This is a genomic window from Ruegeria sp. CDSC051 (genome assembly GCF_059610665.1).
The window spans coordinates 1-56,221 of the sequence record NZ_JBXWOC010000005.1; the positions used below are offsets into that span (position 1 = coordinate 1).

55 protein-coding genes, 2 tRNA genes and 2 pseudogenes (1 of these 59 cut by a window edge) are annotated in these 56,221 nt (G+C 56.1%); 30 read left to right on the top strand and 29 right to left on the bottom strand.

The window, feature by feature from the left end; genetic code table 11:
• The first annotated feature begins 2 nt into the window (after positions 1-2).
• Positions 3-77 (top strand) — tRNA-Glu (locus tag AC2FH0_RS12645).
• A 5-nt stretch (positions 78-82) separates the two neighbouring features.
• Here the strand turns inward: AC2FH0_RS12645 and AC2FH0_RS12650 are convergent.
• Genes AC2FH0_RS12650 through AC2FH0_RS12680 form a run of 7 tightly spaced genes read right to left on the bottom strand, consistent with a single transcriptional unit; the run spans position 83 to position 7,469 of the window.
• Positions 83-1,924, bottom strand: a complete 1,842-nt coding sequence (locus AC2FH0_RS12650) for a V-type ATP synthase subunit A (RefSeq protein ID WP_496789471.1) — start codon at positions 1,922-1,924, stop codon at positions 83-85.
• Positions 1,921-2,613 (bottom strand): hypothetical protein, encoded by a 693-nt coding sequence (locus tag AC2FH0_RS12655; protein ID WP_496706418.1) that lies wholly within the window; start codon positions 2,611-2,613, stop codon positions 1,921-1,923. The genes AC2FH0_RS12650 and AC2FH0_RS12655 overlap by 4 nt, the downstream gene beginning before the upstream one ends.
• A gap of 1 nt (position 2,614) precedes the next feature.
• Positions 2,615-3,292 carry a hypothetical protein gene (locus tag AC2FH0_RS12660; RefSeq protein WP_142634693.1) on the bottom strand — a complete coding sequence of 226 codons (678 nt, stop codon included), beginning with the start codon at positions 3,290-3,292 and terminating at the stop codon, positions 2,615-2,617.
• Positions 3,292-3,735 (bottom strand): ATP synthase subunit C, encoded by a 444-nt coding sequence (locus AC2FH0_RS12665; protein ID WP_281972343.1) that lies wholly within the window; start codon positions 3,733-3,735, stop codon positions 3,292-3,294. The genes AC2FH0_RS12660 and AC2FH0_RS12665 overlap by 1 nt, the downstream gene beginning before the upstream one ends.
• Positions 3,732-5,528 carry a V-type ATP synthase subunit I gene (locus AC2FH0_RS12670; protein ID WP_496708833.1) on the bottom strand — a complete coding sequence of 599 codons (1,797 nt, stop codon included), beginning with the start codon at positions 5,526-5,528 and terminating at the stop codon, positions 3,732-3,734. Before AC2FH0_RS12670 ends, AC2FH0_RS12665 begins: the two co-directional genes overlap by 4 nt.
• Positions 5,525-6,130, bottom strand: coding sequence for a V-type ATP synthase subunit D (locus AC2FH0_RS12675; protein WP_496689803.1), 606 nt, complete (start codon positions 6,128-6,130; stop codon positions 5,525-5,527). Before AC2FH0_RS12675 ends, AC2FH0_RS12670 begins: the two co-directional genes overlap by 4 nt.
• Positions 6,108-7,469: a V-type ATP synthase subunit B gene (locus AC2FH0_RS12680; protein WP_496789473.1), complete on the bottom strand. Its 1,362-nt coding sequence runs from the start codon at positions 7,467-7,469 to the stop codon at positions 6,108-6,110. The genes AC2FH0_RS12675 and AC2FH0_RS12680 overlap by 23 nt, the downstream gene beginning before the upstream one ends.
• A 319-nt stretch (positions 7,470-7,788) precedes the next feature.
• On the opposite strand from AC2FH0_RS12680, the gene AC2FH0_RS12685 reads away from it, so the two are divergent.
• The 8 genes from AC2FH0_RS12685 to AC2FH0_RS12720 all read left to right on the top strand — a co-directional run bounded on the left by AC2FH0_RS12685 (position 7,789) and on the right by AC2FH0_RS12720 (position 15,330).
• Positions 7,789-9,528, top strand: coding sequence for an ABC transporter substrate-binding protein (locus AC2FH0_RS12685; protein ID WP_496789474.1), 1,740 nt, complete (start codon positions 7,789-7,791; stop codon positions 9,526-9,528).
• Between the two features lie 62 nt (positions 9,529-9,590).
• Positions 9,591-10,640: an ABC transporter ATP-binding protein gene (locus tag AC2FH0_RS12690; protein WP_496690812.1), complete on the top strand. Its 1,050-nt coding sequence runs from the start codon at positions 9,591-9,593 to the stop codon at positions 10,638-10,640.
• A 1-nt stretch (position 10,641) separates the two neighbouring features.
• On the top strand, positions 10,642-11,718 hold the full coding sequence (locus AC2FH0_RS12695; protein WP_496702196.1) for an ABC transporter ATP-binding protein: 1,077 nt from the start codon (positions 10,642-10,644) through the stop codon (positions 11,716-11,718).
• Positions 11,715-12,578, top strand: a complete 864-nt coding sequence (locus AC2FH0_RS12700; protein ID WP_142634709.1) for a carbohydrate ABC transporter permease — start codon at positions 11,715-11,717, stop codon at positions 12,576-12,578. The genes AC2FH0_RS12695 and AC2FH0_RS12700 overlap by 4 nt, the downstream gene beginning before the upstream one ends.
• Positions 12,575-13,372 carry a carbohydrate ABC transporter permease gene (locus tag AC2FH0_RS12705; RefSeq protein ID WP_142634711.1) on the top strand — a complete coding sequence of 266 codons (798 nt, stop codon included), beginning with the start codon at positions 12,575-12,577 and terminating at the stop codon, positions 13,370-13,372. Before AC2FH0_RS12700 ends, AC2FH0_RS12705 begins: the two co-directional genes overlap by 4 nt.
• A gap of 8 nt (positions 13,373-13,380) precedes the next feature.
• Positions 13,381-13,785: a DUF2160 domain-containing protein gene (locus AC2FH0_RS12710; protein WP_142634713.1), complete on the top strand. Its 405-nt coding sequence runs from the start codon at positions 13,381-13,383 to the stop codon at positions 13,783-13,785.
• A gap of 65 nt (positions 13,786-13,850) precedes the next feature.
• Entirely contained in the window at positions 13,851-14,246 is a 396-nt protein-coding gene (locus tag AC2FH0_RS12715; RefSeq protein ID WP_142634715.1) for a BlaI/MecI/CopY family transcriptional regulator, read from the top strand.
• Positions 14,233-15,330, top strand: coding sequence for a M56 family metallopeptidase (locus AC2FH0_RS12720; RefSeq protein WP_496789475.1), 1,098 nt, complete (start codon positions 14,233-14,235; stop codon positions 15,328-15,330). The genes AC2FH0_RS12715 and AC2FH0_RS12720 overlap by 14 nt, the downstream gene beginning before the upstream one ends.
• A 217-nt stretch (positions 15,331-15,547) precedes the next feature.
• Here AC2FH0_RS12720 and AC2FH0_RS12725 read toward each other — a convergent pair.
• The 5 genes and pseudogenes from AC2FH0_RS12725 to AC2FH0_RS12745 all read right to left on the bottom strand — a co-directional run bounded on the left by AC2FH0_RS12725 (position 15,548) and on the right by AC2FH0_RS12745 (position 19,846).
• A pseudogene (locus tag AC2FH0_RS12725) lies at positions 15,548-16,092 on the bottom strand (DDE-type integrase/transposase/recombinase).
• A 105-nt stretch (positions 16,093-16,197) separates the two neighbouring features.
• Positions 16,198-17,247 (bottom strand): hypothetical protein, encoded by a 1,050-nt coding sequence (locus tag AC2FH0_RS12730; RefSeq protein WP_496789476.1) that lies wholly within the window; start codon positions 17,245-17,247, stop codon positions 16,198-16,200.
• 22 nt (positions 17,248-17,269) lie between these two features.
• Positions 17,270-17,581, bottom strand: coding sequence for a MocE family 2Fe-2S type ferredoxin (locus AC2FH0_RS12735; RefSeq protein WP_271946204.1), 312 nt, complete (start codon positions 17,579-17,581; stop codon positions 17,270-17,272).
• Positions 17,581-18,741 (bottom strand): fatty acid desaturase family protein, encoded by a 1,161-nt coding sequence (locus tag AC2FH0_RS12740; protein ID WP_496789478.1) that lies wholly within the window; start codon positions 18,739-18,741, stop codon positions 17,581-17,583. The genes AC2FH0_RS12735 and AC2FH0_RS12740 overlap by 1 nt, the downstream gene beginning before the upstream one ends.
• A 76-nt stretch (positions 18,742-18,817) precedes the next feature.
• Positions 18,818-19,846, bottom strand: coding sequence for a LacI family DNA-binding transcriptional regulator (locus tag AC2FH0_RS12745; RefSeq protein ID WP_496789479.1), 1,029 nt, complete (start codon positions 19,844-19,846; stop codon positions 18,818-18,820).
• A 177-nt stretch (positions 19,847-20,023) separates the two neighbouring features.
• On the opposite strand from AC2FH0_RS12745, the gene AC2FH0_RS12750 reads away from it, so the two are divergent.
• The 9 genes from AC2FH0_RS12750 to AC2FH0_RS12790 all read left to right on the top strand — a co-directional run bounded on the left by AC2FH0_RS12750 (position 20,024) and on the right by AC2FH0_RS12790 (position 29,634).
• A complete protein-coding gene (locus AC2FH0_RS12750) occupies positions 20,024-20,752 on the top strand; it encodes an SDR family NAD(P)-dependent oxidoreductase (protein WP_496789480.1) in 729 nt (242 codons plus the stop codon).
• 12 nt (positions 20,753-20,764) lie between these two features.
• Entirely contained in the window at positions 20,765-21,919 is a 1,155-nt protein-coding gene (locus AC2FH0_RS12755; RefSeq protein ID WP_496789482.1) for a Gfo/Idh/MocA family protein, read from the top strand.
• Between the two features lie 10 nt (positions 21,920-21,929).
• A complete protein-coding gene (locus AC2FH0_RS12760) occupies positions 21,930-22,844 on the top strand; it encodes a sugar phosphate isomerase/epimerase family protein (protein ID WP_496789484.1) in 915 nt (304 codons plus the stop codon).
• Positions 22,845-22,889: 45 nt separating this feature from the next.
• Positions 22,890-23,927, top strand: a complete 1,038-nt coding sequence (locus tag AC2FH0_RS12765) for an ABC transporter substrate-binding protein (protein WP_496789486.1) — start codon at positions 22,890-22,892, stop codon at positions 23,925-23,927.
• A 73-nt stretch (positions 23,928-24,000) separates the two neighbouring features.
• The gene (locus AC2FH0_RS12770) at positions 24,001-25,485 is read left to right on the top strand and encodes a sugar ABC transporter ATP-binding protein (protein WP_496694927.1); all 1,485 of its coding nucleotides are present in this window, start codon (positions 24,001-24,003) and stop codon (positions 25,483-25,485) included.
• 74 nt (positions 25,486-25,559) lie between these two features.
• Positions 25,560-26,423: an ABC transporter permease gene (locus tag AC2FH0_RS12775; protein ID WP_281972358.1), complete on the top strand. Its 864-nt coding sequence runs from the start codon at positions 25,560-25,562 to the stop codon at positions 26,421-26,423.
• On the top strand, positions 26,420-27,427 hold the full coding sequence (locus tag AC2FH0_RS12780) for an ABC transporter permease (RefSeq protein WP_496789488.1): 1,008 nt from the start codon (positions 26,420-26,422) through the stop codon (positions 27,425-27,427). Before AC2FH0_RS12775 ends, AC2FH0_RS12780 begins: the two co-directional genes overlap by 4 nt.
• Positions 27,428-27,439: 12 nt before the next feature.
• Positions 27,440-28,516: a Gfo/Idh/MocA family protein gene (locus AC2FH0_RS12785; protein WP_281972360.1), complete on the top strand. Its 1,077-nt coding sequence runs from the start codon at positions 27,440-27,442 to the stop codon at positions 28,514-28,516.
• 89 nt (positions 28,517-28,605) lie between these two features.
• Positions 28,606-29,634 carry a Gfo/Idh/MocA family protein gene (locus AC2FH0_RS12790; protein WP_496789490.1) on the top strand — a complete coding sequence of 343 codons (1,029 nt, stop codon included), beginning with the start codon at positions 28,606-28,608 and terminating at the stop codon, positions 29,632-29,634.
• On the opposite strand, the pseudogene AC2FH0_RS12795 reads toward AC2FH0_RS12790, so the two are convergent.
• A pseudogene (locus AC2FH0_RS12795) lies at positions 29,625-30,071 on the bottom strand (transposase); the annotation flags it as partial. The gene AC2FH0_RS12790 and the pseudogene AC2FH0_RS12795 overlap by 10 nt on opposite strands.
• A gap of 222 nt (positions 30,072-30,293) precedes the next feature.
• On the opposite strand from AC2FH0_RS12795, the gene AC2FH0_RS12800 reads away from it, so the two are divergent.
• Positions 30,294-30,686 (top strand): hypothetical protein, encoded by a 393-nt coding sequence (locus AC2FH0_RS12800; RefSeq protein WP_496789492.1) that lies wholly within the window; start codon positions 30,294-30,296, stop codon positions 30,684-30,686.
• Between the two features lie 260 nt (positions 30,687-30,946).
• Here AC2FH0_RS12800 and AC2FH0_RS12805 read toward each other — a convergent pair.
• A tRNA-Ser gene (locus tag AC2FH0_RS12805) sits at positions 30,947-31,036 on the bottom strand.
• A gap of 204 nt (positions 31,037-31,240) precedes the next feature.
• Here AC2FH0_RS12805 and AC2FH0_RS12810 point away from each other — a divergent pair.
• From AC2FH0_RS12810 to AC2FH0_RS12845, 8 genes are all read left to right on the top strand, one after another.
• Positions 31,241-32,425 carry an SPOR domain-containing protein gene (locus AC2FH0_RS12810; RefSeq protein WP_496789494.1) on the top strand — a complete coding sequence of 395 codons (1,185 nt, stop codon included), beginning with the start codon at positions 31,241-31,243 and terminating at the stop codon, positions 32,423-32,425.
• 64 nt (positions 32,426-32,489) lie between these two features.
• Positions 32,490-33,611, top strand: coding sequence for a D-alanyl-D-alanine carboxypeptidase family protein (locus tag AC2FH0_RS12815; protein WP_496789496.1), 1,122 nt, complete (start codon positions 32,490-32,492; stop codon positions 33,609-33,611).
• A complete protein-coding gene (gene tmk / locus AC2FH0_RS12820; protein WP_496789497.1) occupies positions 33,608-34,231 on the top strand; it encodes a dTMP kinase in 624 nt (207 codons plus the stop codon). The genes AC2FH0_RS12815 and tmk overlap by 4 nt, the downstream gene beginning before the upstream one ends.
• 10 nt (positions 34,232-34,241) lie before the next feature.
• The gene (locus AC2FH0_RS12825) at positions 34,242-35,363 is read left to right on the top strand and encodes a DNA polymerase III subunit delta' (protein WP_496789498.1); all 1,122 of its coding nucleotides are present in this window, start codon (positions 34,242-34,244) and stop codon (positions 35,361-35,363) included.
• Complete coding sequence (locus AC2FH0_RS12830) at positions 35,360-36,166, top strand: TatD family hydrolase (protein ID WP_496789499.1); 807 nt, start codon at positions 35,360-35,362, stop codon at positions 36,164-36,166. The genes AC2FH0_RS12825 and AC2FH0_RS12830 overlap by 4 nt, the downstream gene beginning before the upstream one ends.
• Positions 36,163-36,960 (top strand): MBL fold metallo-hydrolase, encoded by a 798-nt coding sequence (locus AC2FH0_RS12835; RefSeq protein ID WP_271950144.1) that lies wholly within the window; start codon positions 36,163-36,165, stop codon positions 36,958-36,960. Before AC2FH0_RS12830 ends, AC2FH0_RS12835 begins: the two co-directional genes overlap by 4 nt.
• Positions 36,961-37,022: 62 nt before the next feature.
• The gene (locus tag AC2FH0_RS12840) at positions 37,023-37,955 is read left to right on the top strand and encodes an AEC family transporter (RefSeq protein ID WP_142634838.1); all 933 of its coding nucleotides are present in this window, start codon (positions 37,023-37,025) and stop codon (positions 37,953-37,955) included.
• Positions 37,956-38,024: 69 nt separating this feature from the next.
• On the top strand, positions 38,025-38,723 hold the full coding sequence (locus tag AC2FH0_RS12845) for a CbiX/SirB N-terminal domain-containing protein (protein ID WP_496708820.1): 699 nt from the start codon (positions 38,025-38,027) through the stop codon (positions 38,721-38,723).
• A gap of 45 nt (positions 38,724-38,768) precedes the next feature.
• Here the strand turns inward: AC2FH0_RS12845 and AC2FH0_RS12850 are convergent, their stop codons facing one another.
• From AC2FH0_RS12850 to AC2FH0_RS12870, 5 genes are all read right to left on the bottom strand, one after another.
• Positions 38,769-39,764 (bottom strand): diguanylate cyclase domain-containing protein, encoded by a 996-nt coding sequence (locus tag AC2FH0_RS12850; RefSeq protein ID WP_496789501.1) that lies wholly within the window; start codon positions 39,762-39,764, stop codon positions 38,769-38,771.
• Positions 39,761-40,348: a heme NO-binding domain-containing protein gene (locus AC2FH0_RS12855; protein WP_496690833.1), complete on the bottom strand. Its 588-nt coding sequence runs from the start codon at positions 40,346-40,348 to the stop codon at positions 39,761-39,763. Before AC2FH0_RS12855 ends, AC2FH0_RS12850 begins: the two co-directional genes overlap by 4 nt.
• A 121-nt stretch (positions 40,349-40,469) precedes the next feature.
• Positions 40,470-42,029, bottom strand: coding sequence for a trimethylamine methyltransferase family protein (locus tag AC2FH0_RS12860; protein ID WP_496690834.1), 1,560 nt, complete (start codon positions 42,027-42,029; stop codon positions 40,470-40,472).
• 117 nt (positions 42,030-42,146) lie between these two features.
• Complete coding sequence (locus AC2FH0_RS12865; protein WP_496690835.1) at positions 42,147-42,842, bottom strand: HAD family hydrolase; 696 nt, start codon at positions 42,840-42,842, stop codon at positions 42,147-42,149.
• A gap of 25 nt (positions 42,843-42,867) precedes the next feature.
• Positions 42,868-43,152 (bottom strand): DUF3572 domain-containing protein, encoded by a 285-nt coding sequence (locus AC2FH0_RS12870; RefSeq protein ID WP_496690836.1) that lies wholly within the window; start codon positions 43,150-43,152, stop codon positions 42,868-42,870.
• An 87-nt stretch (positions 43,153-43,239) separates the two neighbouring features.
• Between AC2FH0_RS12870 and AC2FH0_RS12875 the strand changes: the two genes are divergently transcribed.
• Positions 43,240-44,640 carry a diguanylate cyclase gene (locus AC2FH0_RS12875; RefSeq protein WP_496691037.1) on the top strand — a complete coding sequence of 467 codons (1,401 nt, stop codon included), beginning with the start codon at positions 43,240-43,242 and terminating at the stop codon, positions 44,638-44,640.
• Positions 44,641-44,645: 5 nt separating this feature from the next.
• Here AC2FH0_RS12875 and AC2FH0_RS12880 read toward each other — a convergent pair whose 3' ends face one another.
• Genes AC2FH0_RS12880 through AC2FH0_RS12895 form a run of 4 tightly spaced genes read right to left on the bottom strand, consistent with a single transcriptional unit; the run spans position 44,646 to position 46,538 of the window.
• The gene (locus AC2FH0_RS12880; RefSeq protein WP_496690837.1) at positions 44,646-45,119 is read right to left on the bottom strand and encodes a periplasmic heavy metal sensor; all 474 of its coding nucleotides are present in this window, start codon (positions 45,117-45,119) and stop codon (positions 44,646-44,648) included.
• A complete protein-coding gene (locus AC2FH0_RS12885; RefSeq protein WP_496690838.1) occupies positions 45,116-45,457 on the bottom strand; it encodes a hypothetical protein in 342 nt (113 codons plus the stop codon). The genes AC2FH0_RS12880 and AC2FH0_RS12885 overlap by 4 nt, the downstream gene beginning before the upstream one ends.
• A complete protein-coding gene (locus AC2FH0_RS12890) occupies positions 45,450-46,064 on the bottom strand; it encodes an RNA polymerase sigma factor (RefSeq protein WP_281972822.1) in 615 nt (204 codons plus the stop codon). The genes AC2FH0_RS12885 and AC2FH0_RS12890 overlap by 8 nt, the downstream gene beginning before the upstream one ends.
• A 6-nt stretch (positions 46,065-46,070) precedes the next feature.
• Positions 46,071-46,538 (bottom strand): EF-hand domain-containing protein, encoded by a 468-nt coding sequence (locus tag AC2FH0_RS12895; RefSeq protein ID WP_496690839.1) that lies wholly within the window; start codon positions 46,536-46,538, stop codon positions 46,071-46,073.
• A 222-nt stretch (positions 46,539-46,760) separates the two neighbouring features.
• Between AC2FH0_RS12895 and AC2FH0_RS12900 the strand changes: the two genes are divergently transcribed.
• Positions 46,761-47,159, top strand: a complete 399-nt coding sequence (locus tag AC2FH0_RS12900; RefSeq protein WP_142634860.1) for a DUF983 domain-containing protein — start codon at positions 46,761-46,763, stop codon at positions 47,157-47,159.
• Positions 47,160-47,184: 25 nt separating this feature from the next.
• Positions 47,185-47,889 (top strand): NUDIX hydrolase, encoded by a 705-nt coding sequence (locus AC2FH0_RS12905; protein ID WP_282021545.1) that lies wholly within the window; start codon positions 47,185-47,187, stop codon positions 47,887-47,889.
• Positions 47,890-47,895: 6 nt separating this feature from the next.
• Here AC2FH0_RS12905 and AC2FH0_RS12910 read toward each other — a convergent pair whose 3' ends face one another.
• The 6 genes in view from AC2FH0_RS12910 to nuoL are tightly spaced (at most 36 nt apart) and all read right to left on the bottom strand, a layout consistent with a single transcriptional unit that may run on beyond the window.
• Positions 47,896-49,563: a ribonuclease J gene (locus tag AC2FH0_RS12910; protein ID WP_496789503.1), complete on the bottom strand. Its 1,668-nt coding sequence runs from the start codon at positions 49,561-49,563 to the stop codon at positions 47,896-47,898.
• Complete coding sequence (locus tag AC2FH0_RS12915; protein WP_271950166.1) at positions 49,560-50,339, bottom strand: type III pantothenate kinase; 780 nt, start codon at positions 50,337-50,339, stop codon at positions 49,560-49,562. The genes AC2FH0_RS12910 and AC2FH0_RS12915 overlap by 4 nt, the downstream gene beginning before the upstream one ends.
• A gap of 11 nt (positions 50,340-50,350) precedes the next feature.
• Positions 50,351-51,100 carry a biotin--[acetyl-CoA-carboxylase] ligase gene (locus AC2FH0_RS12920; protein WP_496702160.1) on the bottom strand — a complete coding sequence of 250 codons (750 nt, stop codon included), beginning with the start codon at positions 51,098-51,100 and terminating at the stop codon, positions 50,351-50,353.
• 36 nt (positions 51,101-51,136) lie between these two features.
• Complete coding sequence (nuoN, locus tag AC2FH0_RS12925; RefSeq protein ID WP_496689762.1) at positions 51,137-52,579, bottom strand: NADH-quinone oxidoreductase subunit NuoN; 1,443 nt, start codon at positions 52,577-52,579, stop codon at positions 51,137-51,139.
• A gap of 15 nt (positions 52,580-52,594) precedes the next feature.
• The gene (locus AC2FH0_RS12930) at positions 52,595-54,139 is read right to left on the bottom strand and encodes an NADH-quinone oxidoreductase subunit M (protein ID WP_271950170.1); all 1,545 of its coding nucleotides are present in this window, start codon (positions 54,137-54,139) and stop codon (positions 52,595-52,597) included.
• Positions 54,139-56,221: the 3' portion of an NADH-quinone oxidoreductase subunit L gene (gene nuoL / locus AC2FH0_RS12935; protein WP_496789504.1), read on the bottom strand. It continues 68 nt past the right edge of the window; 2,083 of the gene's 2,151 nt are visible here — the last part of the coding sequence; its start codon lies beyond the right edge, outside the window — the gene reads right to left on this strand; it ends in the stop codon at positions 54,139-54,141. Before nuoL ends, AC2FH0_RS12930 begins: the two co-directional genes overlap by 1 nt.

The window sequence follows — 56,221 nt, forward strand, 5'->3', positions numbered from 1 at the left end:
GTGGCCCGTTCGTCTATCGGTTAGGACGCCAGGTTTTCAACCTGGAAAGAGGGGTTCGATTCCCCTACGGGCTACCACTTCATCACACTCCGAACTTTTCCTGACACAGGGCCTGTACTTGCGCCCAGACGGATTTGAATTCCGGCGTGTTTTCGGCGGCATAGTGGAAGTTCTTCATCAATCCCGTAAGCTGAGTGAAGACCTGGCGTACCTCGGCCTTGTCGGCGAACTGCGCGGTGGATTGAGTGACGCCATAGACCAGTTTGAACGTCATCTTCTGACGCTCTAGCGGCACCGACGCATCCACCGGGTCAAAGGCATCCTGCTGCAGATAGACCATGTCGACAAACAGCGCCTTTTGCTGAGTCACAAAATCCTCGATCGTGACCCCTTCCTCGCCGGTCACCTGCATCATCTGGTCAACCTGTTCGCCCCTTTCGATCAATGCCAGCAAGTCGCGCACTTTGCCCGTCCATCCGGCCTCGGCGTTGGTGTCGTACCAGTCTGAGAGCTGTTCCAGATAACGCGACCAGCTGAGCATCGGATCGACCGCAGGATAGAACCGCTTATAGGCGCGTTCGGACGACAGGCCGAGGAAACACTTCACCGTGGACAGCGTCGATTGCGTGACCGGTTCATCAAAGTTCCCACCTGCCGGTGACACGGTCCCGATCAGGGTCAGGCTGCCGGTGTCCCCATCATTGGTCTTCATCGCTCCGGCGCGTTCGTACAACCCCTTGATCGAGCTTTCGAGATAGGCGGGAAAGCCCTCTTCCCCCGGAATTTCTTCGAGCTTGCCGGAGGTCTCGCGCATGGCCTGAGCCCAGCGACTGGTACTGTCCGCGATCAGCAGCACATCATACCCCATCTGGCGGTAATACTCACCCAGAGTGATCCCGGTGAAGATCGACGCCTCGCGTGCAGCTACGGGCATCGAGGAGGTGTTGCAGATGATGATCGTCCGGTCCATCAGACTGCCGCCAGTGGTCGGGTCGGTCATCTTCGGGAATTCCGCAATCGTCTCGACAACCTCACCCGCGCGTTCACCACAGGCCACCACGATCACGATGTCCACCTTGGTGTTGCGTGCAATCAGGTTCTGCAGCACCGTCTTGCCTGCGCCGAACGGACCAGGAATACAGGCCGTCCCACCGCGGGCAATCGGAAAGAACGTGTCGATCAGGCGTTGAGAGGTCAGGACAGGTTCGGTCGGATAGAGCCGCTCGGACAAGGTGCGTTTCAGAACGTTTTCCGGCAAAGCCCGCCGTACCGGCCATTTCTGCGACAGGGTCAGCGTGTGCTCACCCCCCTGTGCATCTTCAAGCCGCGCCACGATATCATGGATCATGGCCGCACCCTTCTGAACCCAAATGACTTTGTAATCCCCAACCCAGTTAAAGGGCAGCATGATCTTATGGGTAAAATGCCCCTCGGGCACCGTCCCGATGCTGTCGCCTGCAGTGACCGTGTCGCCCACCTTGACCGATGGGGTAAACGACCACTTTGCCTGAGTGTCCAGCGGCGCCACGTCCGCCCCACGCGGCAGAAAGGTTCCGAATTCTGCCGCCACCTTGGCCAAAGGCGACTGCAAGCCGTCAAACACCTGCCCCAACAGCCCAGGACCAAGTTCGACCGAGAGCAGCTGCCCGGATTGTTCGACCGGGTCGCCCACGGCGACGCCATCAGTGCTTTCGTAAACCTGCACATCGGCAGTGTCGCCCCGCACCCGTAACACTTCGGCTTTCAGACGTTCCTGACGTCCACCGGGGCCGGGCCGCGTGGGCAGAATGAAAACGACCTCATTCTTGACCAGCTGTCCGGGATGGCCTGTGGCATCAGGGTTCGCCTGAATTTGTACCAGCCCTTCCTGTACCGAGACGACGCGGGCAGTAGAGGTCTGCGTGGCGGAGGTTGGGGCTGTCATGCGCTTACTCCCTCGAAATCCAAGTCGATCGCACTTGCCATGGCGTGTTGCGCCAGTTTCTCAAAGCGCGTTGCCGCGTCACGCGCATTGCTTTGCGCCCAGCGATCAAAAATATTCCAGATCAGAACATAAATCGCCACGGCTTCGAAATCGAACAGATGGCGCGCGGCGTAGCGTTTCAGTTGCTTATGGCTGACCGACAAAAGCAACCGTTCAAGCCCCAGGGGGTCATCGACATCCAGCAAGTGTTTGGCTTCTTTGATCCAGGGCATTGGGGTTTCCAGCCGAAAGGCAGGGTCGCCCCAGTTGGCTGGAATGTGTCGGCTCCAGCGTCCAATGCCATAGACGCCACTAGGTGCAGCACCCCCCTGTTTGCGCAGGCGCAGCGCGGCAACCGCCGTCCTCAAATCCATCCGTTCCATGAACAGCTTGCGCAAGGTCGGTTGTGAAATGTGCCGGAGCGCTTCTTTGCATCGCTCAATGGTCTGTGCATCCGTGGTGTTCATATCATAGTTGTTCCAGTTCAGAGCGTGTTCCATTACCTCCAGAACCCGCGCATCCGCTGGTGTCAGCGCCCGCAAGCGCCGGTCCAGCCTGAGCCGCGACAGTGGAGGTTGTTTGGCGATGAACAACCGTTCCGAGCCCGGCAGGCTGCTGATCAGCGCGATATAGGCGTCAGGGTCCGACATGTTACCGGATCACACCTTCCAAAACAGCACGAAAGCGCGGCTGCAAATGTTCCATTAACAACGAGGCGACGGCCTTATCGGTCAGATCCAGAACAACCCCCTGTTCATCAGCCCGGATGCGGATGCCATTCTGGGTGTCATCCGCGCTGTGCAGCTCAACCTGTTCCTTCAGCATTTCAGCCGTCAGTCCCAGAACGTAACGCGTCAGCTTTCCCGACTGAATATCATCGGCGTTCTGTTTGATGTCATCCTGAGTGGCGACCCTGGGGGGCAGTATGACCTGCGCGGGCCCTTCCAGTCTGGCGTCTGACGCGGCGCGACCGACGACCTCAAGGATCATTTGTTTCAGCAGTTCAGGATCAGTCATTTCTTGGGTGACCAGCCGTTCAACATCCTTGCGAAATCGATCTGTCAGACCGGCCTTCATTGTAAGCACCGCATCACGCATCGCTGTGTTCAGCGCCTCTTCTCCGGCTGTGCGATAATTATCCGCCTCGGCACGGGCCTTTTTCCGATACTCATCTACGTCGCGCTTGGCATCGGCAAGAATTTTGGCCGCCTCGGCTTTGGCATCAGCGCGCAGCTTGTCTGCATCGGCCTGACCGGCAGCCACACCATCGCTGCGCAGCTTGTCGATCAGCGCATCCACCCCATGCGAAATCATCCCGTCCTGTGCCATCAGCTAATCCCCGCGCTGATGACCAAAGCAAAGACAAAGGCAAATACGCCAAAGCCCTCGATGATTGCAGCCGGCGCAAGTGCCAGGCCAAAAATCTCGGGCTTTTCCTTGGTTGCGTTAATCGCTGCAGCACAGGCCCTTCCCTGCCAGATGCCGCAATACATCAGGGCGATGCCCGACAGGATACCGATCCCGAACAGCCCGCCTGCATTTTCAGGCGTCACATCGCGGTTCAGCGTGAACATGATGACGATGCCGTAGATCACCATCGTCGATGGAAAGGCCGACACGCCGATAAACCGGCCATACCCGCCTTCGGTTTCCGTCATCGCTCCGATACTGGCCTGTCCAGCAATGGAACAGCCAATCGCGCTTGCTGCGGCGCCCAGCGCCATGGGGGCATAGATTCCCAACCAGCCCAATGTAAGTACAAGCTCATTCATTCCTGAACCTCCTTGCGGGCGAACGGGCGAAAGACGATGCCTTCATCCGGCAGACCCCATTTAAAGAATTCGATGTAATTGAGACGTAATCCGTGAACGACGCCGCTCATCATGGCGAGCGCGAAATTGAGGATGTGCCCGGCGATCAGGATCAACACTCCGAACAGAAGGCCCAGCCCTTTCAGGGACTGCATCACCGAGACCGCCAGATCGTTGAACGTGATCGCCAGCGAAGCCGAGGCCAGCCCCAGCGCAAACAGGCGCATATAGCTAAGCACATCGCCAAAGGCCCCCATCGCCCCGGCCAACCCCTGCACGCCCTCTATCAGGCGCCACAGCCAGTCAGAGGGTTTGGCAATCTCGCGCTCGCTGGTGAACAGAAGGATCGCCAAGGCCCCAGCGATCATGATCGCGGCCCCCGGTGCAGTTGGTCCGCCTTTCATATAGCTCAGCCACAGTATAAACCCGCCGATCAACACCGCGATCCAGCCAAGATTGGCAACGGAACTGCGCCGCCCCCAAGACGCGCGTGCTGCAAGCGCATTCGCCAATATCAGGTGCAGAACACCGACCACGATTGAAATCATCATCATCGAGTCGAAATTGTTCAGGTCCAACAGCTTGAGTTTCCCCCAGATCGTGCCCGAGGCCGGGGAAGCGCCAAAATAGCTTCCAACCAAAATCCCGTACAGGACCGTCGCGCCCGAGATGATCAAACCATAAAGCCGCCACGATCTTTTCGCCGGTGTATTGTCGAGACGTTTCCAGAAGGCCAACAGCCCCAGCAGGATAACCAGGCCATAGCCGGCATCCGCAACGATCATCGCAAAGAAGATCGCGAACGAGACGGACACGATTATGCTGGGGTCCCATTCTCGGTACCCAGGAACCTGATAGAACAGGGCAAGGTCTACTGCTGCACTGCGATTTTCCGGCTGCTCAAGCAGCGTCGGAGGCATCTCGTTCGGGCCCGGGTCTTCGATCAAAACAGCGGCGTTCTGCGAATTGGCCATGTCCAGGACAGCCTCGACCTGATCGCTGGGCACCCAACCCTGCAGGGCAAACACTTCGCCTTCGTCGCGGACCTTTTGCGTGGCATGAGCCAGTTCTGCTGCGCTTTCGGCGGCGGCAAGATTACGCCGCATCAACGTCAGAAAACGGGTCTGCCCGATACGCTCGGCTTCCAGCGCCTCAATGGCGATTTCGGCCTCTTCCAGCTGAGCTTCAAGCTCGTGAATGGGCAACGAACCCGTATGGGTGCGCGGCACTGGAAGGATGTCGTCTTCGGGATCTTCCGGGGCGATCAGAACGGCGTAGAGAAACCGGTGATCCTCTTGCAGGATGGCCCAGGGCAACTGAAGCTCCGCCAGTGCCTCACGGTGCTTTAGCGGCAGTTGATAGAACCAAAGCCGGTTGCCTGCCAACACATCACTCGGCGGAAAATCCAGATCTCCCCACGGGCGCACCTGAGCGATCCGGTGGGCCAAAAAATCCCGGTGGTCGGTCATATCCCGTATGCGCTGCATCAAGTCCAGGACTTCACCGACGAACTGGTCCATATCAAAACCAGAATCGCGCCGAACCTGACGGCGCGTTTCCGACGATTCTTTCAAAAACCGCAATGCTTTATACGCATCTCGGGCACCACGCTCATTGATCCGCTCTGGCTCTGCCGGCGGCGGTGCCAAAGGCAAAACATGCATGCATCCCAATGTCTGCAGCGCGCCCAGAGTGTCCCCCTTGTTCGCGGCACGGCCGACCAAAGACAGTTTTTTCAGCCTTGCAACACTCATGCCGCAACCTCCTTCGCATGTTTGCGTTTGGAGATTTTCGAGCGCACAACGGATTGCATCTGTTCATCGCTCAGATAGATGCGGATTTTCTTGATGTTGGCCCTGGCGCGCGGGATCAACACCTTCTCGAACAGATTGACGCGCTGGGTGATCGTGGCGACTGATTTGTCAAAAATCCTGACCCTTTCTTCGGCCACTTTCACGCGCAATCGGGCTTCGATCATGTCATGCAACAAACGCGCCACTGCATCCACCCAATGTGGCTTGGCCAAAAGGGAATACGGACGTACCGCGACCTCGATTCGGTCCAGATCGGGCATGGTAACGCCAACCACGTTGACCTTCTTCAGCCGGTAATCCTTTAGTTCGACCAACCCTTCCAGGTCGACACCTTGTTGCGCCAGCATGGGCAGCTTTTCCCCGACCTGCTGTGCCAAGCGCGTCACCTCCTCCTGCAGGTGCTGCACATTTTTACGTGCCTTGGCCCGTTCAGCCATCAGTTGCTGACGCTTCAGGTCCAGAGACGGCAAGAACCGCTCATAGCTTTTCAGCTGCGTCTGCTCGCGTGCAAGCGACGATTTATTCAGCTGCAACCGCGCCATGTGCATCCTTTGGGAAGTATTTGTCGATCAGATCCTGCTTCATCAGCAACTGCTCGGGGGCAAAGCATTCAGCAAGTGTCTTCCATCCCAGATCTAGCGCATCCTCCAGCGGGATCGAGACGTTGATGTCCATAAAGCGTTTGCGGAACAAAGCGCCGAATTTCAGCAACTGGTTGTCATAATCCGATAGGTCAAACGCCATGGCCTGTTTCTGCGCGGCATCTCGGCTTTCGGAATAGAACCGGATCATCGTGTTCATGATCTGGCCGTGGTCTTCGCGCGTGGTCTTGCCGATTACATTCTGCTTGAGGCGCGACAAACTGCCGAACGGGTCGATCACCCCGGAATGCAGGTAAAACTGGCCTTCAGTGATATATCCGGTGTTGTCCGGCACCGGATGCGTCACGTCATTCCCGGGCATGGTTGTGACAGTCAGCACAGTAACCGATCCACCCTTGGCATAGTCGCAAGCTTTCTCATACCGTCGTGCCAGTTGCGAGTAGAGATCGCCCATATATCCACGCTGCGATGGGACGCGCTCCTGACTGATCCCAACCTCTTTCATCGCATCGGCATAGGCGGTCATATCCGTCAGCAGGACCAGAACACGCTTGCCCTCTTCCACAGCGAATTTCTCGGCAACGGCCAGCGCCATATCCGGCACGAGCAGGCGTTCGACCAACGGGTCCATGGCCTGATTGACGAACATCACGGTCCGCGAGAACACGCCCGCATCCTCGAACGAGGTTCTGAACGTGTGGAAGTCGTCAAAAATCAGCCCTAGCCCGCCAAACACAACAATATCCGCATCCGCCTGAATGCCGATGCGGCTGAGAAACGCGTTGAACGGCTCGCCGGATACCGAAAATATTGGGATCTTCTGGCTTTCGACCAGCGTATTGAACACGTCGATCATCGGCACATCCGTGCGAATCATCTTGTCGGGAACCGACCGCTCAACCGGGTTCACCGTTGGTCCCCCAATGTCGATGCGCGGTTCGGCAGACAAATCCGGGCCGCCGTCAATCGCCTCGCCTGCGCCGTCGAACACCCGGCCCAGAATATTGGCCGAATACGGGGTTTGCATCGGATGACCAAGGAACGTTGCTGTCGCCTCGGTCGAAATCCCCTTGGTACCCGAGAACATTTGCAAGGTTATCACATCGCGGTCGATGAAGATGACTTGCGCCAGCGTTCTGTGCCCATCGACAGTTTCGATCACGGCCAGATCGTTGAAACGCACCGTCGCGTCAGCGGACCCGTCACTCGGAACTTTTATCTTTAGCGTATCCCCCACGATCTCGAGAACGCGGGTAAATTTCAGAAGACTTCGGGACATTTCTGATCCTCATAGCCTGAAAACTTGATTGAACTCAAATCGTGCAGCAAACGGTCACAAAGGTCTGCTTTTCAAATCGACCCACATCACAGCGTCTGCCGAAAAACCATGCGCGCGACCCTGCATTCAAGGGGTCTGCGAACTGAAATTAATGGGCAAATGGTGCTTTAAAACATGATATAAATCAATTCATTTTCAGAAATTTATCCCGGCCATCACCTCAATTACTAAAAATTTAGTTTGACACGCAGGAGGCAAATCGCTGATGCTGATCGTCATCCGGTCTGCGCCGGATCACATTATCTTTGGGAGGAAACAGATGCGGAGACATCTACTTTCCGCAGTGGCGGCGGCTGCCGTCATTGCGGGGCACGGTCCCGTTTGGGCCGACGAAGCCGCAGCACAACGTTGGATCGACGACGAATTCCAGCCATCGACCCTGTCGAAAGACGAACAGATGGCCGAGATGCAATGGTTCATCGAAGCTGCACAGCCTTACAATGGCATGGAAATCAACGTCCTGTCCGAAGGCATCCCTACGCACTCTTACGAATCTGAGGTTCTGACCAAGGCGTTCGAAGAAATTACCGGCATCAAGGTCAATCACCAGATTCTGGGTGAAGGCGAAGTAGTTCAAGCCGTTCAAACCCAGCTGCAAACAGGTCGGAACCTGTATGACGGCTACGTGAACGACAGTGACCTGATCGGCACCCACTCGCGTCTGCAGTTGGCGTATCCGCTGACCGACATGATGGGTGGCGACTGGGCGGGCACGACCTCTCCGACGCTGGATCTGGATGACTTCATGGGCATTCAGTTCACCACCGGTCCGGATGGCAAGCTGTATCAGCTGCCTGATCAGCAGTTTGCGAACCTCTACTGGTTCCGCAAGGACTGGTTCGACGATGAGGCAAACAAAGCCGCGTTCAAAGAGAAGTACGGCTATGATCTGGGCGTTCCGGTCAACTGGTCCGCTTACGAAGACATCGCCGATTTCTTTACCAACGATGTGAAAGAAGTCGACGGTACCGCGATCTATGGCCACATGGATTACGGCAAGCGCGCGCCTGACCTTGGCTGGCGTATGACCGACGCTTGGCTGTCGATGGCTGGTGCTGGCGACAAGGGTGAGCCGAACGGTATCCCCGTTGACGAATGGGGCATCCGCATGGAAGCGGGCACCTGTAACCCTGTTGGCGCATCTGTGTCGCGCGGTGGTGCTGCGAACGGTCCAGCTGCGGTCTATGCGATCCGCAAATGGGACGAATGGCTGCGCAACTATGCGCCTCCAGGTGCCGCGTCTTATGACTTCTACCAGTCGCTGCCGGCGCTTAGCCAAGGCAACGTGGCCCAGCAAATCTTCTGGTACACCGCCTTTACCGCCGACATGGTGAAGCCGAAGTCCGAAGGCAACAACACCGTCGACGACGAAGGCACACCGCTTTGGCGGATGGCGCCGAGCCCGCATGGCCCCTATTGGGAAGATGGTCAGAAGGTTGGGTATCAGGACGTGGGATCCTGGACCTTCCTGAAGTCGACCCCTACGGATCGTGCTCAGGCGGCTTGGCTCTATGCCCAGTTCGTGACATCCAAGACGGTCGACGTGAAGAAGTCCCATGTGGGTCTGACTTTCATTCGCGACAGCTCGGTCAACCACGAGTCGTTCACCGAACGCGCGCCCAAGCTGGGTGGTCTGGTCGAGTTCTATCGCTCACCTGACCGCGTGGCATGGTCGCCGACCGGCATCAACGTGCCGGATTATCCGAAGCTGGCCCAGATCTGGTGGCAGCAGATTGGTGACGTGAACTCGGGTGCCTTCACTCCGCAAGAAGCGATGGATCGTCTGGCCGAAGAGATGGACATCACAATGGGCCGGATGCAGGCCGCGGATGAAAGCGCCGGTGTCTACGGCGGTTGTGGTCCGCGCTTGAACGAGCCGCAGGATGCGTCCTTCTGGCTGGAAAAGCCGGGTTCGCCAAAAGCCAAGCTGGAGAACGAAAAGCCGCAAGGCCAGACCGTCAACTATGACGAACTGGTTCAGCGCTGGCAGTCCCAGTAAGCGTAAACTCGTAGGCCGGGCTCAGACCCGGCCTACCCCCAAATACCCCCAGAGAACACCAGATGATCGAACTTCAAGACGCGACCAAACGGGTCGGCAACGTCATCCATATCAAACCCACGAATCTGACGCTGCAAACAGGCCATTTCAATGTGTTACTGGGTGCCACCGGTTCCGGGAAAACATCACTGATCAAGATGATGGCTGGACTGGATCCGATCGCCACAGGCAAAGTCCTGATGGACGGTCAGGACGTGACTCGGCTGAATACGCAGAAGCGTAAGATCAGTCTGGTGCACCAGTTTTTCGTCAATTACCCCCATATGAGCGTTTTCGACAACATTGCCTCGCCCCTGCGCGTGGCAGGCATGGCGAAAAGCGAAATCGAAGGCCGCGTGGAAGAGGCCGCTGATCTGCTGCAACTGCGTCCGATGCTGCAGCGCCGCCCGCACGAGCTGTCGGGTGGGCAACAACAACGCACCGCTTTGGCCCGCGCGATTGCCAAGGAAAGCCGGGCCGTGTTCCTTGATGAACCCCTTGCCAATCTGGACTACAAACTGCGCGAAGAGCTACGCGAGCAACTTCCTGATCTTTTTGCCGGACGCGGGGCCGTTGTGGTCTATGCGACATCAGAACCGGAAGAAGCATTGCTGCTCGGTGGTCATACCGCTCTGATGGCAGACGGCCGGGTCACCCAATTTGGGCCAACCGCTGATATCTACCGCAATCCGGAAAACATCGCTGCCGCACGTGTGTTCTCGGATCCGCCCATCAACGTCGCGCATATCACCGTCTCGGGTGCGCAGGCGCAACTTGCAGGGGGCGGTGGATGGGCCGTCACCGGCATCGCAGACGGTGAATACACAGTGGCGGTACGCCCGCATCGCGTGACGCCATTCCGCACATCGGACGCAGATGTAGAGCTGACCGGGCGTGTGATCGTGACCGAGCTATCCGGATCTGACTCCAGTGCGCATTTCCAACATGGGAACGACGCATGGGTCTCATTGGCGGCGGGCGTACATCCCTATCAGGTTGGCGAAGACCATAGTTTCTATATGAATCCGGCCCATTGCCGGTATTTCGGCCAAGACGGCAAAAGGGTGGCCTGACATGGCACAGATCAAGCTTTCAAACCTTCGACACAGCTATATGCCATCGCCGCAAGGCCCCGAAGATTATGCGCTGAAGGAAATCGACGTCACTTGGCGCGATGGTGGGGCCTATGCGCTGCTGGGGCCATCGGGCTGCGGCAAGTCTACACTGCTGAACATCATCTCGGGCCTGCTGACACCCTCTGAGGGGCAGATCCTGTTTGATGACCGCGACGTGACCGCCCTGCCCCCTGATCAGCGCAACATTGCGCAGGTTTTTCAGTTTCCAGTGATCTACGACACGATGACCGTAGGCGAGAACCTAGCCTTTCCTCTGAAAAACCGGGGCGTTGACGCGGCAACCATTAAGCGGCGTGTTGATGAGATTGCCGAAATGCTGGATGTCACGGATATGCTGGGCACCAAAGCCTCTGGCCTGAGCCCGGACAACAAGCAAAAAATCTCGATGGGGCGCGGACTAGTGCGCGATGACGTGAATGCGGTGATGTTTGATGAGCCGCTGACCGTGATCGACCCGCATCTGAAATGGAAACTGCGGTCCAAGTTGAAAGAGCTGCACCAGCGCGTAAAAGCCACAATGATCTACGTCACCCACGACCAGACCGAGGCGTTGACTTTTGCTGATGAAGTCGTGGTCATGCAGGATGGAGAAGTGGTTCAGATCGGTACGCCGGTTGAACTGTTCGAGCGGCCTCAGCATACATTCGTTGGTCACTTTATCGGCTCGCCCGGCATGAATGTGTTGCCCTGCGATACCAAGGGCGATCGCGCTATTTTCGAAGGGCATGAGGTGGCCTTGGAAGGTCCGACCCATGGTGAAGGTGGTCGCACCGATCTGGGAATACGCCCGGAATATGTAGGCTTCGGCCAATCCGGCATACCGGCACATGTCACCAAAGTGGCCGATATCGGGCGCCATTACGTGGTCAGTGCCATGGTTGGGAACACGCCGATCAAGGCCGTCACCGAACACAATGCCCCCGAACAAGGCTCGATGGTCTTTCTGCAATTCAAACCCGAGCAGTCCCGCGTCTATCGCGACGGCTGGATTGCAACGCAGGAGCGGGCCCAATGAGAACAATAAACCAAAGAGCATGGTTCTTTGTCCTGCCGGTTCTGGCACTGGTCGCGTTCAACGCGCTGGTGCCAATGATGACAGTGGTCAACTACTCGGTGCAGGAGACCTTCGGCAATAACCAGTTCTTCTGGGAAGGGCTGGGATGGTTCGAACAAATCCTGCGCTCCGACCGTTTTCAGGCCGCTTTGGGGCGACAGTTCCTGTTTACCTTCATGATCCTGATCATCGAGGTGCCGCTGGGCATCATTGTCGCCCTGTCGATGCCGCGCAAAGGCTTTTGGGTGCCGGTCTGTCTGGTGCTGATGGCTCTGCCGATGCTCATCCCCTGGAACGTAGTCGGCTCGATGTGGAACATCTTTACCCTGCCAAAAATCGGCCTGCTGGGGTATTTTCTGAATGACGTGCTGGGCATCAATTATGACATGACACAGCAACCATTGTCGGCCTGGATCACTGTCATCATCATGGATGTCTGGCACTGGACTTCGCTGGTGGTTCTACTGTGCTACGCGGGCCTGGTTTCGATCCCGGACGCCTATTATCAGGCGGCCAAGATCGACGGTGCAAGCCCGTGGTCAGTGTTCCGGTATATCCAGTTACCCAAGATGAAGACGGTTCTGACAATCGCCATCCTGCTGCGGTTCATGGACAGTTTCAACATCTACACCGAACCCTTCGTTTTGACTGGCGGGGGTCCCGGAAACTCGACCACCTTACTGTCGATTGATCTTGTAAAGATCGCGCTGGGACAGTTCGACCTTGGCCCTGCGGCTGCGATGAGCTTGATCTATTTCGCCATCACACTGCTGGTCTCATGGGTCTTCTACACTCTGATGACAAAGGATGACGCCGAATGAAAAAGCGCTCCCTCATCCCGATCCTCTATATCGCGTTCCTGATGTTGCCGATCTATTGGCTGGTGGCGATGTCCTTCAAGACCACGAACGAGATCCTGTCGGGCTTTTCTCTGTTCCCGCAGACCTTTACGCTGGAAAATTACATCACGATCTTCACAGACCCGACGTGGTATTGGGGCTACATCAACTCGATCACCTATGTGACGCTGAACACGGTACTTTCCGTCTGTGTCGCCCTGCCAGCGGCCTATGCGTTCTCACGCTATCGGTTCCTAGGGGACAAGCAGTTGTTCTTCTGGCTGCTGACCAACCGGATGGCACCGGCTGCGGTGTTCGCCTTACCGTTCTTTCAGCTCTATTCGTCAATCCAGTTGTTTGACACCTATCTGGCGGTGGCGCTGGCGCATACGCTGTTTAACGTGCCGCTAGCGGTGTGGATTTTGGAAGGGTTCATGCGTGGCATCCCGAAGGAGTTGGACGAAACCGCTTATGTGGACGGGTATTCCTTTCCGCGCTTTTTCGTCACGATATTCCTGCCAAATATCAAAGCGGGCGTAGGCGTCGCGGCATTCTTCTGCTTCATGTTCTCATGGGTCGAAATGCTGTTGGCCAAGACTCTGACAGCGGTCGAGGCCAAACCCATCGCTGCCGTAATGACCCGAACCGCGTCCAGCGCCGGGTACGAATTGGGCCTGCTGGCCGCCGCCGGGACGCTGACCATCATCCCTGGCGCCATCGTCATCTGGTTTGTCCGCAACTACATCGCGCGTGGTTTCGCGATGGGGCGTGTATGAGGTTCGATATGCGTAAACTGCTTTTGATCCCCTTTCTGATCCCCGGTTCGGCCTTGGCGCAAGCACAGGCCGGGTGGGGAAGTGTGGGTCAGCCCGAAGAAAAAGAGTTTTCCTGGACCGCGCCCTTGTGGCCGGATTTCTGGATGGCGTGGACACCGGCGACCCTGGCCGTATTTGTCGGCATCTTTTCAGCCATCGCGCTGATCGGTCTGCTGGAAGGGTTCAAATACCGCGACGGGATTGAACGGCGCGGCGTTCTGGGCTTGACCACCACATTGGGCGACCGTCTGTTCATCACATTGCTTGGGGCAGCTTACATTTTTCTGGCCTGGTTAGGGCTAGTCGGGCAACCGGTCTGGACACCGCTGTTCCTGTCCATCGGCTGGGGCGTTTTCGTGTTCTGGAAAGTTTAAGCTTTGCGAAACCATCAAAGGATGCTTGTCTGTCAGGCACAGGTAAAATGACGGCACTGGGATCAATGCGAAAGAAAAAGACGACAAACCTGCTGACCGAGGTCGAACTGGAGTTCATGAACGAACTCTGGGCTCTGGGTCAGGGCTCGGTGCGTGATGTACTGGACCGGCTGCCACCAGATCGGAACCTGGCCTATACGTCAGGGGCCACAATCCTTCGCATTCTTGACGAAAAAGGCTTTGTAGAAAGTCGCAAAAACGGCAAGACCCTAAGTTATACGCCGCTTCTGGAGAAGGATAGGTATCAGGCGCGTTCACTGCAGAACCTGTCACGAACCCTGTTCGATGACACACCAGCCACGCTGGTTGCACGGTTGGTAGATGACGCTGGTCTGAGCGAGGCAGATCTTGAGGATATTCGGGCACTGGTAGAGAGGAGACTGCAAAATGACAGCGGTTAAACCGGTTCTCGATGCATTTCTCGAACTGAATCTGGTTCTTGCCTTAGCGGCTATTGTATGGATCGCGGCAAGATACGTGGTTTCAATGACGCAGATGCGACACGGGTTTGTTGCACAGCTGCGCGCATTGAAAATTCTGTGTCTTTGCGTCCTGCTCAGCCCCCTTTTGGCAATCGGGGCTGGTTTGGTTATGGCGCTGTATTCCGTTGAAGGCGGGGTCGCCATTGGGGATCTTGCGGTTGCAGCCTATCTGCGTGGCGATATCGCCATGCCCGCCACCCAGTTCGAGGCCCTGCTCAATACCCGGCAAAGGTGGATCGAACAGACCCTTGCAGGAGAAAACCCGATTATATCGGCAATCTTGGTGGTAATGGCGCTCTATTCTGCGGTCTGCATCCTGCGCATTATCCGTGACGGGTTAGCAATCCGAGGCATTGTGCGCTCCAGCTATCTGTGGCGAAGCTCGGAAAAGGTCGATATCCGCCTGTCCGACCGGGTCACAGTCCCCTTCGCCGTTCGCGGTTTGTGGCGCAGGCATGTGGTATTGCCCAGCCATCTGCTCAACACCCCCAGCGATATGCGGTTTGCCCTTGCACACGAGCTGCAACATGTCAGGGCTGCCGATGTTGAATGGGAACTGGGGTTCGAGCTTTTGCGGCCGTTCCTGTTCTGGAACCCGGCATATCTGATTCTCAAGTTTCAATTCGATCGGCTGCGCGAGCTGGCCTGTGATCAATCCGTCGTTTCGCGCCGTGGAATCAACGCGGTCGAATACACCTCCTGCCTGCTGAACTATTGCTCCAATACAGTAATGCGCGGCAGCCCGCGTGTATTGAATGTGGCTTTGGTTAAAGGGGGCAAGGCCAAACGCGTCTTGCGTCAACGTGTGATTGCCCTGGCAGATGCCCCTGCAATCCAACCCACAATGCCCCCTCTGTTCTTTGCCTTAAGCGCAGCTTTTGCTGTGACATTGGCGTTAGGCGCTGCGTCATTGCAACCTGTAGACGACTGGAGCCATGACAGGTTGATGTTGTCGACCGTTGTGAACCTTGAACGGTTGGAAGCCCGCAATCAGGGCAACTGACCCTTATTCGTGGGAAATATTTTCGAAGGATCTGCAGCGCGACGCACATTCTTGCAGCGAAGCCAATCCGCGTTTGCAGAAGAAAGAAATCGCAGGTTGCTTGGTGAAACAGGCTGAGTGGCGGTGCTGTCAGGCAAATTCGAACCAGTCTCAGTCTACCTCAGAAAGCTGAAAATTAGGCGAAACTAAATTGGCTCCATACCGAAAGAGCGGCGGTTCAACTGAGTTTGAACTTGTCGCGTGAGTAAAGCTGCCGTTTATGATTGAAGTGACTATGGACGGAAGTGTCGTCTGCGGCAAACTTTTGCAAACACCGCATTTGCCGGAAGCAGAGCATCGCACGTTCTTTTCGCCGACGGAAGATGGGAATACTCAGCAAGATTGTTCTTCCAACGGCCAGTTTCTTGTCCTAACGCATTCCCAATGACTTTCATCGCCGCGTCGTAAGAGTGCGACTTGTCAGTGACGACGAAACCTGACTGGCCCCATCGTTTCATCGCTTTCTTCAAGTGTAAAAGGGCCGCAACACGATCCCGGCGCTTCGTGAAATAGATTTCCAGCACCTCGCCTTCTTGGTCGGCTACCCGCCACAGGTGAAATTGCTTGCCATTGATCTTCAACAATAACCTTATTTAGATGCCGCTACCAGTTCGCGAAACATCGCATCCGATTTATGCGTTTTCGGCTAATTTCTGCGGCACAGATAGGGCCAAACCTATTCAACCAGAATCGAACGTGCACGATGACTGCTAGACGAATGATCTCAGGGTTGGTTTTGAAGCAGAGAAAAAGTGAGCGTTTTTTTCATCAAGCGAAGCTACGAAACTGCCCTGCCTGTCTCAAGCCAATTTCCCCTGCACCACCCGTTCAAATGTTCAGGGCTTGCGGATCGAATGGCACAAGAATCTCCTGATTTTCTGTACCTCGGATCAAAAGTTGGTTTCCCAGAGTTTCAACTGCAATCACCCTAGCTCCACTACACCAACGAAGCGCCCCGATGACATGTGTAACCTCAACTTGGCGATCGGGGTTTAGATGAATGACGCCGTGATCGTTCGGGAAACTGTTTTCGACATTTCCCAGGATGGGCGAAGCGGCCCCCTCCTCAACCCCAAGGCAGGCGAAGTGGCGGCTCGACCAAGGAGCATAATATCGACCACCGTTCGAATGCCACAACATCGTCATCGGCAAAGCCTGAGCCGATTTAAGCGACAGGAACATGTCGCCCTCCACGGGGCGAGTTACCGCGGTCCAACCCAATTTCTCATCAGGCGAATCCAATCCAACAACAAAGTCTTCACTCTGTGGAGACCATGGGTAGTTTGACAGATTCACTTCGCGGTCTTTCCCGGGAAAAGACGCCAACGTTTGGCTTTCAGCCGGATATCTAAGCGCTGAATAGCCTAAGGCCGGATCAACTTCCTGTTCAACCTTAGGCGTTCTCCAACACTGCTTTCGAGAGGTTTGAATGATCCCACCATTGGGCAAGGATACATTTGCGTGATTTGCAACCGGCATCGTGCCGTCGCCACCAATGAAAGTGTGACGCTGGTAGACGAATGGATGCTCAGGATGCAGTGTAATCTCTTTTTGCAGCCTAGCTCCATAGACCGTTCTGTCGAGCTCAGCGCGCAAATAGCTGTCGGTCTTTTCTTCTAGTCTCCAACGAGAGTTAGCTGGCCACCCATGCAGCGGCGATGTCCCCTCAGTTGACCCGAATGGGGCGCAGAAGAAATCACCGCCGAGTTTTTCCAAATGAGGTGCTATACCTTCGGGCATAACTTCGTCTGTGCCGACCCAAGGTGCGCGATGTAGTGGTGAAATCTCAGCGTTACCGTCGTACACACTGAAACTCTCGATCAACCCCAACTGCAAATCGAATGAAAGCCGGATGCCTGTTGCGGACAGCGCGATCACAAACCACTCCTAGCCCAAAAAATCATTCCACCAATACCATGACGCGACCATTTCCTACTCTGGTTTCGTAGGTGCGAAGATCTTCGCATACGGGTGCCCTCAAAGCTTTGCCAGTGCGATAGTCGAATAGCCCATTATGCTTGGGGCACTCTATCTCATTGTCCATCACCAGACCGTCCGATAAGTGCACTTGTTCGTGTGTACAGAGGCCGTCGGTGCAATAGAACTCATTGTCCAAACTGCGAACAATCAAGTAGGTTCTACCGTCGTGGTCCCAACGAATGAGATCTTCTTCCTCAACATCGTCTACGGCGCATGCGTCAACCCAAGGCATTACGTTCCTCCTCGATCACCGATTTCTAACCCCGTGTTTCTCTCTGGAACTGCCAAGTGAAAATGTTCCCGATATGGGCGGGCCGTCGGAGGGAGAGACTTTCGTATGGCGTAACTCGGGTCAACACGCTGCTTCATGACGGAACCCATCATTTCTTTGTAGCCGTCCCAAATCGAAGTATTCGGCGGCGGCAGATCATCCTTGATCAGATCATGAAGCGCTGGAAGAGAGTAATACGGAACCATCGGGAACATGTGATGCTCAATATGGTAATTCATGTTCCAGTAAACCCAACGGCTTATCGGGTTCATATAAAGTGTACGTGAATTTAAACGGTGATCAAGAACGTTCTCCGCAAGCCCTCCATGCTGAAGCAACCCCGTCATTACAAAATGCCAACACCCATAGACCCGAGGACCTCCGATTAAGAGTATGGGGATCAGGGATTTCCATGCGGCCCCGGAGACAAGCAAAACAAATGAAATCAACAAGACGGCAACGTAGATTGCAATGTGAATCCGCGCCCAAAGGACCGCTTTGGGCCATTGGCTTTCCGGAATGTAATCCCGCTCTTCTTGCGACAAGTTCCCCATGGCATTTCGCATTAGAACTTTGAGCGAAGTCCACGTTTCAACAATCCCCACAAACGCAAGCGCTTTCAGGACGAGGCTGATCGGGTGCATCCACGCTATTTCCGGATCGCGGCCAACAATGAGTGTATCGGTGTGATGCCGAGCATGGCTCCAGCGCCAATTGACCGGGTTTCGCATAATCTGGAAGGACGCGATGTGGTACACGACGTCGTTCATCCAGCGGGTTCGAAACGCCGTTCCGTGTCCGCATTCGTGCCAACGGCTATCGCAGGCCGAACCATACACGACACCGTATGCAAACCAGAAAGGCACGCAAAGCCAGCTACCCCAGAAGTACAGCCCGCCAGCCGCAAATACAAAGTGCAAAGCGATCCAGATCACTGTGTCACGAATGGCCGGCGCATCCCTGCGCTTCATAAGCGGTTTCAGCTTCTTACGAGGAACATCGCTGTGGTACCATTCCGCGGCCGAAAGACCGTTTTCGATCGCTTGACGCGTATTTACACCAGTCAGGGAATAATCCCGAACAGTGAGTTCAGAGCCAATGGGTGTGGTCGACTTACTCATTTCCCCTTTCTCCATCGCTCACAGCGCCTCCCGCTTCTTCCTAGACTATAGCAAAGGCGCCTGAATTTTGACTTCGCTAATTGGGCGGCGCAGAGCTCGCCCGTGTTACAAGCTCTACGGGAAGCGCTGATTTCATTGGAAGCGCTTTACCAGTGTTCGCCAACTGGCCCAGCAAAACCTCTGCCGCACGGCGTCCCAGTTGGTGTCGGTCCTGTCGGATTGTTGTCAGAGCCGGAACATAAGATCCTGACATTTCGATATCGTCGAAACCAACAACCGAAATGTCACCGGGCACCTTCAACCCACCCGCGACCAGCCCAGAAATCAACCCAAAGGCAACCATATCCGCAGCGCAGAACACCGCTGTTGGGCGCTCATCCATCGCAAGTATTCGTCTGGCGGCCTCATGTCCGGATTCCAGCGAGAAGTCTCCCCTGATAATCCACTCGGGCCGCGCTGGAAGCCCCAAGCGTGTCCGTTCTTCGACCACGCCCTTACGCCGAGCGGTCGTCAGAACATTCCCGTCGGGACCGGTAACATGCGCGATTTTTTTGTGGCCCAAATCATGCAGGTGCCTGATCGCCAATCGCGCACCTTCGGCGTTGTCGCTGGAAATCACCGGAAAGGCCTCGCCTTCCACCCATTCACACAAAAATACTATGCGGTCGCCGGCGCCGTATGTGACGCATTGCTGAAGTGCGGCCGGATAGATGCCACCATCCAAAGAGATTGCGCCATCTATCCGGCCGTCTCGAAAGTACCCGGCAAGAGTTTCTTCCTGCAGCGGATTACTTTCGGTATCGGCAATCAGAACTGCATAGTCCGAGCCCGCAAACCCCTCGCTGATACCGGCAAGTATGCCCGAATAGAAAGGTTTGCCGAGGTTGGGAACAAGGATCAGTACGGCCCCCGCCCTTTTCATCCGCAGGTTTCGGGCTGCCTGATTAACGCGATATCCCGTCTCGCGAATAGCTTCCAAAACAGCAACACGTGTTGATTTTGACACCAGATCGGGATTGGACAGAGCTCGACTGACAGTGGCTGTCGACACCTGCGAAACACGTGCGACGTCCTGTATTGTGGCGGGTTTGGGTATCTTGCTCATTGCTTGGCAGTCGATTTCTGGCTTGACTCGAATCTCATGTGATGCCGATTATGTAATCGATTACACAATTTGGAAAGTAGGTATTTTCCAAAATGTAATCGTTTGCAGTAACGATTTCTCCAAACGAGGGAACCTGATGGCATCCGAATTCAAACGCAACAAAAGCCGGGTTCTTTGATGGTTTCGAAGGTGACATTCGACTTTGCCGGGGCAAAGGTCCTGGTGATCGGTGCCAGCCGAGCCGGCATTGGTGCCGCTATTGCAAGAGAATTCCAGGACTCGGGTGCCACAGTGGAGATTACCGGTGTGGAACCGCAATGCGTCGAAGAGGACGCCGCCCGGTTTGACTACATTCAACTGGATGTAACCAACACCGAGGAAGTCTACAATTTTGCAGGTGAGCGGGACCATATTGACGTCTTGGTAAACTGTGCGGCGGTGACTCGACGCGGTGAAGAAATGGCACCTGAGTTCTTTTCCCACGTGCTGGACGTAAATCTGACCGGGTCTTTTCGCTGCGCCGAAGCGCTGCACCCTGCCCTTTCGGTCGCGAAAGGGCGCGTCATAAATGTGGCCTCCATGTATGCGCGCTTTGGTTCACCGCTCAACCCAGCCTATGGCGCGTCAAAAGCCGGCGTGGAACAACTAACAAAATCACTGGCGATTGCGTGGGCCAAAGACGGTATTCGGGTGAACGCGATCGCGCCCGGGTTCATCGTGACCGAGCAATCGGCGAAAGCCCGAAAAGACGCCAGTTTCTCAACAGCTGTAGAAGCACGCACACCCTGGGCACGCTGGGGTCACCCAGAAGATATCGCTGGAACAGCCTTGTTTCTCGCATCCGATGCGGCAGCCTTTGTGACCGGTACCTGCGTGATCGTGGACGGAGGGTATTCGGTTGTTTGACAGGAGCGCACGATGAGTGACTTCGCAAAAATCCGCGCTGCGGTGATCGGGTCCGGCTTCATAGGAACAGTGCACGTTCAGGCGCTTCGGCGTCTGGGCGTGGACGTAAGAGGTGTTCTTGGGTCATCGCCAGAGCGCGGAAGGGAACGAGCGCGGGCAATGAGCGTAGCCCGGGCTTATGACTCTCTGGAGGATCTGTTGGCGGATGAAAACATCGATATAGTGCACGTAACGACCCCTAACCACGCACACTATCCGCAAGTGAAATCGATCCTAGCTGCGGGCAAACACGTCATCTGCGAGAAACCACTTGCCATGACGTCCGTAGAAAGCGCCGAGATGGTCGACCTAGCCAAGGCTTCTGGCAAGGTTGCAGCGGTTTGTTACAACATTCGCTTTTATCCGCTGAACCAACAAGCCCACGGCATGGTAATGGCCGGGGATCTGGGTGATATCCGTTTTGTTACCGGGCACTACCATCAGGACTGGCTTGCCAAGCCCAACGACTGGAACTGGCGGTTGGAAAGCGAAATGGGTGGTGTGTTGCGTTCGGTCGGTGACATTGGAACGCACTGGGTTGACCTGACGAGCTTTGTCACTGGCATGAAAGCGGCATCGGTCATGGCGGAACTGGCTACTTTTATCCCGGAACGCCAGAAACCTCTCGGCTCGGTTGAGACGTTTGCCAGCGGAACCGGCGAAACCGAAAATGTGCATATCGATACCGATGATGCTGCTATGATCCTAATCCGTTACGAAAACGGAGCACGCGGCGTGATGAGCACATCCCAAGTGAATATGGGGCGAAAGAACTCATTGCAATGGGACATCGCCGGAGCAAATGCCAGTGCGGCTTGGGACAGTGAAACTCCTGATCATCTGTTCATTGGGCATCGTGACGCGCCCAACCAGACCCTGATGCGTGACTTCACCTTGATGAACGGTCCGGGGATCGCAGCCGCCACCTTGCCGCCCGGGCATGTCGAAGGGTTCGCAGATTCATTCTTCAACTTTTTCCGGGCGGTCTATGCCGACGTCATCGCAGGCGGGCGGCAACAAGGCAGCACATGGGCGACATTTGAGGACGGCCACTACGAGATGCGGTTCTGCGATGCCGTCGTCAAGTCGGCGAGTGAGAGCCGCTGGGTCGATTTGAGCGAGATTTGAGGGCGATGACATGAAACTGGGCTTACTGACTGCACCATTCGAAAACCTTCATTTGACTGAGGTGGCGGCCTGGGCCGGTTCCAATGGGTTTTCGGCGATGGAGGTCGCCTGCTGGCCATCGTCAGGTGGCGAACAACGGCGCTATGCGGGAACCAGCCACATCAACGTAGATGGCCTTTCCGCGGATCAGGGCAATGAAATTGTCGGGCAACTCGGCGATCAGGGGATCGAGATTTCGGGTCTGGGGTACTATCCCAACGCGCTCCACGCCGATGAAGAGCATCGGGTTGAAGTTATTGGACATCTTAACAAAGTAATCACCGCCGCCGGTGTTATGGGCATCAAAGTTGTCAACACATTCGTCGGCGGAGATCGCACTCTGCATCTAGACGCGAACTGGGAGCGTGCCACCGAAATTTTCGATCCGATCGTGAAGCATGCACAAAACTCTGGTGTGCGTCTGTGCTTTGAGAACTGCCCGATGATCTTCAGCTATGACGAATGGCCCGGGGGTCACAACATTGCTTACTCGCCAAGAATCTGGCGGCGGATTTTTGAAGAATGGGGCGATGCGGTTGGCATGAACTTCGATCCTTCACATCTGATCTGGCAGTTCATCGATCAGACACGGTTCATCAAGGAGTTCGGTCCTCACATGGCTCATGTCCATGCCAAAGACGTGATGGTTGATGAGGACGGGCTTTATGAGAACGGGGTGATGTCAACCGGTATGGGATGGCAAATCCCACGGCTATGCGGGCTGGGCGATGTGGACTGGTCCGGTTTCTTTTCCGGCCTGTACCGCGCCGGATACGACGGTCCGATCATTATCGAACATGAAGACAGATTGTTCGAAGGGACTGACGAAAAGGTCAAGCGGGGTTTTCTGCTGGCCCGGGATGTCCTGTCACCATTCATCAAGTGAAGAAATTATCAAATTTGAAATGACTAAAACTGGGAGGAAACTAAAATGAAGAACCTACTTTATGGTGTTGCTGCTCTTGCAGTTTCAGCGTCTCTTTCAACTGTGGCGTTGGCTGACGGGCACAAGCAATACACAATCGGAGTGTCCAACACCGTTCAAGGTAATGGTTGGCGCGAACAGATGATCTGCGCCATGCGTGCGCAAGCTCTGGTCGAAGCCGATGTGACAAACCTGATCGTCGCGCATCGCAACACTGATTCAGCCGGGCAACTGGAAGACATCAACAACCTCATCGAAGCGGGTGTAGACGCCATCGTGCTGAACCCATCCAACCCGGATGCTTTGAATTCGGCACTGGAAAAAGCAATGGCGCAAGATATCGTCATTGTTGCCGTGGATGCCGGTGTTTCGGCTGAAGGCGCCTACATTCTTTCGAACAATCAAGAAGAATACGCCTATCTTGGCGCCAAGTGGTTATTTGAACAGCTCGGTGGCAAAGGTGACGTTGTCTATATGCGAGGCATTGCTGGCGTCTCAGCCGATACTGACCGCGACAACGGCTTTAAACGCGCGTTGGCAGAACACCCCGATATCAATGTGGTGCACGAGGTTTTCACCGGCTGGCAGCAAGACCAGGGCAAGCAACAGATCTTTGATTACCTGGCCACCGGCATCCCGTTTGACGGTGTCTGGACCAGCGGCATCGACAACGTAATCGTCGATGCGTTCACCGAATCCGGGGCACCTTTGGTGCCGATCGTCGGCGCAGACAACGCGGGCTTTGTTCAATACTTGACCGAGGTTGAGGGATTGAACGGCGCGGCCGTGACAAATCCTGGCTCAGTCGGCGGCGCAGGCATTGCTCTGGCTGTCGACATTCTTAACGGCAAGGCACCTGAGAACAAAACCGTTCTTGTAGATCCTGTGCTTTGGGAGAATGCGACGGACGCAGGCCGTGAAACGATCACAGCGGCTCAGAATCCTAACCTTGACCCAGAGTGGCCCGTATCAGTGACCGTTCCCGGCTGGACCGATTACACGATGGAACAAATCATCGACTGTAAGGGACCCGGCGAGGGCTGATCCGAATTGACTGGCCTTCCGCCTCTAGCTGGGCGGAAGGCAAATCCAACCCACTCGGCATTCAAGGACTTCCATGAGCAGCACACCACTTCTCGACGCGTCTGACGTGGCCAAAAGTTTTGGCGCCGTACGGGCGTTGACCAATGCGCACCTCACGGTTGCCGAAGGCGAGATCGTTGCCTTGATGGGCGCAAATGGCGCTGGCAAGTCCACTTTCGTCAAGATCATTACTGGTGCCCTTAAACCCGACGCTGGTCAGGTATTGATCAGAGGCAAACAAGCGTTTGTCGGAAGCCCCGCCGAGGCGCGCCGTTCCGGTTTGGTGCCGGTTTATCAAGAACCCTCACTCATTCCTGATCTCGACGTATCCGACAATCTTCGGCTGACAGACACACCTGTCGATCAGTTTCAAAACTGGGTTACAGAACTTGGCATCGAAGGCCTGAAACTATCGGCAATGATTGGCGACCTGCCACTTGCTACGCTGCGCATCCTCGATCTGGCACGCGCGCTGGCAGTTGAACCAGATGTCCTCTTGCTGGACGAAATGACCGCGGCGCTGCCGACGGATCTGGTTGAACGCGTATTGAAGACCGTAAGGCGCAAAGCAAATGACGGGATGGGTGTGATCTATGTTTCTCACCGTTTCACCGAGATTTCGGAACTGTGCGATCGGGCCACTGTGTTGCGGGATGGCATGTCTGTCGGAGATCTCGACATTGAACCCGGCGTAGAAGAACGCGTGGTCGAATTGATGCTGGGTCAGAAGATTGACATTGGAACACGTCAGATCCTTCGAGCAAATGAACCACAGGCTAAGACACCGCGCCTAGGCATTAAGTCACTGGCTTTTGAGCCCAGTTTCTCGGATGTTTCGTTCGACTTATTCCCCGGCGAGGTCCTAGGGGTGGTCGCGCTTGAGGGTCAGGGGCAGGATGAACTGTTTGAGGTTCTGGCGGGCTTTGATCGCCCGTCTTCAGGATCGATGGAAGTTGATGGAAAGCCCGTAAACTTCGCCCACCCCGCCGACGCCATTGCCGTCGGGATAACTTTCGTTCCGGGCGATCGTTCAGACGCTCTGCTGGCGCAAAGGTCAGTTAAAGAAAACATCGCTCTGCCATTTTCAGCCCGGCTCAAGAACTGGGGACCAATAAAATTGCGGCATGAGCGCGATCGGGTCGCTTATGCGGTTGAGAAACTTCAGATCGACACACGCGCGCAAGGCGAGGTGCAAAGGCTTTCAGGTGGCAACCAACAGAAAGTCACCATTGGTCGCTGGCTCGCGACAGGTGTCGAAACCCTGCTTCTATTCGATCCGACCCGTGGCATCGATGTGCGCACAAAACGCCAGATTTACCCGCTTGTCCGTGAGTTGGCAGATCAAGGAGCGGCGGTTCTATTCTATACGTCCGAGTTGGAAGAAATCCCACTTGCCTGTGACCGCGCGGTCGTAATCTTCAACGGTCGCGTGGTTGACGTGATAGATGCGGCCGACGCGGATGAACAAACACTGATGCGTGCGGCCTATGGCCTGACCGAGACGGAGGGCGCGGCGTGAGCGTGGCCATCCGAAGACACGCATGGGTCATGGGGTTAGCGGTTCTTCTTATGATCCTTTTGACCATCACAAAATTGATACAACCAACTTTCGGTGCGTCAGGACTGGAGAGTATTGCCCGCGCCGCCCTGCCCTTTGCTTTCGCAACCGCCGGTATGGCCATCGTCGTAATTGTCGGCGGTATCGACCTGTCTGTTGCGTCTATGATGGCGGTCTGTGCTGTGACTGCAGCCGTTCTGATGGAGCGCATGGCCGGTGTACCGGCCTTGTTTATCGTGTTGGGGGTCGGGTTTTTGATGGGGTTGATCAATGGTCTTTTGATCGTTGTAACGCGCGTGCCCGACATCGTTGTGACACTCGCCATGCTGTTTGTCTGGGAAGGCGTCGCGCTGTTGATACTTGAGACACCGGGCGGCGCGACTGCAGATTGGCTGGAACAGGCAATACGCGGTCAGTTTCTATTCGACGGGCTGCCTAAGGCATTGCTCATCGTTGCCTTTGGCATCGCTGTTGTCTGGTTGCCGATCCGGCGCTCCAAACTCGGGCTCTCGATTTACGCCACCGGATCAGACGAGCTTGCCGCCTTCCGTTCTGGTGTTTCAGTGGGAAGAACAAAGATAGCAGCCTATGCGCTATGCGGGCTGTTTTGTGCCATGGGCGGTCTAAGCCTCGCTGCGCTGACCGGGATTGGAGAGCCGGTACCGGGGCCATATCTTATGGCCTCGGTCGCGGCCGTAGTTCTGGGCGGTGTCGTGCTGGGCGGTGGCAAAGGCGGTCTGCTTGGGCCGATCATCGCGGTGTTCATTTTGCGGATCATTCGGACGATCCTGACATTGCTGGCCGTCGATCCAAACGTGACCACGATTATCGAAGGCACAATTATGGTTCTCGTCGTTATGTTGGGCACGGCGGCTTCACTAAAGGGAGCCCGCCGATGAGCATGGACACCATAGATCCACCGATGGTCCGCTTTGGCCGTTATCTGCGCGACAACCCAATTATTCCGCTATTGGTCTTCCTTGTCCTGATGATCGCTGTGCTGGAAGTATTGCGGCCAGGTATCGTTGCCCCGGTCCGAGCAGGTCGGGATGGGCTGATTTCAACCTTTTGGGTTGGCAACCTGATCAAGTTCGCAATTCCATTGGCGATGCTTGCGGCTTGTCAGGTGCTGACAATGCTAACCGCAGGAATTGATCTCTCGGTCGGGGTAGTTGCCACCGTGTCAGCCTTCGTTTGCGCAACACTTAGTGCGATTTGGGGCGTGACACCTGCAGTATTGATCGCGCTGTCAGCTGGCCTAGTTGTGGGCGTTGTAAATGGCATCGGTGTGGGATTGGTCCGGGTCCATCCATTGATCATGACACTGGGATCGGGGTTAATCGCCACCGGATGTCTGCAGGTCTATCAACGCCTCGTTATCAATGCTGGCACCGAAATCCCCGCCTTCCTTGCCTGGCTCGGAACCGGCCGCACCGCTGGAATGCCGAATGGCCTTTTTGTATTCATCCCGTTTGCGCTCTTTATCCTGTGGCTTATGCGCTATACAGGATTTGGTCGGCTGCTGTTCGCCCTAGGCTCCAATGAGCAGGCCGCTAAGCTGTCCGGGGTCCGAGCATGGCAGGTCTATCTGGGGCTCTACGTGCTTTCAAGTTTGATCGCTGCGCTGGCTGGCTTGCTCTATCTCGGCATGATCCGTCAAACTTCGCTGAGCCTTGCCAACCCCTTATTGTTACCCTCTGTCGCTGCGGCGGTGATTGGCGGCACATCAATCTTCGGAGGTCGTGGCAGTTTCGCAGGTGCGATTGTGGGCGCACTTATTCTACGTGTGCTGGATACTATGCTAACATTGATGCAAATGCCGGAAGGTGCGCGCACGGCCCTGTTTGGGCTGATCATTCTTGCAGTTACCGCACTCTACGTCAGGATCACCGGCACGCGCTAAAGGGAGTTTCCAATGGCCAAATTCCGGATCGTCGGCATCAGTTTCGATCACATGCATATGGGTGACTTGCTTCGGATGGTGCACGATCACCCTGACGCTGAAATCGCCGGTATATTCGATCCTGATTGGGACAAGATGAAGGCAGCGGCAACGGCATTCAGCGTTCCCGAAGATCGGATCTTTACCGACTTCGACACATGCATGGCTGCGGGACCCTACGACATGGCAATTCTTTGTGTGGCAACGGCTCAGCATGCGGAATATACCGAACGTCTGGCCTCTTACGACCTGCATGTTTTTGTCGAAAAGCCCTTTGCCGCATCTTCTGATGATGCGCGCCGCATGATGGCTGCAATGGATAGGACCGACAAGCAGTTGATCATCAACTGGCCTTTGCGATGGGTCGAAAGCCATGTGACGGCCAAACGGTTGATTGATGACGGGATGATCGGCGACCTGCACGAAGTGCATTTCTACGACGGAAATCGCGGACCTCTGTACCATCTGGCCGACAAGGTCGAAGTCACCCCGGACGAGGTTGAGCGTCAGAAACCGAACTCATGGTGGTATAAGCGTGCATCGGGCGGTGGGTCGCTGTTGGATTACCTTGGCTACGGCGCGACGCTTGGAACCTGGTATATGGGGGGCGAGGAGCCGATCGAGGTGACATGCACAGTCGATGAGACACCGGGGATTGAGGTCGATCAACACGCCATTGCCGTTTGCCGTTATGAAACCGGGCTCTCAAAAATGGAAACGCGCTGGGGCACCTTCACCGACCCGTGGACAACGCAACCTCAACCAACTTGCGGATTCGTCTTTGTGGGCACAGACGGCACCATTTCATCGCCCGATTATGCCGATCACATAACGATTCAAACCCGCACACGACCTGACCGGCACGAGATACCAGTGACTCCGCTACCGTTAGGTGAACGAAATGCGATTGAGTATGTCCTTGACTGCATATCCAGAGAAGTCCCGGTCAAAGGGCCACTGGATCCAGCACTTTGCCTGACAGCGCAACGGATCGTCGATACAGCGCTCCGCTCGGCATATGAAAAACGAACACTTCGGTTACTCGCATGACCTCAGACAGTGCCAATTCAGACCAGTACGCACTAAAATCTGCTCATCTGCACGAAATCGATGCGCCGGATCTGCAGTATCTTCCACCAATGCCTCGACGCTATGAACCCCGGATCGGGGTTATTGGTACGGGTGGGATTTCTGCAAGCCATCTTGATGCCTACCGAACAGCAGGCTGGGACGTCGCCGCAATCTGGAACCGTACGCGCTCAAAGGCTGAAGAGAAAGCTGCTGAATACTGCCCCTCTGCACGCATCGAAGATGACTGGGAGGCGCTTCTTGCCGATAGCGAGATCGACGTTGTCGATGTCACGCTGCACCCCGAACATCGAGTGCCAATCATCAGAGCTGCCCTGCAAGCAGGCAAACACGTGCTCAGCCAGAAGCCTTTTGTTACCGACCTCGATCTAGGTAATGACCTTGTGAAGCTGGCAGATGATCAAGGCGTTAAACTAGCGGTAAACCAGAACGGTCGTTGGGCCCCGCACCTGTCCTGGATGCGTGAGGCGGTTTCAGCCGGATTGATCGGTGATGTTCTGTCGGCCCATATCTCAATTCACTGGGATCACAGCTGGACTGCAGGTACCCCGTTTGACGAAATCGACCAGCTGATACTTTACGACTTTGGAATTCACTGGTTCGACTTTCTTGCGTCTCTTGTTGGGGACCGGGCAGAAAGCGTTTTTGCAACCACTACATCTGCACGCGGCCAGTCCAACAAAGTGCCTCTGATGTCGCAGGCGCTGGTTCGTTTGGACCAGGGCCAAGCAAGTCTGGTTTTTGACGGGGGCGTTCCCTATGGGCCTCGCGACACAACATACGTTGCAGGTACGACCGGTAGCCTGACATCAGTTGGGCCGGATCTGTCGACGCAATCTGTGACACTTGAGACAGCGCATGGCATTGCGCGGCCTGCACTCGAAGGACAATGGTTCAACGACGGGTTTCGTGGCGCCATGGGGGAGCTTCTTTGTTCAATTGAAGACGACCGAGAGCCCTCAACATCTGCAAGAACCAACCTAAAATCATTGGCCATCGTTCTCGCCGCGGTTGCTTCGTCTAAACGCAAAAGGGAGGTCGAGATAGGAAGCATTAGGCTCAGGACACATAGCGAATAGATTACCAAAGCGGCGAGAACGATTGCTGAAAGGAAGAGTTTGGGACACCTGTCGAACCGCGTCGCCACACGTCGCCAGTCCTTCAATCTGCCAAACATGATCTCAATCCGATTGCGGCGTTTGTAGCGGCGCTTGTCGTATCGGACAGTTGTCTTGCGCTGTTTGCGGCTTGGGATGCACGCGCGTATCCCTTTGTCTTTCAACGCTTCTCTAAACCAATCGGCATCATATCCGCGCTCACCCAGCAACCATTCGACATTTGGCGGGCTGCTGACCAATGCCCTCGCGCTAATGTAGTTGCTGACCTAACCGGCAGTGACAAACAGATTCCAGGGGCTTCATTCGCCATTGTGCTTGAACCAAAAGCGCAAAAGGGCTCATCTGTCACAAACCGCATGCAACTTTGTGTTCATGCTGGCCTTGGTGCGCCCGATCAGACATGTGCACCGCTCATTTGAGCGCGATGAATCACGCAGCCAAACGGAAATCAATGGGCCTAAATTGTTGTTGTCGCGTGACGTCTTCCACTGAAGCAGAATATACTCCAGCATAGTCCGCGCAGTCTCCAGACCGGTTGCTGAGCAAAAGATTGGTGATGTCCTGAGCCGCGTTCTGAGCATGAGCTTGAACGGCAGTAAATCCTGTAAGAAGCGCGCTGAATGTCAAAACACTCACTCGCATGGTTCGATCTCCTGGGGTTTTCAGAAATCCAAAAATATGTTGCTCGATGGGAGTTGATGTCAGTCATCCTATCCTCAAAACGCGACGCGGTCCCCTCCTTTCAAGTCCAGGATTTCTCTCGCTTCATCGGGAGTTGCGACCTGACTGCCTTTCTCTCACCGAAGATTCAGGTCGCGATTCTCGACGGCACCCGGCCGCCCGAACTCACACTCAAGCGTCTGGTCAGCGTTACCCACGCACTTGATTGGGCCGAACAGGAATGTCGTTCGACTTTTGACACCTCAAGAACCGGCCTCCCAGATACAGGGTTCGCCCTCCTTGATCTGTGGGAACAATTCCCTACTCCACCTTTTTGGGAATTTGCAGCATAGATCTCTGAAAAACATACATTTCTGAGAGGAGAAACTCTGGATTCCAGACCCATCTCACGAAAATTCCCTGTAAGTTGCCGGGTATTAGGGAAATCCCTCCCAAAGCGACCCCGCCAAAATGCGCCACTGAGACTGAGGCCTGAATTGCGTTCTGAGTGTACGGTTTGCTCCATCTCTGATTGAAAGCGCATGCGCCAACTCGCGGGAATTGCGGCGCAATTCCGGATCAGAAAACACAACTGAAGTGAGACAAGTATGAGTGGCGGGGAGACAGGGATTCGAACCCTGGGGACGCTCTCACGCCCAACGGTTTTCAAGACCGCCGCATTCGACCACTCTGCCACCTCCCCGCGTGGGGCCGGGTCTAAGGCTATCTTTAAACGGTGGCAAGACCAAATAGGGAAATCTTGCCGAAGCCTGTGCAGCAGACTTTCCATGGCCGAACGTGCAGGCTATGCTTTGCGTGAAAGACCGTGACAGGCTGGCAGTTCAGAACCAGCGATCGGCGGCGGGGTACGATGAAAGAGGCCCCTTACAGGCAAGGGATTGCAAATATGGATCGAGCGACCACGACACGCGCAAAACCGCGGGCACTGGCGGTTCTGGTAATAACAGTTGCGGCTCTGTCAGGGTGCGACGAAGCCCTGACATCGGGTGGAACATCCACCGAGCAGGCGGACGAAAGCGTGCAGGACGACGGCAAATTAGAGCTGTTTCCCAAAACGACAGGGAACGCGCGTGATGATGTTGAAGCTCCTGATGTCTTCAAGGTCACCGAAGCCGGTTTGTGGGATGGGCGCCCCTCGTTGGGCGGAATCTGGGTCGCGCACCCGGACGTTACACAGCCTGAACGTGTTCGGATAACGAATACAAAGAACAACAAATCCGTAACCGGCGCACTTTTCCGCCGCGAACGCAACTTGCCGGGCCCTGCGCTGCAACTGTCTTCGACTGCCGCCGCGAAACTGGGTATCCTCGCAGGCGCACCGACTCGGGTTGAAGTTGTTGCCCTGCGGCGCAAGCCTGCCGAGAAAGTAGAAGAAAAAGCTCCTGAGCCCGAAGAGGTCGCTGAACCCGAAGAGACCCCAACGGCTGAGGCGGTTGAACCTCAGGACAAGGAAACCGATAGCCAGACCACAGCAGATGTGTCCGAAGACGTTGATAAACCAGCCAAGCGTAAATGGTGGCAAAAGAAGGCTCCAGTTGCTGCAGCTGGTGCTGCGACAGCTTCAGCCGTGGCTGAAACCGCAGAAAAGACCGATGAGGTGGCAACAGAGATTATCGAGGCGGCGCCTGAGCCAGCACCAACCGCAAATCTGACCGATCCCACTGTCACGCCGCCAACCGAGGCTGCACCGAAGCGGAAATGGTGGCAAAAGAAGCCTGCCGACGAAATCACCGAAACACCTCTGGACCCGATTGAGGGCGCTGCAGCGGCCATCGAAGAGGCCGCCCCTACCCCGGCAGCAACCGCAGCCAGCACTGAGGCAACCTCCGTTTCATCGCTTTCAAAACCGTTTATTCAGGTGGGCACCTTCACAGTTGAAGAAAATGCCGAAGGTGCTGCCGAGAAAATTCGGCGAAACGGGTTGCCTGCGAAAGTTCAAAAACTCGAAGCCAATGGCAAAACTGTTTGGAGGGTGATCGTTGGTCCTGCTTTGACGCGGGCGGAACGAAACGCAATGCAAAGCGACGTCAAAGATCTGGGCTTTTCTGACGCCTATACCGTGAAGAATTAAGCAAAAGGAGGTCCCCCTCGTGCTGTCCTCATTTCGATCATCTGTACTGACCCTCGGTTTGGCTATGTTTGCCCTGCCCGCACAAGCTTTCGATACGCAAGCCCGTGCTGCCTATGTCATGGACCAAACGACAGGAACCGTTCTTTTGTCCAAAGACGCAGACCAGCCGTTGCCGCCCGCGTCCATGTCCAAACTCATGACCCTGTTTGTAGCATTCGAAGCGCTGCGGGACGGTCGCCTGGAACTGAATGAGGAACTTCCGGTTTCCGAACATGCGACCAGCTATAAGGGCTCAAGTATGTTCCTGAACACGCAGGACCGTGTCCGGGTCGAAGACCTGCTGCGCGGGATCATAGTCCTGTCAGGAAATGACGCATGTGTTGTTATCGCCGAAGCCCTTAGCCCGGACGGAACCGAAGCTGGGTTTGCCCGGTTCATGACCCAACGCGCGCAACAGCTGGGCATGAATAATTCGAACTTTGCGAATTCGAACGGATGGCCAGCCGCAGGCCACATGATGTCTGTGCATGACCTCGCCATTCTGGCCGACCATCTGATTAGCGACTTTCCCGAATATTACCCTCTGTTCGCCGAGGAAGAGTTCGAATTCGACAACCGGGTGCCGTCAAATTCGCGTAACCGGAATCCCTTACTGAAACTTGGGATTGGTGCGGATGGGCTAAAGACTGGCCACACGCAAGAAGCGGGCTATGGCCTTGTAGGATCGGCACAGCAGGGGGATCGCAGGGTCATTTTCGTTTTGTCGGGGCTCGACAGCGTCGCCCGCCGCGCAGAGGAGGCTGAGGCCGTCGTTAACTGGTCGTTTCGCAATTTTGTCGAGAGGCAGCTTGCCGAAGCAGAAAAACCGATAGGACAAGCCGATATCTGGATAGGCACTTCGAAAACGGTTGATCTTGTCCCGCAAGAGGATTTGACACTGCTGCTGCCTGTTCTCGGGGATAAGAATGTTGAGGCAGAAATCGTCTATGACGGTCCGCTTGAGGCCCCCATCGCCAAAGGACAGGAAATCGCTGAGCTTGTCATCAAGCCCGATGGCCTGCCCGAGATACGCAGACCCCTGGTTGCAGCGGAAAGCGTCGAAAAGGGCGGCTTCTTCGTGCGGATTTTGACAGTTGGCGGCATTGTCGCGAAAGATATCATTGGTAACCCGTTGGGCGCGATGTGACGGCAGGCGGGTTATTTCTTACCTTCGAAGGCATCGACGGATCAGGCAAATCCTCGCAAGCGCGTATGCTGGTCGAGCATTTGCGCGGGCTCGGGCATGATGTCGTTCTCACGCGTGAACCTGGCGGCTCTGACGGGGCCGAGGAAATCCGCAGGCTGGTGCTTGAAGGCGATCCCGATCGCTGGTCAGCTGAGACGGAAATCCTGCTGTTCACCGCTGCGCGCCGCGACCATCTGGAACGCACCATCGAACCCGCTCTGGCGGCGGGCAAGATCGTGATCTGTGACCGGTTTGCCGATAGCACCCGCATGTATCAGGGCCTGTCGCGCGGCGACTTGCGGGGATTGGTCGATCAGTTGCATAGGCTGATGATCAAACGTGAACCGGACCTGACCGTGTTGATCGACATGGACCCTGAAACCGGCCTGTCTCGGGCCAAGGGGCGACAGGGCACCGAAGAACGGTTCGAGGATTTCGGCATTCACCTACAACAGAAGATGCGGGCCGGTTTTCTTGAACTGGCGGATGAATTTTCCGACCGGTTTCGCCTGGTCGATGGCAATAGGGACATGGACAGCGTTGCCCGCGATGTGACAGATATCGTCATGCAAGCCTTGTGACGGACGATTGATGAACAACGACATCCCGATCCCGGATCAGGCACCCGGTGCCCTTCATCCGCGCGAAACACCACATCTGTTTGGGCAGGCAGAGGCCGAGCAGGCCTTTCTTAGCGCTTATGCTTCAGATCGCCTGCACCATGGCTGGCTGCTGACCGGCCCCCGAGGTGTGGGCAAGGCGACGCTGGCCTGGCGGATCGCGCGGTTTCTGTTGGCGACCCCGGCTGTCGAAGAGGACGGGCTGTTTGGCGCGCCACCTCCCCCTGAAACGCTTGAGATTCCACCAGATCACCCGGTTGTTCATCGAATTCTGGCTGGTGCCGAGCCTGGCCTAGCCGCCATCAAACGATCCGTGAACGATCAGGGCAGGTTGCGAAATGAAATCGTTGTGGACGACATTCGCAAACTTGGGAAGTTCTTCGGCCTGTCCTCGGCCGATGGGGGCCGCCGTGTCGTCATCGTAGATTCTGCGGATGAAATGAACATCAGCGCCGCCAACGCATTGCTGAAAATGCTCGAAGAACCGCCTGCGCGGACAACGCTGCTGTTGATATCGCATCAACCGTCCCGCCTTTTGCCCACGATCCGATCCCGGTGCCGTACCTTGCGCCTTTCGCCGCTGAACGCGGAAGATATGAACGCCGCACTGACCCAGACCGGGGTTGAGCTGACTGGAAACCCCGACCATCTGGCCGCTCTGGCCAGCGGGTCCGTTGGGGACGCCGTCCGCCTGATAAATCTGAGCGGACTCGAAATATATGCCGAGCTCATCGCGATCCTGAGCACCCTGCCCCGGCTGGACAGACAACGCGCTCTGGCTCTGGCCGAGGCTGCCGCACAGCGCGGAGCAGCCGAACGGTTCGAGTTGCTGTTGACGCTGATCGACATTGCCTTGTCACGTCTTGCTGTAACCGGTGCGACTGGTGCTCCGCCATCGCCAGAGGCCGCGCCAAACGAAGGTGATATCCTGTCCCGTTTGTCCAGATCGCCGGAGCAGGCACGCCTTTGGGCGGAAACCGCAGCCCAGATCACCGCCCGCGCCCGCCACGGGCAGGTGGTGAACCTTGACCCTGCCGCTCTGGTCCTAGATACGGTGTTCAAGATACAGGAAACCGCCGGTCAGAACAGATGAGCGACACCCCCCAAATCACCGACAGCCATTGCCATCTGGACTTCCCCGATTTTGAAGGACAGTTGGACCTGATCGTCGCAAATGCGGCCGAATCCGGTGTGACCCGGATGGTGACGATCTGCACCAGGTTGAGGAACGAACCCACTGTGCGCGCCATAGCTGAGGCTCACGCGCCGGTATTCTACGCGGCAGGCACGCACCCGATGAGTGCAGCCGATGAACCGATGGCAACTGTGGACGAGCTGGTGGCACTGTCACAGCACCCCAAGTTTGTTGGTATCGGTGAAACCGGGCTGGATTATCACTATACCGCCGACAGTGCGCAGGTTCAGCAGCAATCCCTGCGCGTTCATATCGAGGCCGCTCAGCGTACCGGACTGCCTTTGATCATTCATGCGCGCGCGGCGGACGAAGACATGGCCCGCATTCTGGCCGAAGAATACGGCAATGCCCCCTATTCATGTGTGATGCATTGTTTTTCGTCTTCGGCCGAGCTGGCACAGTCCGCCCTGGATCTTGGGTTTTACCTGTCCATGTCGGGCATCGCCGCTTTTCCCAAAAGCCAGGAATTGCGCGATATTTTCGCAAATGCGCCAGTAGACCGCATCCTGGTTGAAACCGACGCGCCCTATCTGGCGCCGCCCCCGTTTCGCGGCAAACGGAATGAACCGGCCTATACCGCCCACACCGCCCGCAAAGGCGCCGAGGTCTTTGGCATGGGCTATGCCGATTTCGCGGCGCAGACCCAGGCCAATTTCGAAAGACTCTTCACCAAGGTCGCCTCTTGCAAGGCGGCGGCATGACCACGCTGCGCTGCACCATTTTGGGCTGCGGCTCGTCAGGTGGAGTGCCACGTCTTGGCGGTCACTGGGGCGACTGCGACCCCGAAAACCCCAGGAACATCCGCCGCCGCTGCTCGATGCTGGTCGAACGTGACGGGCCCGAAGGCACCACCTCGGTTCTGATCGACACAACCCCGGATATGCGCAGCCAGCTGCTGGATACCGGCACCGGGCGGTTGGATGGTGTGGTCTATACCCATTCTCATGCCGACCACGTCCATGGCATCGACGACCTGCGCATGATCGTCTTCAACATGCGCGAACGGGTGCCGGTCTGGGCTGATGGCGACACCCAGAATGATCTTTTGGGCCGATTTGGCTATGCCTTCATCCAACCTGAAAACTCACCCTACCCGCCGATCCTCAACCTCAAGACAATCGACGGCCCGTTCGAGATCACTGGCCCCGGAGGCCCTATCCCGTTCCACCCCTTCAAGGTGAACCACGGATCAATCGACGCGCTTGGTTTCAAAATGGGCAATCTGGCCTACCTGCCGGACGTGGCAGAGATATATGACGATGCCTGGACCACATTAGAGGGTCTGGACTGTCTGGTGATCGACGCGCTGCGCCGGTCCCCGCACCCGACCCATGCGCATCTGGAAAAGACCCTTGGCTGGATCGACCTGTTGCAACCAAAAACCGCGGTTCTGACCAACATGCATATCGATCTTGACTATGCCACAGTCGACGCAGAAACCGCAGACAACATCACCCCTGCTTATGACGGCATGGTGATACATCAGGCTCTGTAGGGCCCTGGCCGAGATCATACAGATATCCTTTCCCGCGCGAATAACTGTTGCGGAACGCTGACATGCTGCAAAATCTCATTGAAGTCATCCTTCCAGTTTTTCTTGTTATTGGAGCCGGTTACGTCTCCACTCTTCTTGGATACTTCAAGGAAAACCACATTGATGGCCTGATGAAGTTCACTCAGGGTTTTGCAATCCCCTGCCTTCTGTTTCTTGCGATTTCACATCTCGACCTCAGTGTCAGTTTTGATCCCAAGCTGTTGATCAGCTTTTACTCTGCTGCTGCGCTTTGCTTTTGTGCCGGCCTGTTCGGCGCGCGACTGATCTTCAACCGCGAATGGGAAGATTGCGTCGCAATCGGTTTTTGCTGCCTGTTCTCCAATTCCGTCCTGCTGGGATTGCCGATTACTGAACGGGCTTATGGCCCTGAAAGCCTTACGGGCAATTATGCCGTCATCGCCTTTCACTCGCCGTTTTGTTACGGCCTAGGCATCACGGTAATGGAGGTGATCCGGAACCGAGGCCACGGAGGATCGCGAATGGTTCGCTCGGTCCTGACCGCGATGTTTCGCAACGCTCTGATTGTCGGGATCTCACTGGGTTTCATCGTAAATCTGTCCGGGCTCGGCGTGCCAGCCGTTGTGGATGATGCCCTTGGCCTGGTGACCCGCGCGGCCCTTCCCGGCGCGCTGTTCGCGCTTGGGGGCGTTCTGGTTAAATACAGACCCGAAGGTGACCTAAGGGCGATCGCCTTTGTCTGCGGCGTTTCTCTGCTGCTGCACCCGAGCCTTTTCTGGCTTTTCGGATCCACCCTTGGACTGCCACAGGATCTATTCCGGTCCGGAGTGATGACAGCCGCCATGGCCCCTGGTTTCAACGCCTATATCTTTGCAAACATCTATGGCCGCGCCAAACGGGTTGCTGCATCCTCTGTTCTGTTGGGTACGGCAGTATCTATCCTGAGCGTCTGGTTTTGGCTGACCCTATTGGGCTGACGGTGCAGCAGGCGGATTGACTTTTACACGACGCGGCGCACCTATCGCTAAAGCGGACAGGACAGATTTATGACACACGCCCTTATCGTTACCCATGGCCAACCTTCTGACCCAGAACCAGCCGAAGCGGTCTTGGCGGCTTATGCAGCCGATGTAAATGCCCTGTGTGCCGGTGTTTCGGTTCATTCTGCAACGCTGGCAGCCCCTGGGGCACTTGACAGCGCACTGGACAAGATTCCCGGCGACGCCGTCATCTATCCCCTATTCATGGCCAAAGGGTGGTTTGTCACAGATGTGCTGCCGAAACGTATTGGTGACCGCCGAAACCCTATTCTGGATCCCTTGGGCGCGGACCCGAAATTGCCCCATTTGGTCGCGCAAACCCTTGAGGGAACGCTGCAGGACAAAGACTGGCGGTCACAAGAAACGGACCTTGTGATCGCTGCGCATGGATCGGGCCGCAGCAGAAACCCTTCCGCCGTCGCAACGGCATTCGGCGACGCTTTGTTGCAACTGATACCACTTGGATCCCTGCGCCTTGGGTTTGTCGAAGAGGCCCCTTCGATTTCTGTGGCCGCCGCAGGAACCGGCGCCCAAACCCTGTGTTTGCCATTTTTTGCCTGCACGGGTGGCCATGTTCTTGAGGATGTGCCGCAAGAATTAAGCAAGGCCAAGTTCAAGGGACAGGTTTTACCGGTTGTGGGTGAACTGCCACTGGTGCAGCAACACATAGCGTCCGTTCTCAAAGCTTTTTCTCCATCGAAGTAGAGTCGTCTGACCACATACACTTTGCCGGTTCCTTTAGGGGGAAACCTATCTGTGTGAGTGATCCACAAGCTGCGAATATAGACAGTGGCGAGACCGGCCATTTCGCTTGGCCGCATACAGGGCAAGGTCTGCCGCATGCAAAATCTCAGCGGGTTTAAGCGATGGAAACTGGGTCGAAAGCGCCGTGCCTATACTGGCTGAAACCTGGCACGACACGTTGTCGAACATCATCGGTTCCCGCAGCCGTTCGATCAGCCTGATGGCGATTGCAGAGAGAACACCCTCGTCCGTCAATCCTTTGTATATAATTACAAATTCGTCCCCGCCGACACGCGCCACTGTATCGTCTCCGCGGGTTTCCTCACCCATGATCCGCGCCGCCTGTTGCAACACATAGTCGCCTGCGGCATGCCCGAATTGGTCATTGACCGATTTGAAAAAATCAAGATCCAGATGCATCAGCGCGAATGGAGATTTGGACGAGATCATGTGATCCAATAGAACATCCATCGCCCGGCGATTTTTCAGCCCCGTCAGTGTATCTGTAAATGCCTTTTGTTCGGCGGCAAGCATCGCCCCTTGAAGGCGCAGGTTCAGAGATCTGGACGCCTCCATCGCTGCCGATTTCGCCTCGACCAGATACAATAATTCGATCGCCAGATCAGTGCCCGAGAAATCCGCACTGGTCAGGGCATAATCCCGGACCGCATCCAAAATCGATATTCCGAAAGACAGATTGATGACCGCCCCCTTACCTTCGGGCAGCGGAGCGATAAGGCCCTTCAATGCGGTGCGCGGGGCGTCGTGAAACCTGAGGTGCAATTTGGTGCCCGCCTGGGACATCAAGCCTGAAACCGTAGTCACCGCTCTGGGGCGAAGCAGCTCAAAGATATCCAGAAAGCTTTGACCTTCCATCGGCTTTTCAGGGCGCAGCTTTTGCAAGGTTGATCCGACGCGGGTCACTTTCCCATCCTCGTTCACCAGCAAAAACATCGGGCAAAGGGTTTGTAAAAGCTCTGCCAGATTATTCGCGTTCATCATGCTTTTCGCGCCCCTAAATCAAAATGCCGACCTTCTGAAAAAGCGCTTTCTACCAGAACGATTGAGATAAACTCGATCTCACCCTGCTGGCCCTCATGCGACAACATGGCCAGAGCCCCGTAATCATCAGCCATCGCGCGCAATACGCCAACCATGACGCTTGAAAACCCAGGCAGACCTGGATGGCAGGACAATCTGTATTCCGTCGGTGAAAGCTCGTGCAATTCAAGTGCCGGAAGATTTAGATCCGATACGGCCAATCTGACCCGGTCAGACAGATCATCAAGCGAATGGAGAAATTCCAGATAGCTGACACCGCCAAATCGCAACAGACGGCGCAGGTCTTCCATGTTGGGATGAGACACAAGGTACGTTCCCAAGTCTTCAAGAACGTCACTGCGTGAACGTTTCAGGACCGTGCATACCTCATCCAATACCTGCTCGGTAATATCATCGTCGTAAACAAGCATGGCCTCGAACTCGGCAAAGCCCAGTTCGGCTGAATCCATCACGCGCATCCAGCACGGCTGCCCGTAGGTCACCGCAACAAAGGATTGAATCGCCCGGTTGATCAGACCATGCATGAGAGACCTCAAATTGGTTTCTCACGCAGTGTGCTCTGAAATTTGTTAACAAACACCCAACACGCGGGCGTCACCACATAGAATTCACGCAAGTATCGAAGTGGAAGTGACTGAGATTACGCTAGAAATCTGTCGGCGCTCCGCCTTCGGTTTTGCGTCGTGCGACAAAGTCGGCAAGCTCTTCCCGGATGCCCTCATCCATTGCCGGAGCTTCAAAGCTGGTGATGATTTCCTTGAACATGTGATGCGCGCGCTCAGCGGTCCAGACGCCTCCTGCGACTTCCCAACCCTCATAGTTCTTCCAGTCACTCAGAAACGGCTGATAAAACGCTGTGGTATAGCGATCCTGAGTGTGCTGAATGCCAAAGAAATGCCCGTCATTGCCGACTGACCGGATCGCATCCAGAGCAATCTCGTCAGGGCCGGTTGCCGTCAATTCCGGCTGCATATACCGCTGAATTTGCTGCAATATCTCGCAATCCATAATGAACTTTTCAGGGCTTGCGATCAGGCCACCCTCAAGCCAACCTGCAGCGTGATAGACCATGTTGGTGCCCGATTGCACCGCCGCCCATAATGAGTTCGAGGTCTCCCACACAGATTGGCCATCCGGAACGTTTGCCGCGCAGACACCCGAAGACCGCAGGGGCAGGTCGTAAAATCGGGCCATCTGGCCGGTCATCTGTGTCGCCCGCATGTATTCCGGCGTTCCAAAAGCCGGAGCACCAGATTTCATATCCACATTCGAGGTGAACGTACCGATGACACAAGGAATCCCTGGTCTCACATATTGGAACAATGCAATCGCGCACAGCGCCTCGGCCAGGGATTGCGCTACTGCACCGGCCATTGTGACGGGGGCCATCGCCCCGGCCAAGGTGAACGGCGTCACAACAATCGCCTGCCCGCGCCGCGCCAACCTCAGGCAACCGTCGATCATGGGCTGATCGTGCTTCAACGGCGAGGTCGAGTTGATGTTAGTATACATCCTCGGTTTGGCTTCGAATTCTTCATGGCTCAGCCCCCCTGCGATCCGCACCATTTCCATGACGTCTTCGACGCGTTCCTTGCCCAGCGAATAGGCATGCATCGCCTTATCGGTCAGAGTCAGCTTGTCGTACAGAACATCCAGATGCCGGACGCTGGCATGTATATCCACTGGCTCGACCGGGTATCCGCCGGCAAAATGGATACAGTTGAAATACTGCGTCAACTTCAACAGGTTCCGGCACATCTCGCGATTTCCCGGTACCTTGGTGCCAATCTCCATATCCCAGTAGTTCGGCGGGGACGAAACATTTCCGAACAGCAGGTTTTTTCCCCCGATCTCGATTGCGCGGTCGGGATTACGCGGTGTGATGGTAAAGGTGGATGGGGCTTTACGCACCATTTCCATGACAAAGTCCCGGCCCATTCGAACGTTGTCACCGTTGATCGTACATCCGGCCTCACGCAGGATTCCGATTGCCTCTTCGTTGTAGAACTCGATCCCGATCTCTTCGAGAATCCGCATTGCGCCCTCGTGGATCGCCGCGACGCCAATCTCGTCCAACGGTTCGGTTGGTTTGTCGGTGTTGATCGGAGGGCTCCACGGCATCTGATCAATAACCGCTGCGCCCCGTCTCTCGGCGGCACCAGCCCGTCCTCCGCTGCGACCTCTGCGTGCTTTCTTGTCGGCCATTGGACACTCCTCGGAACTTGGCTTTCTAGAAGCAAGCCCCGAACGCGTACTGTTGGCCGCTCTGTCTGCGACAGGCTATGTCGGTTTCGACGTCTGAACCGCCGAATTCACACCCGATCACGCCTTTTCGTACAACCAAGCAGGTATATGTCCGATGTTTGGCAAGACGACATCCGCCATCGCTTCGAGCGTTTCTGCACGCGCCATACCCGTCAGAACCCCGATCGTCTTCATACCTGCTGCCCGTCCGGCCTGCAGATCATGCAGGCTGTCGCCCACCATTGCTATGTTTTCTGGGTTTACCCCCACATGTTGCGCAAAGGCGAAGAGTTGACCCGGGCCTGGCTTGAATCCGTGCCCACTGTCATAACCGGCGACAAAATCGAAATGTTCGCGGATCCCTGCAGACGAAAGATGTTCGGATGCGGGCATCTCTCCGTCATTGGTCGCAACACCCAGTTTCAGCCCAGCCTCGCGCAGCCCATCAAGGAACGGGATAAGCGGAACGGCCTGGGCTTGCGGAGATGAGGCCGACTCGGCATTCAACAGATCCACCAACTCTTCGCGCGGCATTTCCGGGAGGTGCGGCTCTAGAACCTCGGCGATTTCTTCGACGGTGCCCGCAATGACAACACTGTCCTCAGAATAGGCAACCTGTTCGAGGTCAAAGCCGATCACCTGCCCAAGCTCGGCCGCACGGGCATGATCTCCGTTCGTCACTCGCAGTAAAAAATTGCGCCCAAACGTGCCCCAGGTTTCCGCGAAATCAAACAGGGTACCGTCTTTGTCGAACAGGATGGCTTGGATTGGCATTGTGAAACTCCTGCCCGGTAGGCTTTCAGGTCCAATGAACTTCCGCGCCACCAGACAACAAGGCGCGGGCCTGGCCCGGCTGATCATACGGCACAGAATTGACGTCACAAAACTCGACTACCCACGAATCGTCAAGCATTAGAAAATCCAGAACTGAGCCCAGAAACTCCGGCTCTGCTGCCCTGTCTTTGATGTCCTGTACCGAAGCCCCCGTCGAACCCAGAAATACAGGCAGCAGGTCATCATTGCCCACAAGCCAGGTAAGGGCATTCAGCGCCAGCGTTTCGGCGGATTGAGCGGAAATTGGCATAAAGAAGCCCCTGATCTGATATTGGAAAGGGTTTGTTAACCAGAGTCATAAACACTTTAGCAACGCATGCAATCAACGGTGACTGATATGTCGGTGCAAGGAACGATCCTTGTCCTGGACGGGACCTCAACCAATCGAATTATGCTGAAGGTACAGCTTACTGCGGCCTGGTATCACGTCGCACAGGGGGAAAATCTGCGGGGTCTTGATGGGCTGCTGAAACGTGTGCGCCCCGATTTGATCTTAACCGCGCAGTCATTGCCGGATGGAACGGCGGCTGATGTCAAGAAAGTGGTAATGGCCGACCCGGATCTGGCGGATATTCCCATTGTCGCTATCGCGCCGCAAAACGACAAATCCGCAAGGTTGAGGGCATTGTCAGATGGGTTGGACGATGTATTGGCGCACCCGTTCAAGGACACGTTGTTGCTAGCTCGGGTTCGCAGCTTGTTACGGGCACGCGCCGATACGCAGGAATTGCAAGACAATAGCGGATCGCCATGTTTGGGATTTGCCGAAGCGACAAGCACCTTTGCCACGCCACCCAAAGCTGCGCGCGCCGCCCTACTGACGCAATCCGCTAAAACCGGGGCGCTTTGGCAGAAGGCGCTGTCCGAACATACGCATCACAGTTTGTCAATTCACACGATATCGAACCTTCACCGCCTGCTTTCCGGCCCCATCCCGGACGCGGTTATTGTCGAAATTGATGGCGAATCTTCAGGCCTGAGTGTTCTGGCGGATTTGAAATCGCGCGGGGCAACACGGCACACAGTGCTGATCGGCATCTTGAGAAAGGATGACGCGTCTCTGGCTGCCGAAGCGCTGGATCGCGGCGCGGATGCCATCTGTATGGCGGGGTTCTGCCCCCGTGAAACTCTGTTGCGGCTTGATAACCAGCTTGCCCGCAAAAGCCGAATTGACCAGATGCGGGATTCTTTGCGGCGTGGCATCGCGGAATCCTGGGTGGATCCACTGACCGGCCTGCATAACCGCCGCTATGCAATGCGAGCATTGAAGCAAATCGCCCGGCAGTCTGCGCAGACCGGGCGCGGTTTTACCGTGATGGTGGCCGATCTGGACCATTTCAAATCAATCAACGACAAGTTTGGCCATGCCGGAGGCGATCAGGTCTTGATCGAAACAGCCAAGCGCATGCGCAATTCCATTGATTCTGACGGCTTTGTGGCCCGGATCGGGGGCGAAGAATTCTTGATCGGTCTGCCTGAAACTACAGGGCGGCGGGCATTGGGGATCGCACGAACCGTCTGCAACGACATCTGCCAGTGTCCATTCGACCTATCCGAGGCCGCCGAACCAATCGCAGTGACAATCAGCATCGGCCTCATTACAGCTGATGACAACACGTTTCGCCAGGGCATCCCACCCGCACCATTGGACAACATGATAAAATCTGCGGATACGGCCCTGTATGCTGCGAAAAAGGCGGGACGCAATCAGGTCATGGTCCAGAATCACGCAGCCTGATCGGGTCAGTCGCGCTTTCTGCCCGCTTTCGATTTTCGGTGCACCACATCTTCCAGACGATCAGCGTATTCGACGCGTTCTTTCGGGCTCATGGCTGACACACGGATCAGCCACTGTTCCTGCAAAGCAGACTGCATCTCTGACATCACCTGCGCCTGCTGGCCCAACAAAGTCTCTACAGCGTCAGCCGCGAAGGGTTCGGCGCGAAGTGCGTCGCCAAGGGCTTGAAAATCCGCCGTCCGATGATCGACACCTTGGCGGTGCAGGCCCGAAAGCTCGGCCCGCATCGCCTGGCGTTCATGCTTGGGAAGCGCGCGATAAAGCGCCGATCCAAATCCCGGAGGGGTTTTGACGTGGTCATTGTTTCTGACGCGCAGCGCCGTGCCAACAACCGCACCGATGACTAGCAGATTGATAGCAAGGGACACGATCAGCAGGACAGGCATCCACCGGCGTTTAGGTTTTGACTGTTCGCTCATTCGCCTTCCTCCAGGAAGATTGTATTCAGATCCATATCCGCAACCTCAAAGCCAGAGGATTGCGAATAAAGCAACGTCGCCGGATCGGGCAAAAAGGCTGGGGCAGTCAATCCAATCCAGATGCCAGCAATGCCCGCGGCCGCCAGACCTCCCATCCCCTGCCAGCCAAAGAAACTATCCAATGCCTGTGCCCAGAACCCTTGGGGTGATTTCTGAAGCCTTTGCAAACGAACGGTTTCCGCATCGGCCAGAATACGAAAGGCGAGTGCATCGGGTAACGGCTCATTTTCTTGACGAGCACGTAAAAACAGGTGATTCAGGTCGCTATTTTCATCCATCGGCATATCCCAACTCGTCTCTTCTTGCGGCTAACTGCTGTGCCAGTGCCCGCTTTCCCCGAGCTGTCAGACTCTCTACAGCTTCGACGGAAATATCCATGATTCCCGCGATTTCGGGATTGGGCAACTCTTCGATATGGCGCAAGACAACAGCCTGACGTTGCCGATCCGGAAGTTGCGCCAACGCGAACTGCAGTGCGTCCAACCTGGCGGCATCCTGAAGGTGTTCGGTTGCACTGATCGCATCGCTTTCAGGTTCGGCAACATCAGAAAGACTGTCCGCCGATTTCTTCCGCCGAATATCGACACACAGGTTCAGAGTGACTCGGTAAAGCCAAGTCGACACCTTTGCCTGTCCAGCAACCCAATCCGGCGCCATCTTCCATAGGCGCATCATGGCTTCCTGTGTGACATCTTCGGCTTCGGCCCGGTCGTTCAACAGCCTGAGCGCCACCGAAAAACTGCGCGGCCCAAGCCGATCGGTCAAAATGCGTGCCGCATCAGCGTCACCCTCGGCGAACCGCCGCAACAATGCATCGTCTCCGGGGTCGCCCGCAGCCTGACTTTGGCTGCGAGCCCTCGTTGATGAGGTACTCAGGTCCCGCATCCTTCATTAGCTGTCGTCGGTGCCAGCCTTGTCACGTTTTTTGTGATGCCGGCCCATCCGGTTTTTCGCATCGGCAAATTCCTGTTCCGTGATCGTGCCATTTTTGTCCGCGTCGATGCGGTCAAACATCTTGCCAGCACGGCGCGGCTTGGGCAACTCATCATCGGATAAGAGGCCATCCTGATTGGCATCGTGCTTTTCGAACATTTGATTCACACGCTCATTCGCCTTCTTCTGGCTAGCCGCTTGCATCTCGTCGACGCTCAACATGCCGTCGCCATTGGTGTCGGCATTGGTGAAACGCTGTTGCCTATAGGTTTGCATTTCTTCCTGCGTGACCTGACCATCATTGTTCAGGTCCAGCTCTTGAAAGGTCACGTCCTCTCGGCCTTTCGGACCGACAGCCAAGGCGGTTGTGCTTGTCAATGCAATGGCCGATACCAGAATGGCCGGGATAAGTTTCGCGCTTTTCATATCGTTTTCCTTTGTTTCTCGCGACCGGTTTGTCGCTGCTCACATAGGTTAAAACGGTGCAGTTTTCGGTTTCCGTCGCCCAATTTGAATTTTTTCTGTTGCTCACTGCCATCGACCACATAATTTCCGGACATCTCATCGCGGCACAAAGCGACGCACCCCCCTTTTCTGTGGAGCAAAACAAGCGCAATATCAGGGCAATCTGAATGCGCGAGTTTCAAAATGACAGATCAAACGATCGACACAATATCCGAGAACGACCGTCCAACCCGGCCTGCGCTAATCAAAGGCTTCCGCTGCCGCTGCCCAAAATGCGGTGAAGGCAAGCTGTTGCACAGCTACCTGAAGGTGAATGACAGCTGCAGCAGCTGTGGTCAGGAACTGTTTCATCACCGTGCGGATGACGGTCCAGCCTATCTGACAATCCTGTTGGTCGGTCACCTGCTGGCGCCCGCTTTGCACATCTCTTATGTCCAGTGGCGCCCTGACCCGCTGAACATGTTCCTGATTTTTGCATTCGGATGTACAGCCTTGACACTGTTCCTGCTACCGCGAATGAAAGGGGCCGTTGTCGCCTATCAGTGGGCACGACGGATGCATGGGTTCGAAACGGACCGATGACTGGAATGATTGGGTCGGCCCTGAGATGAGTACAGACAAAACGGCTATACGGGACGCTGCAACAGTTATCGTGTTGCGGGACCGGATGACGAACCCTTCCATTTTGATGGGTCAAAGGGGCGCAAAAGCCGTTTTTATGCCGAACAAATTCGTGTTTCCAGGTGGCGCGGTAGACGCAGAGGACGCTCTGGTCCCGCTATCGGCTGACATGTCCCAGCTCTGCCGCGATCGGCTTACTGAACAGTCTCCGCCCGGGCTGCAGAATGCTTTGGCGGCCGCCGCAATCCGCGAGCTCTGGGAGGAAACCGGCCTGGTGCTTGGAGTTCCCGGCGCTTGGACAGGTGAGGTGCCGATTGACTGGCAAAGCTATGCAGAGGCAGGATTTCTGCCCTCTGCACAGGCATTGCAGTTTGTTTTTCGCGCCGTCACCCCGCCCGGCCGTACGCGCCGGTTTGATGCACGATTCTTTTTGGTAGATGCAGACGCCCTGCAAGGCGATCTGGATGACTTTGGCCGCGCTTCGGATGAGTTGTCTCACCTGCAATGGGTTCCGTTGAACAAGGCGCGCGAGCTTGATCTTCCCTTCATAACCGAAGTTGTTCTGGCCGAAGTTGCAGCCCGGGTCACACGACCCGAACCACCCCAAAGCGTTCCGTTCTTCCTCAATCAAGAAGAACAAAGCCTGTTCTTACAGATCAAAGGCTATCCAATGTCCGAACAGGACTTCTAGCCGAACCTACTTCATTCGGCTGATCACCGTGGTCACCTCGGGCTTTTTGCCGATCTCGGTCTTTGCTGTCTGACGCACGATCCGGCGCAATGCCTCTTCCAGCTTGTCATCGTCGCGCCGGGTTTTGGTATCCGCCCGCATGAGGAATTGGTTCAGGTCCTCTTCCAGAACTTCGACCAGTGCTGCGCGCGATGTTCCGGTCTCGGCCAAGCCCATCGTATCGCACCAGGGTTCACCCAACGGTTCGTCTTCTTCGTCTAAAATAACCGTCACGGTTACATGCCCGTTCAAGGCCATGCGAATGCGGTCGCGGACAACTCCATCCAAGGCTCCGACCTTTACGGTTCCATCCAGATAAGTTCGGCCTGTCTCGACGTAGTCGACGACCTTGGGGGCATTGCCGCTGAGATCCAGCATCGTGCCATTGACTGCCACAACCCCGGTACGACTACCCGCTTCGGCCAGTTTAGCATGTTCGCGCAGATGTCGGTGTTCACCATGCATGGGAATAACCATCTGTGGGTTGACTATGGCGTGCACTTTTTCCAGATCAGGCCGGTTGGCATGGCCAGAGACGTGATACAGACCCGAGCTGTCATCCACCACATCAACGCCTTTTTCGCTGAGCTGGTTCATGATGAAGATCACGCCCTTCTCATTGCCCGGGATCGTCTTCGACGAGAACAGGAACAGATCGCCTTCCTTCAACTCGATCCCGCGGTATTTACCACGCGCAAGCTGAGCACTGGCCGCACGGCGTTCGCCCTGGCTGCCGGTTACGATCAGCATCAGGTTCTGGCGCGGGATATCTACGGCCTCTTCGGCGCTGATAACCTTGGGAAAATCCGTGAGAATACCGGTTTCCGTCGCGGCCTCGATCATGCGCCGCATCGCGCGGCCCAACAGAACGACCGAGCGCCCGGCGCGCTGGCCAGCCTCAGCCAGCGTTTTCACCCGCGCGACATTCGAGGCAAAAGTCGTCGCAACCACCATGGATTTGGCGTTTTCAACCAGCTTGGTGATCTCAGGCCCGACCTCGGATTCCGAGCGGCCCGCATGCGTTGAAAACACGTTCGTGCTGTCGCAGACCAATGCTTTCACGCCGTCCTTGGCAACCTCGGCCCACAGGTCCTGATCAAACGGTTCACCTACCACAGGGTTGGCATCCAGCTTGAAATCCCCTGTATGCACGATCCGCCCCGCAGGCGAGTCTATGACAAGCGCCGCACTTTCGGGGATCGAGTGCGATACCGGCAAAAACCCGACTGTAAATGGGCCAACCGTCACCTGTTCAGGCCAGGCTGACAGGGTCTGAACCGCGTCTGTCGGATGGGCTTTCTCTTCCATCTTGCGACGCGCGAGATTTGCGGTGAAGGCGCGTGCATAGATCGGGGCGCCCAAGTCGTCATAGCAATGCGCCACAGCGCCGACATGATCTTCGTGGGCATGGGTGACGAATACCGCCTCAAGCCGGTCGGCACGTTCTTTTAGCCAGTTGATATCGGCATGGATCAGGTCGACACCGGGTGTTGTGTCCATATCTGGGAAGGTTACACCAAGATCGACAAGGATCAGCTTCTCCTTTCCCGGCTTGCCATAGCCATAGACATAGGCATTCATCCCAATTTCGCCCGCCCCGCCCAGGGGCAGATAGATCAGTCGTTCACTGCTCATGTTGAGCCATTTTCCTTGTTATAGCGATGGATCACGGTCAGTCCGTGCATCGTCAAATCGTCTTCTATAGCGTCAAACCCAACATCTGCCTGATCGAACAGAGGCGCAAGCCCCCCGGTTCCCACGACTTTCATCGGCATGCCGTATTCCGCCTTGATCCGGGCAATCAGCCCTTCGATCAAACCGGAATAGCCCCAATACACGCCAGATTGAATGCAGCCAACCGTATTTGTTCCGATCACTTTTTCTGGACGTGTGATGTCGATATGCGGCAACGCGGCGGCCCCCTGGTGCAACGCCTCAAGGCTCAGGTTTACACCTGGAGCGATGATGCCGCCGACATATGCTCCATCCGAAGACACCACGTCAAAGTTGGTGGCCGTTCCAAAATCGACAACAACCACATCGCCGCCATGCCGTTCAAATGCCCCGGCAGCATTGGCCAGGCGATCCGGGCCAGGGACCGTACCCTCGTCTATGCGCGGGCTGACAGGCAGCAGACACTCCGGCTTGCCCACGACCAATGGGCGACAGCCAAAGAACCGGTCCGCAAAGACGCGCAGATTGAAGACCACACGCGGCACGGTCGAGGCGATAATCACATCGGTGATATCAGCTTGGATCTCATAATGTTTGACCAGCGTAGAGTACCAGGTGAAATAGGCATCCGCCGTACGGGCATGGTGCGTAGACGTGCGCAGCGTGCAGACGAATTCCTCACCGTCCCAGATCGAGAAAACGGTATTGGTGTTGCCGCAGTCGATGGCTAGAAGCATTGGTGCCCCTTTCAGAAAAATACGTCTGCCGCAGGTATGCTGACGCGGCCCTTCGCGGTGTTTAGGACAAGGTTACCGCCTGCGTCCACCGTTTCGAAAGTCCCGACCGTCTCAGTGGTGACAGTACGCGCGGTGATGACCTCGCCCAGCTTAGCTGCGCGGGACAACCAAGCAGCGCGGATGGGTTCGAACCCGTAGGTTACAAACTGGGCCTCAAAACGCGCATAGGCCGATGCAAGCTCGGTCAAAAAATCTTCGGTGGTGACATCTGCCCCTGTCTCGGACAACAGCGAAACCGGCCTTAGCGCACCTGGTTCGACTTTATCTGCAGTCGGTGCCTGCGAGAGATTGACGCCGATGCCGATTGCCAAATGCGAGACGTCCCGCCCCTGCCCGGTACTTTCCAGCAGTATCCCCGCAAGCTTGCCACCGTTCAGCAACACATCATTGGGCCATTTTAGCGACAAACCCGATATGCGTCCGGTGACCGCCACACATGCATCAAACAGGGCCAAGGCGGCGACAAAACTGCGCAGAGCGGCCTGTTCCGGGCGTCCTGCGGGCCGCATCAGCAGCGTTGCGGCAAGATTTCCCTCGGGGTTGGTCCAGACCCGTCCGCGCCGACCGCGCGCCTGTGTCTGGCGGTGCGCCAGTATCCAGACCGGACCCTGAGCCATCGGCGCGATCCGGGCGGCTTCGTTCAGAGTGCTATCGACCTCTTGCAATACATGCAGGCCATATCCATCCGGCCAATCACTCATGTCACAAGTACAATAGGCCGCGGGCAATGGTCGAAATCAGTTAACAAGCGTCGCCGCTGCAGCTGCCGCTGCGCCCTCTATCCCAAACTGATAGAATACGCCAACCAACATCAATGCAGCTGACCCCATCAGAGCAACCCACAGAACCGGAGACGAATTTGCGTCGATCGGGTCGTCATTCTCGGCACCGAAATACATATAGTATACGATCCGTAGGTAATAGAATGCACCGATCACCGAGGCGATGGCAGACATGATAACCAGACCGGTCAGGCCAGCCTCAATACCCGCTTGCCAGACGCCGAATTTCGCAAAGAACCCAAGCATCGGTGGAACACCGGCAAGGCTGAACATCAGGATCAGCACGGCCAGAGCCTTACCCGGATCGCGTTTGGAATACTGGCGCAAGGCGTCAATGTCGGTAACAGGTTTACCGTCCCGTTCCATCATCAGGATAAAGGCGAAAGTTCCGACATTCATGGTCACGTAAATCGCCAGATACATCAGCATCGCCTTGATACCCAGCTCGGTCCCAGCCGCCAGTCCGATCAGCGCATACCCCATATGGGCAATCGACGAAAACGCCATCAGCCGTTTAATGTCGCGTTGTCCGATGGCAGCCACGGCCCCCAACAGCATAGACAGAACAGACAAGAGTACGATCACCTGCTGCCAGTCCTTTACGACACCTCCAAATGCGTCGTGCAACACGCGGGCAAACAGGGCCATGGCGGCCACTTTGGGCGCCGTGGCGAAGAAGGCAGTGACTGGTGTGGGCGATCCTTCATAGACATCCGGCGTCCACATGTGGAACGGAACAGCCGAAACCTTGAACGCGAGCCCCGAGATCAGGAAGATCAACCCGAACAGCAACCCGAGGGTCACATCGCCGTGGTGAACTGTTTGAATGATGCCCGAGAACAGCGTGGTACCCGTAAAGCCGTAGACAAGCGAAGCCCCATACAGCAGCAAGCCCGAGCTAAGCGCGCCCAGAACAAAATATTTCAGGCCGGCCTCGGTGGATTTGGCGCTGTCACGACGCAGCGCAGCCACAACGTAAAGTGCCAGCGACTGCAGCTCGAGCCCCATATACAGAGACATCAGGTCACCCGCGCTGACCATCATCATCATGCCGACAGCGGCAAGCGCCACCAGCAAAGGGTATTCGAAACGCAACAACCCGCGGCGGGTCATATAGTCCTGGCTCATCATCAAAACGGCTGCGGCAGATAGCAGGATCGCCACTTTGGCAAAGCGCGCGAATCCGTCATCAACGAACATGCCGTTAAACGCGATGTTCGTCCCGTCACCATTGGTGGCGATCCAGAACGCCAGCAGCGCCATCAGCCCTGCTGTCACCCAGACCAATGTTGGCGCAAGCCCGTCCTTGGTGGTGTAAACAGCCGCAAGCAATGCCGCCATCGCATATAGTGCCAGAACGATCTCTGGCAGGATAATTGTCAGATCAGCCTGGATCATGTCTCCAAAGCCTCCTTAATGCGAGGCGGCTGTCTGGGTCGCGGTCTCAGCCGCGGCCAGAGCCGTATCATAGTTCGAAATCAGCGCGGCAGTCGAGTTGCCAATCACATCTGTTACCAGCGATGGATACACACCCAGCAGGATCGTCATGACGATCAGGGGGGCAAATATCAACCGCTCGCGCGAGCTCATATCAGTCATCGCCTTGAGGCTTTCTTTGATAAGATCCCCAAATACGACTCGACGATACAGCCACAAAGCATATCCCGCCGAGAAGATAACACCAGTCGCGGCCACAGCAGTCACCCAGGTATTGACCTGGAATGCGCCCATCAGGGTCAGGAACTCTCCGATGAACCCACTGGTGCCCGGCAGGCCAACATTGGCCATGGTGAACAGCATGAAGACCAGCGCGTAGGCCGGCATCCGGATTACCAGACCGCCATAGGCCTCGATATCGCGGGTGTGCATCCGGTCATAGATCACGCCGACACACAGGAAGAGCGCCGCCGAGATGAACCCGTGGCTGAGCATCTGGAAGATGGCTCCGTCGACACCCTGCTGGTTTGCCGCAAAGATGCCCATGGTGACAAAGCCCATATGCGCGACCGAGGAATAAGCAATCAGCTTTTTCATGTCCTCCTGCACCAGAGCAACCAGCGATGTGTAAACCACAGCGATAGCCGACATCCACAGCACCAGATCGGTCATCACCGCCGACCCCACCGGGAACATCGGCAGGCTGAACCGCAGGAAGCCATAGCCACCCATCTTCAGCAGGATCGCCGCCAGCACGACCGACCCTGCGGTCGGCGCCTGCACGTGTGCATCCGGCAGCCAGGTGTGGACCGGCCACATCGGCATCTTCACCGCAAATGAGGCAAAGAACGCCAGGAACATCAGCGTCTGCATACCGCCTACGATATGGATGCCCAGAACGGTAAAGCTGTCGGACGAGAAATGATGCGCCATCAGCGCTTCGATATCCGTCGTGCCTGCATCCGCATACATCGCAACCATAGCCACCAGCATCAGCACAGAGCCAAGGAACGTGTAGAGGAAGAACTTGAAGCTGGCATAGATGCGCTCCTTACCACCCCAGATGCCGATGATCAGGAACATCGGGATCAGACCCGCTTCGAAGAACAGGTAGAACAGCACCAGGTCCAGCGCCATGAACACGCCAAGCATCAGCGTTTCCAGCAGCAGGAAAGCAATCATGTATTCCTTGACGCGGTCTGTCACATTCCAGCTGGCCAGAATTGTCAGCGGCATAATGAAAGTGGTCAGCAACACGAACAGGACGCTGATGCCATCCACACCCATCTTGTATTTCAGACCCATCAGCCACTGGCCCTCTTCCACCATCTGGAAGCCAGTGTTTTCAGGATCAAAGCCAGTATAGATGCCAATCGAGACCAGGAAAGTCACCGTCGTCGCAACCATGGCCACCCATTTGGCATTGCGTTGCGCGGCTGCGTCGTCGCCCTGCAGAAACAGCGCCAGAATGGCGGCCGCCGCTGCGGGGATGAAGGTGACGATCGAGAGGATATTGTCCATTAGTGTGCGCCTCCGCCGATCGACATCCAGGTGACCAGGGCAGCAATTCCCAGGACCATCCAGAAGGCATAGGTAAATATGTAACCAGTCTGCGCCTTGCCTGCGAGGCGGGTGAAGAATGGCACGATGCCCATCGCTACCCCGTTCAGGAAACCGTCAATCGTGTTGCCGTCACCCCGTTTCCACAGGAACCGGCCGAGCGCGATGGTGGGTTTGACGAAGACCGCGTCATAGATCTCGTCAAAGTACCACTTGTTCAGCAGGAACAGGTACAGAGGACGCTGGTTGGCGGCCAGACGCGCGGGCAACGTCGTATTCACGATATAGAACCAATAGGCCACGATGAAACCAAGCAGCATCGCAACGAAGGGTGAGACCTTGACCCATTTCGGAACAGCATGCGCATCGTCCAGCACATGATTGTCCGGTGCGATGTAGAGCGCGCCTTCTCCGGGCGTGCCAACAAAGGCATAATGGTGATCGCCGCCCTGCGCGTCCTTCTCACCATGGCTGTCCTCCGCGTGACCAGCATCCGCATGCGTATCGTCGCCGTGATCATCTTCGGCATGGGTATCGTCCCCATGCGCGCCCTCTGCCGCGTGGCCATCCACCGAAGCCTCTGCAACCGGAATGCCATAGAACTGGCCGACCTTGTCGGTGTGGCCAAAAAAGTTGCCATACCAGATCATCCCGGCGAAAACCGCACCCAGCGACAGAACGCCCAACGGAACCAGCATGACCAACGGGCTTTCATGCGCATGGTCGTGCGTGTGCTTGTCCCCGCGCGGCTCGCCATAGAAGGTCAGGAAAATCAGACGCCAGCTGTAGAATGACGTAAATACCGCCGCAATCACCAGCATCCAGAACGCATAGCCGGTGCCTCCGGCAAAGGCGCTTTCGATGATGGCATCCTTGGACAAGAACCCGGCAAAACCGAATGTGGTCAGCGGAATGCCAACCCCGGTAATAGCCAGCGTACCGATCATCATCGCCCAAAACGTGTAGGGGATTTTCTTCCGTAACCCGCCATATTCCGTCATCTCTTGCTCGTGATGCATCGCGTGGATCACAGAACCGGCCCCAAGGAACAGCAGCGCCTTGAAGAACGCGTGAGTCAGCAGGTGGAACATCGCCGCCGAATACATGCCAACGCCTGCGGCCACGAACATGTAACCAAGCTGCGAACAGGTCGAATAGGCGATAACACGTTTGATATCGGTCTGAACCAATCCCACGGTCGCTGCAAAGAAAGCCGTCGAAGCGCCGAGGAAGGTGATGAACCCGGTCGCACCCGGCGCGAACTCCATCAGCGGCGACATGCGGCAGATCAGGAAGACACCAGCGGTCACCATGGTCGCGGCGTGGATCAGGGCTGATACAGGCGTCGGACCTTCCATCGCGTCCGGCAACCAGGTGTGCAGGAACAACTGTGCCGATTTGCCCATCGCACCGATGAACAGCAGAACGCAGATCACTTCGATCGCGGTCCATTCACCCCACAGGAAGTGCAGCTTCTCTTCGGCCAATGCCGGGGCAGAGGCAAAGATGTCCGAGAAATTGATGCTGTCGGTCAGCAGGAACAGCGCGAAGATGCCAAGCGCAAAGCCGAAATCCCCAACCCGGTTAACGATAAACGCCTTCATCGCAGCGGCGTTGGCGGTGGGCTTGCGGTAATAGAACCCGATCAGCAGATAAGACGCGACGCCCACACCTTCCCAGCCAAAGAACATTTGAACCAGATTGTCGGCTGTCACCAGCATCAGCATGGCAAAGGTAAAGAAGGACAGATAGGCAAAGAAGCGTGGCTTATAGCTTTCGCCTTCGCGCCATTGCGGATCGTGATCCATGTAGCCAAAGGAATACAGATGCACCAGCGCCGAGACGGTCGTCACCACGATCAACATAATCGCGGTCAGCCGGTCCAGACGAATGGCCCAACTTGTCGACAGCGAGCCGCTTTCGATCCAGCGCATGATCTCGATCTGCTGGGTGTGGCCGTCGAATGTCAGGAACACGATCCACGACAGCAGACAGGCCAGAAACAGCAGGCCCGTGGCGGTCCACATGGCGGCTTTCTCGCCT

Bases quoted from the DNA above. Each gene is read 5' to 3' on its own strand.
- AC2FH0_RS12650 (WP_496789471.1), bottom strand. From the start codon at position 1,924: ATGACAGCCCCAACCTCCGCCACGCAGACCTCTACTGCCCGCGTCGTC.
- AC2FH0_RS12655 (WP_496706418.1), bottom strand. From the start codon at position 2,613: ATGTCGGACCCTGACGCCTATATCGCGCTGATCAGCAGCCTGCCGGGC.
- AC2FH0_RS12660 (WP_142634693.1), bottom strand. From the start codon at position 3,292: ATGGCACAGGACGGGATGATTTCGCATGGGGTGGATGCGCTGATCGAC.
- AC2FH0_RS12665 (WP_281972343.1), bottom strand. From the start codon at position 3,735: ATGAATGAGCTTGTACTTACATTGGGCTGGTTGGGAATCTATGCCCCC.
- AC2FH0_RS12670 (WP_496708833.1), bottom strand. From the start codon at position 5,528: ATGAGTGTTGCAAGGCTGAAAAAACTGTCTTTGGTCGGCCGTGCCGCG.
- AC2FH0_RS12675 (WP_496689803.1), bottom strand. From the start codon at position 6,130: ATGGCGCGGTTGCAGCTGAATAAATCGTCGCTTGCACGCGAGCAGACG.
- AC2FH0_RS12680 (WP_496789473.1), bottom strand. From the start codon at position 7,469: ATGTCCCGAAGTCTTCTGAAATTTACCCGCGTTCTCGAGATCGTGGGG.
- AC2FH0_RS12685 (WP_496789474.1), top strand. From the start codon at position 7,789: ATGCGGAGACATCTACTTTCCGCAGTGGCGGCGGCTGCCGTCATTGCG.
- AC2FH0_RS12690 (WP_496690812.1), top strand. From the start codon at position 9,591: ATGATCGAACTTCAAGACGCGACCAAACGGGTCGGCAACGTCATCCAT.
- AC2FH0_RS12695 (WP_496702196.1), top strand. From the start codon at position 10,642: ATGGCACAGATCAAGCTTTCAAACCTTCGACACAGCTATATGCCATCG.
- AC2FH0_RS12700 (WP_142634709.1), top strand. From the start codon at position 11,715: ATGAGAACAATAAACCAAAGAGCATGGTTCTTTGTCCTGCCGGTTCTG.
- AC2FH0_RS12705 (WP_142634711.1), top strand. From the start codon at position 12,575: ATGAAAAAGCGCTCCCTCATCCCGATCCTCTATATCGCGTTCCTGATG.
- AC2FH0_RS12710 (WP_142634713.1), top strand. From the start codon at position 13,381: ATGCGTAAACTGCTTTTGATCCCCTTTCTGATCCCCGGTTCGGCCTTG.
- AC2FH0_RS12715 (WP_142634715.1), top strand. From the start codon at position 13,851: ATGCGAAAGAAAAAGACGACAAACCTGCTGACCGAGGTCGAACTGGAG.
- AC2FH0_RS12720 (WP_496789475.1), top strand. From the start codon at position 14,233: ATGACAGCGGTTAAACCGGTTCTCGATGCATTTCTCGAACTGAATCTG.
- AC2FH0_RS12735 (WP_271946204.1), bottom strand. From the start codon at position 17,581: ATGCCTTGGGTTGACGCATGCGCCGTAGACGATGTTGAGGAAGAAGAT.
- AC2FH0_RS12740 (WP_496789478.1), bottom strand. From the start codon at position 18,741: ATGAGTAAGTCGACCACACCCATTGGCTCTGAACTCACTGTTCGGGAT.
- AC2FH0_RS12745 (WP_496789479.1), bottom strand. From the start codon at position 19,846: ATGAGCAAGATACCCAAACCCGCCACAATACAGGACGTCGCACGTGTT.
- AC2FH0_RS12750 (WP_496789480.1), top strand. From the start codon at position 20,024: ATGGTTTCGAAGGTGACATTCGACTTTGCCGGGGCAAAGGTCCTGGTG.
- AC2FH0_RS12755 (WP_496789482.1), top strand. From the start codon at position 20,765: ATGAGTGACTTCGCAAAAATCCGCGCTGCGGTGATCGGGTCCGGCTTC.
- AC2FH0_RS12760 (WP_496789484.1), top strand. From the start codon at position 21,930: ATGAAACTGGGCTTACTGACTGCACCATTCGAAAACCTTCATTTGACT.
- AC2FH0_RS12765 (WP_496789486.1), top strand. From the start codon at position 22,890: ATGAAGAACCTACTTTATGGTGTTGCTGCTCTTGCAGTTTCAGCGTCT.
- AC2FH0_RS12770 (WP_496694927.1), top strand. From the start codon at position 24,001: ATGAGCAGCACACCACTTCTCGACGCGTCTGACGTGGCCAAAAGTTTT.
- AC2FH0_RS12780 (WP_496789488.1), top strand. From the start codon at position 26,420: ATGAGCATGGACACCATAGATCCACCGATGGTCCGCTTTGGCCGTTAT.
- AC2FH0_RS12785 (WP_281972360.1), top strand. From the start codon at position 27,440: ATGGCCAAATTCCGGATCGTCGGCATCAGTTTCGATCACATGCATATG.
- AC2FH0_RS12790 (WP_496789490.1), top strand. From the start codon at position 28,606: ATGCCTCGACGCTATGAACCCCGGATCGGGGTTATTGGTACGGGTGGG.
- AC2FH0_RS12800 (WP_496789492.1), top strand. From the start codon at position 30,294: ATGTCAAAACACTCACTCGCATGGTTCGATCTCCTGGGGTTTTCAGAA.
- AC2FH0_RS12810 (WP_496789494.1), top strand. From the start codon at position 31,241: ATGGATCGAGCGACCACGACACGCGCAAAACCGCGGGCACTGGCGGTT.
- AC2FH0_RS12815 (WP_496789496.1), top strand. From the start codon at position 32,490: ATGTTTGCCCTGCCCGCACAAGCTTTCGATACGCAAGCCCGTGCTGCC.
- AC2FH0_RS12825 (WP_496789498.1), top strand. From the start codon at position 34,242: ATGAACAACGACATCCCGATCCCGGATCAGGCACCCGGTGCCCTTCAT.
- AC2FH0_RS12830 (WP_496789499.1), top strand. From the start codon at position 35,360: ATGAGCGACACCCCCCAAATCACCGACAGCCATTGCCATCTGGACTTC.
- AC2FH0_RS12835 (WP_271950144.1), top strand. From the start codon at position 36,163: ATGACCACGCTGCGCTGCACCATTTTGGGCTGCGGCTCGTCAGGTGGA.
- AC2FH0_RS12840 (WP_142634838.1), top strand. From the start codon at position 37,023: ATGCTGCAAAATCTCATTGAAGTCATCCTTCCAGTTTTTCTTGTTATT.
- AC2FH0_RS12845 (WP_496708820.1), top strand. From the start codon at position 38,025: ATGACACACGCCCTTATCGTTACCCATGGCCAACCTTCTGACCCAGAA.
- AC2FH0_RS12850 (WP_496789501.1), bottom strand. From the start codon at position 39,764: ATGATGAACGCGAATAATCTGGCAGAGCTTTTACAAACCCTTTGCCCG.
- AC2FH0_RS12855 (WP_496690833.1), bottom strand. From the start codon at position 40,348: ATGCATGGTCTGATCAACCGGGCGATTCAATCCTTTGTTGCGGTGACC.
- AC2FH0_RS12860 (WP_496690834.1), bottom strand. From the start codon at position 42,029: ATGGCCGACAAGAAAGCACGCAGAGGTCGCAGCGGAGGACGGGCTGGT.
- AC2FH0_RS12865 (WP_496690835.1), bottom strand. From the start codon at position 42,842: ATGCCAATCCAAGCCATCCTGTTCGACAAAGACGGTACCCTGTTTGAT.
- AC2FH0_RS12870 (WP_496690836.1), bottom strand. From the start codon at position 43,152: ATGCCAATTTCCGCTCAATCCGCCGAAACGCTGGCGCTGAATGCCCTT.
- AC2FH0_RS12875 (WP_496691037.1), top strand. From the start codon at position 43,240: ATGTCGGTGCAAGGAACGATCCTTGTCCTGGACGGGACCTCAACCAAT.
- AC2FH0_RS12880 (WP_496690837.1), bottom strand. From the start codon at position 45,119: ATGAGCGAACAGTCAAAACCTAAACGCCGGTGGATGCCTGTCCTGCTG.
- AC2FH0_RS12885 (WP_496690838.1), bottom strand. From the start codon at position 45,457: ATGGATGAAAATAGCGACCTGAATCACCTGTTTTTACGTGCTCGTCAA.
- AC2FH0_RS12890 (WP_281972822.1), bottom strand. From the start codon at position 46,064: ATGCGGGACCTGAGTACCTCATCAACGAGGGCTCGCAGCCAAAGTCAG.
- AC2FH0_RS12895 (WP_496690839.1), bottom strand. From the start codon at position 46,538: ATGAAAAGCGCGAAACTTATCCCGGCCATTCTGGTATCGGCCATTGCA.
- AC2FH0_RS12900 (WP_142634860.1), top strand. From the start codon at position 46,761: ATGACAGATCAAACGATCGACACAATATCCGAGAACGACCGTCCAACC.
- AC2FH0_RS12905 (WP_282021545.1), top strand. From the start codon at position 47,185: ATGAGTACAGACAAAACGGCTATACGGGACGCTGCAACAGTTATCGTG.
- AC2FH0_RS12910 (WP_496789503.1), bottom strand. From the start codon at position 49,563: ATGAGCAGTGAACGACTGATCTATCTGCCCCTGGGCGGGGCGGGCGAA.
- AC2FH0_RS12915 (WP_271950166.1), bottom strand. From the start codon at position 50,339: ATGCTTCTAGCCATCGACTGCGGCAACACCAATACCGTTTTCTCGATC.
- AC2FH0_RS12920 (WP_496702160.1), bottom strand. From the start codon at position 51,100: ATGAGTGATTGGCCGGATGGATATGGCCTGCATGTATTGCAAGAGGTC.
- nuoN (WP_496689762.1), bottom strand. From the start codon at position 52,579: ATGATCCAGGCTGATCTGACAATTATCCTGCCAGAGATCGTTCTGGCA.
- AC2FH0_RS12930 (WP_271950170.1), bottom strand. From the start codon at position 54,139: ATGGACAATATCCTCTCGATCGTCACCTTCATCCCCGCAGCGGCGGCC.